This window comes from Gordonia sp. ABSL11-1, assembly GCF_030315685.1.
Taxonomy (GTDB): domain Bacteria; phylum Actinomycetota; class Actinomycetes; order Mycobacteriales; family Mycobacteriaceae; genus Gordonia.
Map to the genome: position 1 here is coordinate 55,354 of NZ_JASXSI010000013.1, position 56,256 is coordinate 111,609.

Here is a 56,256-nt window from a genome sequence, read left to right on the forward strand (position 1 = left end):
CCGGCAACTCCGCGCGTGACCGCGACGACGAGCAGTCCGGTCCGTCGCAGAAGCGCGGGCCGAACAAGTCCGCGCCGAGAACGCCGTCGCGCCCCGACTCCTCGCCCGACCGCGATTCCCACGGCACACCCGGCACCAACAGGGACAAGGACAAGCGCCCTCGCGACCGCTCAGAGGATGTCCCCGCGAGGCCCCTGGACAACCCCTCGATGGACGGCACCGACAACAACGGGGACGGCATCGTCGACAATGAGAATCCCTTCGAGGAACTCCCGCCGATCGAGATCCATCCGCCGCGCGGAGGTGGACTTCCCCTTCCCGGCATGAAACCGCCGACACCTCAAAGGCCGCAGGCGCCTGCGCCGAAGGAGGGGGCGCCGAAGGAGGGTGCACCCAAGGAGAGTGCGCCCGAGAAGAACGATCGCAGTGATCGTGGCGATGGTCGCGATGAGCGCGGACGGTACGCCAACGGCAACGATGGCCGGAGTGGAAAAGCCGCGGAAAAGCGTGAACTGGACAACCTCGAGAAGCGCACCGGCAAGCCGGTCATCCGCGATCAGCGCCAGGCGCGGATTGACGGCGTACCGCGTAGCAGGTTCTACGACGGCCTGATCCCCAACGGCGACGGCACATACTCGGGAATCGAGGTCAAGAGTGGCGGCGCCACCAAGAGTGGATGGCAGAAGAAGTTCGACGACCTGGTCAGCCCGAAGCGACCGGCGTACGTCCGATTGCCCGATGGCACCAGAGTTAAGATCACCAACGTCATCGACATCACGGCACCGGAGTAGACGACATGAAACCCACTCACATCTACGAGTTCTCCGATGGAACAACCATGACGCTCGGCCCGGACGATGACACGTCCCTGTTGACCCATCCGCTCACGGTTCTGGACGGCGACGACGAGAACCACATCATTCTGTCCCGCCTGGTGCGGCAGGCGTGGCCCGACGATCTGTCCCCCGACGAGCGTGAGGCCTCGCTGTCCGCATTTCTCCAGGCAGGTGGGAGCGCGGCCGCGATGACGCTCGAGGTTCGTCGTCGCGAGTCGGACGGCACCTACCGACAGTTCATCGTCGGCCGGCCGGCCGGTGGGTCGGGGCAGGAGCCGACCATCTCGATCCGGGTCGGCGAGCATTCCTACACGGTGGCGTCCAGCGAGAGCTTCACCGCCGACGAGGCCGGCGAGGTGTTGGTCTTCTACTATCGGAACAACTCTGTGCCCGAGGGGTTCACGCTTCGCGAACTACAGCGCTGACAATGTTCGCTACTGACGTCGTTTCGGCCTCTCGGGTTTTGTCCGCCGGATCTTCTCGACCGCATCAACTGACTCCAACGCAGTACCGAGCGACCTGATCGCATGCCGCCACATGTGCCCTTCGACGGTGCACTCCGCGGTCGGGTCGCCGGCCTCCTTGCGGGTTCGTTCCTCCTGTAGGCAACGGTTCGCCTGCTGTGCGCTGTACCGGGTGTAGCGGAGTTCGGTGTCGCGGTTGAAACCACAGACGGCGGCGACCGTGAATCCATCCGAACGGGCGCCGTCGCGGATCAGATCCACCACGGCGTCACGGCCGGGCGGGGATGATGCCCGGTCGTCTGTACGATCGCGGACCGAGTGCGACATAACAGGTCCTCGGTGCCGGTGGGGATGGCGGCGACCTCGAATGTCGGCTCGGGAGGATCGTGCCCGACGCCCGCGCTCACGCCGTCGCCCGCTGAGTCGAGGGGATCGAGGAATGCAGGGTCGACGACGTCCCACAGGCCACGGAGGGCCGCCACCGCGAGCCCGGCCAGGTGGTCGGCGTGACGGCGGCCGGCTTCGGCGATCGTGGTGCCGTCGCTGAGTGTGCGCCAGCCCCGGGTCTCCAACTGCTCGACGGCCGTCCGATCTGTTTCGCCGGTGAGAGTCGAAGAGTGCACATGGATGCGGATTCGACGAGTACCGGTCAGGGTCGCTGTAAACAGGGGTGCGCTGTCGCCGCACAGCGCAATACGCAGCGTGGTGTCGTCCGTGAGGCCGGCGAGGGCGTCGCCCAGCGCGATCCGGTAGGTACGCCATGCGGCGTCGATGTGGTCGTCGAACCCGGCGCCGCGTCGAAGCCGCAGATTGTCAGGCGGTGGTGCGGTCATGACGGCTCCTTTCGGCGGCGGTCTCGATACGCACCTCGCCCAGGGGCTCGGCGCTACTCGACCAGCGGAGGTCGATGCTCTGAGGGCACCGTACGACGACGGTCTGACAGGGATCCGGGAAGAGCACGAGGCCGCGCGCCGGAGGTCGTCCGGCGCGCAGCCCCGATTCATCGCAGATCTGGTCACATGGCCGGCGGCATCATCACGGTGTCGATGAGGTAGACGGTCGCGTTGGCGGTCTTCACGCCACCGCACACGACGCCGGACTCGTTGGCCTTCAGGTTGTCACCGGAGCCCGTCACATTGACGTTCTGGCCCTCGAGTGTCTTGTGCTCCCCCGCAATGGCATCCGGGGCAACCTGGCCCGAAACCACGTGGTAGGTGAGGATCTTCGTCAGCAGGTCTTTGTCGGTCTTCAGCTGGTCCACGGTCTCCGGGGGAAGTTTCGCGAACGCATCGTCGGTCGGAGCGAAGACGGTGTACTCGCCGTTGTTCAGCGTATCCACAAGATTCACTTCAGGATTCAGCTGACCGGAGACGGCCTGCGTCAGCGTCTTGAGCGTCGGGTTGGCCGCAGCTGCGGTGGCCACGGGCGCCATCGCCATGCCGTCGACCGACGCCGGACCGGAGGGATTCGCTTCGGCGTACGCTGCGCAGCCGGGTCCGACAAGCCCTGAAGCCGTTGAGGCAGAATCACTTCCGGATTCCATGGTGCTGCTCTGCATGCCGCTCATCGGAGCCATGCTGGATGCGCTGGAGGCGGAGTCGGAACTGTCGTCCGAGGAACAGCCGGCCACCAGACCGATGGTCAGGGCGACCCCCGACGCCAATGTCAGGATGCGATGAGTTCGCTTGAGAGCCATGATCGATCCAATCTGTGGTTGACGCCCGCCGCGTGGCGGGTCACTGAGTCATTCGGTGCGCATCACGTCGCGGATGGGTCGAGTTGTGGTCGAACCCATTTCACGCGCTTGACATCGCGTTTCGCTCCAGACCCATCCGCGCGTCGACGGGAACCGAATAGTGGACAAGACCGCAGAGGCCACCGACGCCGACGTGGAGAAGGAGGCCGCCATGGGTACCCGGGTAGAAACCTGCCTTCGTGCCGGTGTCGCGGGGTTGGTGTCGGTCCTCGCCGGTGTCGCGGTGGGCGAACTCGTCACCCTTCCGATATCCGGAGATGCCTCGCCGTATCAGGCCGTGGCCGCATTCTTGGTCGATCACGCCCCTGCATTCGCGCGTGAGTTCGCCATCGACACCTTCGGTACCGCCGACAAGACCGCGTTGATGATCGGCGTCGGGGCGGTGCTCGTCGTCCTCGCCATCGTGGCGGGCCTGCTGCAGGCGTGGCGCCCGCACTGGGGACTGGCCATCGTCGCTCTCTTTGCCGCGTTCGGTGTCGTCGCCGCGGTGACGCGCCCGACGATGGAACCCGCATTCGTGATCCCGCCGCTGGTGGCCGGGCTCGTTTCAGGGGTCGCGCTCGTCGTGCTCTGCCGCGGCGCCGCGCCGCGCGTGTCCGAGGGGAAGAACGGCGGCTGGAGCCGACGCCAGTTCATCGGAGCCGTCGGTGTGCTCACGGCGGTCGCGGCACTGTCGGCGGTGGTGGCCCGGCAGGCCGGTCGCGCCGGGGACATCATGGCCGAACGCCTGCGACTCAAGCTGCCGACACCGACGTCCACGGCCGCGCCGGTTCCCGCGGGTGTCGACGTCGACGTGGACGGGGTGACCTCGTTCCTGTCCGACAACGCCACGTTCTATCGCATCGACACGGCACTGCAGGTACCCAGGCTGAGCACGGCCGACTGGCGACTGCGTATTCACGGCATGGTCGATCGAGAGATCACCCTCACCTGGGATGACCTGATCGCAGTGCCCGCCATCGAGCGGATCATCACCCTGACCTGCGTCTCCAACGAGGTCGGCGGTGACCTGGCCGGGAACGCACGATGGCTCGGCATGCCGATGAAGGACATCCTGACGCAGGTCGGGATACGCACAGACGCCGACATGCTGCTGTCCACGAGTGTCGACGGCTGGACGTCGGGCACCTCACTGGCCGACATCACCGACGGCCGCGACGCCCTCCTGGCCGTCGGGATGAACGGCGAAGCGCTCCCGCTCGAACACGGCTACCCGGTCCGGCAGGTCGTCCCCGGCCTTTACGGATTCGTGTCGGCGTGCAAGTGGGTGGTCGACTGGGAGATCACCCGGTTCGACCGCGCGCGGGCGTACTGGACCGACCGCGGATGGGGTGTTCGCGCACCCATCAAGACCGCCTCACGAATCGATCGGCCCGCGCCGTTGTCGAGGCAACCGGCCGGCCGGGTGGTGGTCGCCGGCACCGCGTGGGCGCAGCATCGCGGCATCAGCACCGTCGAGGTCCGGGTCGACGACGGGCCGTGGCAACCCGCTGATCTCGCCCCGCAGTACTCGATCGACACGTGGCGACAGTGGGTCTTCGGCTGGGACGCCAGGCCGGGCCAGCACACTCTGTACTGCCGGGCGACCGACGCGGCCGGGCGAACCCAGCCCGAACAGCGGGTCGCGCCGATCCCGGACGGCGCCACCGGGTGGCACAGCCGGGTGTTCCTCGTCGAAGGCTGATCAGGCCCGGGCAGGTGTGGCAGGTGCGCGCCCGAAGACCATCGAGTCCTCGACGTCGTCGAGACGGTGATCGATGGCGTCGCGGTAATAGTTGTGCCGCACCCGCCAGTGGCCGTGCGTCCCCGACTTCGGCAGCGCCTCCGGGGCGCGCTCCACATATCCGGCCTTGAGATCCCAGAGCGGTTGCGCCGACATCGATTCCGCGCCGAGGTGCGGATAGGCGTGCGTGTATCCGTGGGAGCGCATGTACCGCAGGAGCTTCGCGACCGCGCGCGCCGTCATGTCGGCGCGCAGCGTCCACGATGCGTTCGTGTAACCCACCGACCATGCGAGATTCGGGACGTCTTCGAGAAGGTGGCTCTTGAACACGAACCGGTCGTGCGGTTTGACCTCGGCGTCGTCGACGCGAATCCGGATGCCGCCGAACGCCTGTAGCTGCATTCCGGTGGCGGTCACGATGAGGTCGGCGTCGAGATGACGTCCAGATGCCAGGGTGATGCCGGTGGCGTCGAAGCGATCGATGTGGTCGGTGACCATCTCGACGGTGCCGACGGTGATCTGGGCGAACAGATCCCCGTCGGGAACCATGCACATGCGCTGATCCCACGGGTCATACGTCGGGTTGAAGTGCACATCCACCGGATAGCCCTCGGGGAGCTCCTTGCGGACACCCGCCGTGAGCAGCTTGCGACCGATCTTCGGGAACCGATGCAATCCGTGCACCATCGCCGCTGTCTGCGCGGCGTAGCGCGTGCGGATCACCTGATGTGCGGCGCGCGCCGGCAGCAGCTTCCGAATCCACGGATTGACCTTCTGCTCCTGTGACATCGACGCGACGTAGGTCGGCGAGCGCTGCAACATGACGACATGACCGGCCGTCTCGGCGAGGGACGGGATGAGGCTGACCGACGTGGCGCCGCTGCCGATCACCACGATCCGCTTACCGGAGTGATCGAGATCCTCCGGCCACGCCTGCGGATGCACGATGCGGCCCTCGAAGTCGTCGAGGCCGGGGAACTGCGGTGTGTACGGCTCGTCGTAGTCGTAGTATCCGGTCGCGAAGTAGACGAACCGACACCGCAGTGTGTGCTCCGTGCCGTCCACCGTCGACGTGATGGTCCAGGTATCCGACCCGGAATCCCAGTTCGCGGTCTGGACGTACTGGCCGAACCGGATGTGGTCGTCGATGCCGTGTTTCGCGGCGGTCGTCTCGACGTAGTCGCGGATCGCGGAACCGGAGGCCAGTGCCTCGGGCCGCTTCCATGGCTCGAACGGGAAGCTCAGGGTGTAGATGTCGCTGTCCGACCGAATCCCGGGATAGCGGAACAGGTCCCACGTCCCGCCGACGCGTTCGCGCCGTTCCAGGATCAGAAAGCGCAGCGCTGGGTTCTCGCTGCGGAGCCGGTAGGCGGCGTCGATCCCCGACAGTCCCGCCCCGATGATGATCACGTCGTGGAGTGTGTCGTCGTCCGCCGACGACTTCGCGACAGTCGAATCAGTGTCACTCATCCGGGAACCTCCTCGTCGAGTTCCGTCAATCACTCACGTAGGCAGTTACCTTCGTGACCGCGCGCTGGTGACGCTGTGTCCCTCGTCGATGGAAGCCGGTGCCGGTCCGATCGTCTGCCGGGGACAGTCCGTCGATCGGAGCCCGCTGTGGCAACCGTAGTTCGTCGAGGCCGGGTTGTGCGGGAAAACCGGGCCCCCGAAACCGTCCCCGAGAACCCGCCCCCGGAAAGCGCCCGACAGGGGGCGCGCGTCGACACCACGTCCACGCCGAGAGTGCTGCTGGCGCATCTCCGGGGCGGTTTCCCGAAAGAGCGCGCGTTGCGGCGTCGGCGATGCACCGCCGCTGTCGTGCGGCCCCGACCACTGCACGACAGCGAGCTCACATCACCACCGCTCCGCATCGCCACGGCTTCGCCACGAAGTGCGACATCACTGTTGCATGTACGCTAGGCCGGTGACGGTCGCCGCGCAAGTACGAGCAGACGTGGAGCGCAATCGGGCCGCCATCATCGCGGGCGCGACCGGCCTGCTGGGGCAGTCACCGAATGCGTCGATGCGGCAGATCGCCGAAGCGTCCGGCGTCAATCGGGCGACGTTGTATCGACACTTCACGAACCGGGAACAGTTGCTCACGGCGCTGCACGAAGAGGCCGTCGAGGCGGCGGCCGCGCTTGGGCGGGCCCTGCCGGCGGTAGGGCCGGTCGTGACGGCACTCGGCGCCTACCTCGACGATGCGATCACGATCGGTGAGCGCTACCGGTTCATCCTCATGTATCGGCGTACGGACCCGGCGATGTTCGAGGCGGAGGCCCGCGCGAGTGCCCCTGTCGTCAAGGCGATTCGCAGGGGGCAGAAACGCGGCGAGATCGACCGGCGCCTCGACCCGGTGTTCGTGGCAGGCCAGTTCACCATGCTCGTGATCGGCGCCGTCGGATTGGTGGAACGTGGGGCGATGACGCTCGATGATGCGCGAGTGCAGGCGCAACTGGCGTTCAGAAACGCCATCGTCCCGAGATGAGCCCCCGGCTTCACCGACTCGCTTCCACCGCCCTGCCGATCGTGCAACACTTGTTGTCAGATCTGAACGTCACCGTCCCACAGCCCAGGGAGAGTGCACATGCGGGAGGACAAGGTCACCTATTGCCGGATCTGTGAGCCGCTGTGCGGTCTCATCGCGACGGTCGAGGACGACGAACTCGTCGCGCTGCGCCCAGACCGGGATCATCCGTTGTCGAAGGGATTCGCCTGCCCGAAGGGCATCGCTTTCACCGAGATCGTCAACGATCCCGATCGCGTCCTGCATCCGTTGCGCCGTACCGCCGACGGCGACTTCGAGCAGGTGTCGTGGGATGCCGCACTCGCGGACATCGGTGAACGGTTACGCGCCGTTCATCGCCGCCACGGGAGCTCCGGAATCGGTTGGTACTTCGGCAATCCGGCGACCTTCTCGACGGGCCACACGATCTGGGCGGCGGTCTTCATGGCGCTGCTGGGCTCCCCACACGTGTACTCGGCCGGATCTCAGGACGTCAACAATCGCTTCGTGGCGAGTCACTTCCTCTACGGGAACCCGGTCGCGGCCCCCATTCCCGACATCAACCGGACCGACCTCCTCGTCGTCATCGGAGCGAACCCGGTGGTCTCGCACGGCAGCGTGATGAGTTCGCCACGAATCCGGGAGGGACTCAACGCGATCACCGCGCGTGGCGGGCGGGTGCTCGTCGTCGACCCGCGGCGTACCGAGACCGCCCGCGAACACGAGTGGTTGCCGATCGTCCCCGACACCGACGCCCTGTTCCTGTTGTCCCTGCTGCACGTGATGTTCGACGAGGGGTTGGTCGACGAGAAGCGGCTCCGTCGGCAGGCGTCCGGGGTGGACACGATCGAACACGTCGTCGCCGGGTACTCACCGGAGTCGATGGCGTCGCGCACGGACGTGCCCGCCGAGGTGGTGCGTGAACTCGCGCGATCACTGGTCCGGACCGAACGGGCGGCCGTCTACGGGCGTGTCGGAACGTGTCTGGGCCGCACCGGAACCCTGACGACCGCCTTGCTCGACACGGTGAATCTGGTCGCCGGCAATCTCGACGTCGTCGGCGGTGCGATGTTCGGCGATCTCGGCATCCCCGGCCAACGGCTGGGAGTGTCCGCACTGCAGCGGGTCTCGGGATTCACGTGGTCCGGTCGGCGGAGTCGGGTCGGGGATCTGCCGCAGGTACTCGGCACCGCCCCGGCATCGGTGATGGCCAAGGAGATCGAGACCGCGGGTGACGGACAACTGCACGCGCTGTTCGTCAGTGCGGGAAATCCGGTGTTGTCGGTGCCGAACGGGGCGGAATTGAGCTCTGCCCTCGACGATCTCGACTTGATGGTGTCGCTGGACATCTACCGGAACGAGACGAACGCCCACGCGGACTACATCCTGCCGGCCACGACCATGTACGAGCGCGGTGACTTCCTGTTGCCTTTCCAGGCGTTGTTCACGACGCCGTTCAAGCAGGCGACCGATCCGGTGATCAGTCCGCGCGGCGAGGCGCGCGAGGAATGGACGGTCATCAACGAGTTGATCGCTGCACTGTCGCGGCGCTCGCCTCTGGTGGGTGCCATGCACCTGACGAATGCCGCTGGCGCGCGGGTCGGCCGGTTGTGGGGTCCGCGTCAGTTGTCGGATCTCGTGGTCCGGTTGGGCGCGGGCGGAGACCGATTCGGTCTGCGTCGCGGTGGACTGACATACCGGAAACTGGTCCGGGACAACCCGCATGGCGTGGTGGTCGCCGACGGACTCGAGGCCGGTCGCCTGCGCGAGACGGTCACCTACCGCGACCGCAAGGTACGTCTCGACGCGCCAGAACTGCTCGCCGAACTCGATCGCCTGGCGGTCGACGACGACCCTCGACTTCCCCTGCGGCTCATCGGTATGCGTGAGATCCGGTCGGAGAACAGCTGGCAACACAATGCGCCGATGCTGCTGCGCGGCGGTCGGCGGCATTGTGCCCGCATGCATCCCGACGACGCGCAGGAACGTCGGGTCGCCGAGGGCGACTTGATCAGGGTGGCCTCGGCACACGGGCGCATCGAGCTGCCTGTCTCGCTCACCGACGACATCAAGCGCGGGGTCGTCGCCGTCCCGCACGGCTGGGGCCACAACGGTTCCGGTGGGTGGACGCGCGCGAACGCCGCCGCGGCCACGGAACTGGGCAGCGGCGGCGCCAACGTGAACACACTCATCTCATCGAATCCGGATGATCTGGAACGACTGGCCGGCATGGCCAACATGACGGGCGTCCCCATCGAGGTGTCCCTGCTCGATCCCGCCGACGACACGGACGGACATCGTCGGACGGCGGCCTCGACGGGCTGAGCGTCAGTCCAGGCCCCACTCGGCGAGTTCCGGGCCGTCGTAGACTGCCGCCATGGTGCTCTGACCGTCGAGGGCCTCGCGGATGATGTCGGCGTGCCCGGCGTGGTGTGCGGTCTCACGGAGCTTGTGCAGCATCATCTTCCGGATCGTCCACCACTCGCGCTCCGGCTGCCACGGCGCCGTCATCTGCGGGATCAGCACGTCGAGGCTGTCCACCTCGGCCACATAGGCGTCGAGGGCCGCGGCCGCGCGGTCGTACTCCCCGACCCAGCCGGCGAACGTCTCGTCGTCGGTCAGGTCATAGGCGTGTGCGGCCTGCTCCATGTCGAACTCCGCCGTCTCGTCACGCTCGACGAGCTCCTGCAGGGTGCCCTGCTCACCCATCGCGAGGTGCTTGACCAGTCCGCCGAGGGTCAGTTCGCTGACGGTGGTGCGCTGCCGCGCCTGCTCCTCGGTGATGCCCTTCAGGGTGACCTTGAAGAGCGCCCGCTGATCGGCGATCAGCGTGAGGAGGTCTTCCTTCTCGCCGCTCACCGTGAACGGCAGAGTGACGGGGGTGTAGGTGCCGGCCATGATCTTCCCTCTCGTTGTCCTTGCTGGTGAGGACTACGTTATGAGGTATTGCGGACAGCTTCGGTCCTCGTTGGAATGGCCGCTGAGAACTCTCATTGACGCAGCAGGAACCGTTGGATCTTGCCGCTCGGAGTCTTCGGGAGGGCGTCGACGAAGTGCACGGTCCGTGGGTAGGCGTGGGCGGCGAAGCCATTCTTCACGAACTGTTGCAGCTCGCGTTCGAGCTCGTCGGTGCCGGTGACGCCGTCGGCCAGGACGACGAATGCCTCGAGAACCTCGCCGCGCAGCTGATCCGGGCGCCCGACGACGGCGACGTCGACCACCGACGCGTGGGTGATCAGCACGCTCTCGACGTCGAACGGCCCGATGCGGTAGCCCGCCATGATGATCACGTCGTCGTCGCGTGCGGTGAAGAAATAGCGGTTGTCGTCGTCCTTGCGTCCGGTGTCGCCGGTCAGGTACCAGGAGCCGTCGGCGGTGAACCGCTCTGCGGTCTTGTCGGGGGCGTCGAGGTAGCCGGTGAAGAACATGAGCGGGCTCTCGGCCGCCTCGATGGCGATCTGGCCGTCGACGATGCCGGTGGAGAAGCCGGGCATCGGGGTACCCATCGACCCCGGGATCAGTGGCTGCGCGACGTCGGGATGCCAGTGATTGTTGATGAACATGCCGTGCTCGGTCTGACCGTAGTGGTCGCGGACCTCGCAGCCGAGAGTGGCCTGCGCCCACTCGATCACGTCCGGGGTCAGTGGTTCGCCCGCCGACGACGCGCGGCTCAGCGAGAACCCGGTGAACGACGGGTCCTTCGACAGTGAGCGGTAGACGGTCGGTGCGGCCGCGAAGTTCGTGACCCCGAGTTCCCGCATGATGCGGGCGGTGAGGTCCGCGGAGAAACCGGCGTGCAGCAACAGGTTTCGTCGGCCGACGGACATCGGCCCCAGAATGCCGTAGTAGAGGCCGTAGGCCCAGCCCGGATCGGCGGCGTTCCAGAACACGTCGTCGGCGGTCACGTCGAGCCCGTAGTGCATGTAGCAGGAGAACGCCGCCAGCGCCCGCACCGGGACGGGGACTCCCTTCGGCGAGCCGGTCGTGCCGCTGGTGAACAGCAGGATGAGTGCCCCGTCTCCACCGACGGCGACCGAACGGTCGATGGGCTCGTTGTCGGCGACGAGTGCATCGAACTGCTCGCCCGCCACGATCGTGGAGATGCTGTCGATACCGTCCAGCTTGGCGGCCTGGCCCGGTTCGGTCACGACGACCTTCGCGCCGCCCGCCCACACGCGCATCTCGATCGCCGGGGGCGCGAACGCGGTGAACAGCGGGATGTACACGGCGCCGAGCCGCGCGATGGCGAGCAGCGCGACGACCAGTTCGGCGCGCTTGCCCATCAACACCCCGACGGTGTCACCCGGCCCCACTCCCCGGTCGGCGAGCGCGGTCGCGAACCGTCTCGATGCGTCCGCGAGCTCGCCGTACGTGAGGTCTCTGGTGACAAGGCGGTCATCGTCGACGTCGATCGTGGTGAACGCGATCGCCGACGGATCGTGCCGGTCGACCAGCAGCTCGGCGGCGTTCGCGTCCTCGTCGCCGAAGGTGGTCAGCCAGGAGTCGAGCGTCTCGGTGACGGATGCGTGGTCGGCGGAGGTGGCAGCGGTGTGCGTCATCGTGGGACCTTCGTGAATGCGGATGGCTGCGTCGGGCCGGGCGGGCCCGCCGAAGCGGTAATGTGGGTCACATTGTCCGCGCGCAGGACGTGCGAGAACACCCCCGAAAGAGGGGGAGTGGGGTTCGGAGGTGACATGAACGAGGCCTCGATGGTGCTCGACGCGCTTCGTCGCGTCCGACGGGGCAGCGGGGTGTCGCTGGCGTTCGCCGGCATGGTGTCCCCGACGACCACCGCTGCGTGCCAGACCGTGCGTCTCGAGCACTTCGTCGGGCAGACCAACGGTGCTCTCGCCGGGGTGTCTGTCGATGTCGGTCACGGACTGGGCGGCAAGGTCATCAGCGTGCAGCGACCCGTCGCCGTCGACGACTATCTCCGCACGCCGCGGATCACGCACCGATACAACACGATCATCGCGACCGAGGGTCTGCGCGCCATGGCTGCGGTCCCGGTCATCGTCGACCGCCGGCCCATCGCGGTGCTCTACGGCGCGCTGCACACCGGCGACCCGCTCGGCGACCGGACCTTCGACGTGCTCGCGGGCGAGGCCCGTGCGCTCGAACAGCAGATCGTGGAAAGCCGTGTCACACAGCATCGCTCGAGTCCGCCGGAGGCCGACGAACTACGCGACCGTCTTACCGAGGCCTACGGACGGTTGCGGCTGCTCGGTCGCATCGTCGACGACGGTGAGGTCGCGGCAGAGATCGAGCGCATCACCGACGCATTACTCGACGGTGCGGCGACGACCACGGCGATCGCGCTCACACGGCGCGAGGAGGACGTGCTCGCACTCGCCGCGTTGGGACACAGCAATGCGCGCATCGCCGAGAGCCTCGGCATCGGCGTTGCGACCGCCAAGGGATACATGCGTGACGCGATGTCGAAACTGGGTGCGTCCACGCGCCTGGAGGCCGTGGTCACCGCGCGTCGCGCAGGCATCCTGCCTGGTTGACGTCAGTGATCGCGTAACGCGTCGATCAGTTCGTCCTTCTTCATCGACGAGTAGCCGGTGATGCCGAGTTCCTTTGCGCGATTCTGCAATTCGTCGACGGTCCAGTCCTCGTACGAGCCGGAACTGCCGCCTTTCTCGCCCACCTTCGATCGGGACTCGTTGGCAGCGGCGTTGGCGATCCGCGCCGACTTCTCTTTGGAATTGCCCTCGTCGCGAAGCTTTTCGTAGAGCTCGTCGTCCTTGACCGACGGGCCCGGGTCACGTTCCGGCATCGCTACCTCCTGGTGTCGTGGTCTCAGTCGTTCCGGGTAACTCGTTCGTGGAATTACCCAGATTCCCGACGCGTCACACATGATCACGGCCGAATTCGGGCACTAGGGTGGAAGCCATTCGGCGACTCGGACATCACGGACAGGGGACTCCAGATGGGCAAGAAGAAGAAGCTGATCGGTCGGCTCGAGAAAGAGGTCGAACGGCTGCGCGGGGAACTCGCGCGCGTCGACAAGGAAGCCAAGAAGCGCATCAAGAAGGCCGAGAAGGACGCCGGGTCGCTGCGCGACGAGGTCCTCAAGCTCATCGGACAGGGCCGGTCGTCGGAGTCGGCCGCGTCACCGCCCGCCGTTGCGGCGGCGAAGGAGAAGGCAACGGAGGTCACGGCGTCACCGGGTCAGGCCGTGGCGGAGGAGGCCACGTCGGAGAAGGCCGCGCCAGACAAGCCGGTCGCGTCCACACCGGCCAATGCTGCGGTGACCCAGGCTCCGGCGCATGTGCCCGACGCTCCGAAGCCGGCGTCGCGCGTGACGTCGACGGCGCAGGAGGTGCCGGCCAAGAAGCCTGCGAACAGCGCGCCGGCCACCACGAAGCCGGCCACCACGAAGCCGGCCGCGACATCGGCAACCCCGACACCGGCGGCGAAGAAACCCGCGACCGCGGCACCGGTGAAGAAGCCGGCCACCCGATCGTCGTCGGGCCCGACCGTCGCCGAACTGCGGGCCAAGGCCAAGGCGAAAGGCATCAAGGGCTACTCCTCGATGACGAAAGCCCAGCTGCTCGCCGCGATCGGCTGACCCGCCGGCCCGATAGGGTCGGATCGTGGTAACTCGCAGATCGGTGCAGGTCGACACGGGTGGCGAGCCCGTCGGATCGTCCGTCGACGGGTGGCAGGAGCTGCGGCGTGTGATCGACGGCCCGCTGCCCCAGATCGCGGTTCGGTTCTCCCGCTTCCTGTCTCCGGACTGGCCGCATCAGGCGTTGGTCATCTTCACCCGTGAGTGCACCGGGCGGCCACGGAAGGTCGCCGGTGATCGCGACATCGTGGACCGGGTCACGATCGACGAACTCGACACCCTCAAGGACGCGACCGCGCTGGGTGATGTGCTGGTCACGACCGCCGTCGTCGGGGGTGTGAGCAGAACGGTGCACGCCGTCCGCGACGAGTCCAACACTCTGCTCGTCCTCATCCTGAAGCCGAGTAGACGCCCAGCGGCGGTCTCGGGAGCGTCGGTTTCGGGATCGGAGGCCTCGGAGATGTCGGACGCGGGAGCACTGCTGCGGGCGCGCTTCGCGATCGTCGCGACGTCGATCCGTCAGCAGGTCGCGCAGGCGAGCCCGGACTATCTGGCCGAGTCGCGGGCCGCGTCCAGCGAACGAGCGCGCACGATCGCCCAGCTCACGCAGTCGCACGAGGATGCACTGGCGTCGATCCTGGGCACACTGCGCTCACGCGACCTCGACGACCGTACAGCGCGGGCGACGGCCGCCGAGACGGCGTCGTCGGCGCTGATCGCGCTGCGCTCCGTCGGCGACACCGATCGGAAACTGGCGACCGAAGCGCTGCCCGCCGCGTTCGCCCGGATGCAGACCGAACTCGAACCCGTCCTCCATCAACTCCACGTCGACGTCGAGTACGTCCGGCCGAGCGAGAGCCGGTCGCTGCCGGGCGAGATCGCGCACGCGGCGCGTGCGATCGTGCGGGTGGTCGCGGTGGCGTTCGGGACCCAGCGGGCGGTCACCCGGGTGCGGGTCGCGTGGGAGTGCGTGGGTGACGATCTCGTCGTCGACGTCCGGGATCAGGGCGCAGGCGAGCTCGACGGCGACGCGTTGACCCGGCAGTTGTCCGGTCGCCTGCGGACACTCGACGGCCGGCTGGAGGTGGAGACCCTGGCCGGCTGGGGCAGCAGGGTGTCGGCGCGCATCCCATTGGACAGCCCCGGGGAGCGGCCCGCCGAGGATCTGCTGTCGACGCTCAATCCGCGCGAGCTCGAGGTGCTCGGCCACCTCGCGCTCGGTCGGCGCAACAAGTCGATCGCCACCGAACTCGGCGTCAGCGAGAGCACGGTCAAGTTCCACGTGACGGCGATCCTGCAGAAGCTGCAGGTATCCAACCGCGGTGAGGCCGGTCTGTTGGCCGCGAAAGCGGGAATCACCGCGAGCTGACCGCGGACCGACAGCGCGGTCGACTACTCGGCTGTACTTTCGTCTAGGTAGAACCATCCATTCGGACGGATGCATGTGTCGAGGCGCGCCGCGAGACTGGGAACCGTAGCGGACTGCCCACCGGCAGTCCACAGTTGTCACCGAGAGGATCGAGAAACCGATATGTCGCAGACCGTCAAGGGAGTCATCTCACGGAGCAAGGGCGCGCCGACGGAGATCGTCGATGTGGTGATTCCCGATCCGGGTACACGCGACGTCGTGGTGACGATCAAGGCGTGCGGGGTGTGTCATACCGACCTTGCCTACAAGCAGGGCGGCATCAACGATGAGTACCCCTTCCTGCTCGGCCACGAGGCGGCCGGTGTCGTCGAGTCGGTCGGTTCCGACGTCACGCACGTGGAGGTCGGCGACTTCGTGGTCCTCAACTGGCGTGCCGTGTGCGGGCAGTGTCGCGCGTGTAAGCGCGGTCGCCCGTGGTACTGCTTCGACACCTTCAACGCGAGTGTCCCGATGACCCTCGCCGACGGCACCGAACTGACGCCCGCCCTGGGCATCGGAGCGTTCGCAGAGAAGACCCTCATCCACGAATTGCAGTGCACCAAGGTCAATCCCGAGACCGATCCGGCAGTTGCCGGACTTCTCGGCTGCGGCGTGATGGCCGGAATCGGCGCGGCGATGAACACCGGAAACGTGGGACGCGGGGACTCGGTCGCCGTGATCGGCTGTGGCGGTGTCGGTGACGCCGCGGTCGCCGGCGCGCGGGTGGCGGGTGCGACGACGATCATCGCGATCGACCGTGACCCGGCCAAGCTCGAATGGGCAAAGGATCTCGGCGCCACCCACACCATCAACGGCGCGGAGGTCGACGACGTGGTGACCGCCGTGCAGGATCTCACCGACGGCAACGGCGTCGACGTGGTCGTCGACGCGGTGGGACGCCCGGAGACCTACAAGCAGGCGTTCTACGCACGCGATCTCGCCGGCGTCGTCGTGCTCGTCGGTGTGCCGACACCCGACATGACCCTCGAGATGCCGCTGATCGACTTCTTCTCGCGCGGTGGGGCGTTGAAGTCGTCGTGGTACGGCGACTGCCTGCCCGAGCGTGACTTCCCCATGTTGATCGATCTGTACGAGCAGGGTCGTCTGCCGCTGGACAAGTTCGTCACCGAGCGGGTCGCGCTGACCGACGTCGAGACCGCCTTCGAGGCGATGGAGGCGGGCAAGGTCCTGCGTTCGGTGGTGGAGCTCTAGCGATGGCGAACACTCTGCGCATCGACAACGTCGTCACCTCCGGGCAGTTCTCGCTCGACGGTGGGACATGGGACGTCGACAACAACATCTGGCTCGTCGGGAACGACGACGAGGTCGTCATCATCGATGCGGCGCACTCGGCGGCGCCGATCCTCGACGCGGTCGGCGACCGCACGGTGACGGCGATCGTGCTCACCCACGGGCACAACGATCACATCACCGTCGCACCGGAACTCTCCGAGGCGACCGGTGCCCCGATCTGGCTGCACCCCGGCGACGACATGCTGTGGAACGAGACCCACCCCGACGTCTCGCATCAGGATCTCGAGGACGGGCAGCAGATCCAGGTCGCCGGCACATCGCTGGTGGTCATCAACACTCCCGGACATTCGCCCGGCTCGTCGGTGATCCACGCACCGGAGGCCGGCGTGCTGTTCTCCGGCGACACCCTGTTCCAGGGTGGACCGGGAGCGACCGGCCGCTCGTACTCGAGCTTCCCGACGATCATCGCGTCGATCCAGGAGAAGGTCTTCACCCTTGATCCGGAGACGACGGTGCACACCGGGCATGGCGACGGCACCACCGTCGGCACCGAATCGCCGCATCTCGAGGAGTGGATCGCGCGCGGAAACTGATCGATGACTGTGGGACCGCTCACAGAAGAGGTCGCGCATGTGGACCGCGGACCGGTTTGCTGCTTCAGTTAGGCAATGCTTACCTTCCTCCAGAGCAAATCGCCGTGGGCGATCGGTGTCTTTCGGATCGTCGTGGGCTTCATCTTCTTCTGTCACGGCACGTCGACGCTGTTCGCGTGGCCCGTCGCTCCGTACGGCGGGGAGACCGCGGCGCTCGGTGCCTGGCCGTCGTGGTGGGCCGGCGCCATCCAGTTGATCGGCGGGTTGCTGGTCATGGTCGGCCTGCAGACACGGCTCGCCGCGCTGATCGGATCGGGCTCGATGGCCGTCGCATACTTCTGGAAACACCAGGGCGACGGACTGCTGCCGATCCAGAACGACGGCGACTCGGCGGCGCTCTACTGCTGGGCGCTGCTGCTCCTGGTCTTCATCGGTGGTGGCAAGCTCGCGCTCGACAACGTCGTTGGTCGTCGCCGCGGGTGCGTCACCGACGCACCGGTGGAAGACAAGGTCGCCGAACCGGTTTCGTAGTCACCTCGGGTACGGATGCGTGTGTCACGCGCATCCGTACCCCATGATCGCGCTTCCGGCCGGCCCGCGGGCGGTAGCCTCGGACGAGTGAGGCTCTCCCAGATCGTCGAGGCGTCGGCGGAGACCGCCGCCACCCGGTCGCGGAAGCAGAAGACCGCGACACTGCGTGCGCTGCTCGACGACGCACCCGCCGATGAGATCCCGACCGTGGTCGCGTGGTTGTCCGGCGTGATCCCGCAGGGCCGGCTCGGTGTCGGCTGGCGTTCGTTGTCGTCGTCGGTGCCGTCACCGGCCGAGACGTCCTCACTCGCCGTGGGTGATGTCGATGAGCTGTTCACCCGCCTGGCCGGGGCCGGTGGACCCGGATCGGCCGCACTGCGCAAGCAGGTACTCGAGGAGTTGTTCGGCGCGGCAACCGATGTCGAGCAGGGATTCCTGCGCCGACTGATGACCGGCGAACTCCGTCAGGGAGCATTGGCCGGGGTGATGGTCGACGCGATCGCGTCGGCGTCGGGGCAGCCGCTCGAGCTCGTGCGCCGGGCGCACATGCTCACCGGGTCGCTGCCGCAGACGGCGTCGCTGGCGGTGCACGGCGGGGCCGAGGCGCTCGCCGACGTCGGACTGGAGGTCGGCCGAGCCGTCGCCCCCATGCTCGCGACTCCCGCCGACTCACTCGCCGAGGCGGTCGTGGTACTGGGTCCGGATGTGGTGGTGGACTTCAAGCTCGACGGCGCGCGCATCCAGGTGCATCGCCGGGGCGATGAGGTGTCCGTCTACACCCGCACACTGCGGGACATCACCGCCGCGGTGCCCGATCTGGTCGCCGTGATCCGGGAACTGCCGTGCGAACGGATCATCCTGGACGGAGAGACCCTCACCCTCGACGCCGACGGCCGGCCGCGACCGTTCCAGGACACGATGAGTCGTTTCGGGTCGGCGGGCGAGATGTCCGACGACCCACTCGGGCTGTTGCGTCCCTTCTTCTTCGACTGCCTGCATCTCGACGGCGTCGACCTGATCGACAGCCCGCTGCGAGAACGGTTGGACGCGTTGACGTCTGTCGCACCGGACATGCGGATACCGTACGTGGTCAGCCCCACCGTCGAGCAGGCACAGGAACACTTCGACGCCGCACTCGCCACCGGCCACGAAGGTGTCATGGTGAAGTCGCTGTCAGGGCCGTACGCGGCCGGGCGACGTGGAAAGACCTGGCAGAAGGTCAAACCCGTGCATACGTTCGATCTCGTCGTGCTGGCCGCGGAATGGGGGTCGGGCCGTCGGACCGGATTCCTGTCGAATCTGCACCTCGGCGCGCGCGACCCCGACGGCGGCCCACCGATCATGGTCGGCAAGACGTTCAAGGGACTGACCGACGCCCTGCTGCAGTGGCAGACGGACGAATTCCCGCAGCACGAGACGCACCGCGACAGCTACACCGTCTACATGCGACCCGAGATCGTCGTCGAGATCGAACTCGATGGGGTGCAGCGCAGTTCGCGCTATCCCGGTGGCGTCGCACTGCGGTTCGCCCGGGTGGTTCGGTACCGGCCGGACAAGACCGCCGCGCAGGCCGACACGATCGGCACGATCCGTGGGTTGTTGCCGTGACCCTCAGCTCAGTGGCAACTGCGCGACGAACGGTCCGGTCGGCGCGGCGGACCCGCCGGGAGGTTCGACCGTGAACGCCAATGACGTTGCGCCGCCGAGGTTCTTGATCACCGCCGTGGTCGATGGTGCGACGTCCTTGTCGGTCATCGTGCCCGCCGACGTCTCGCCGCCCGGACCGACGAGCCACATCTGATAGACGGTGCCCGGCTGTGGTGGCGGGACGTCGTTCATCACGAGCACTCCGGCATCGGCGGTCGGTGAATAGGTGACGGTCGCCCGCCCGGTCGCCACGTCTCCGGACGAGGTCCGGACGTCCTTGGCCGCGAACACCTGCTCGGCCGTCGGTGGCGGCTGCTGCTCGTCGGGGCTCGACGATGCGCCGATCACCCAACCGATCGCGCCCACCGCGATCGCGACGACGGCGGCCGCCGCGAGGTAGGCGACACGACGTCGACGGTGCTGTGGGGTGACGGTTGCAACGGCGGGCGCGGTGACCTCCGGGTTCTCGGCTGGGGTCAGCGGAGCCGGCGGTGCAGATGTCGGTGGTGCGGACGCCGACGGTACGTCCGACCGTGCGGCGGTCAGGATGCGATCGCGCAACGTCTCCGGGGGTGCGGACGCCGTCACGGCGCTGACGTCGGCCATCGCCTCCCGGGTCGCGGCCACCTGACGGTGGAACTCTGTGCGCACCTCGGGCGAGGCGGCCCCGACCCGCCGGTTCACGTCGTCGAGTTCGGCACCCTGAACGGCGTCGAGGCCGACGGCCGGCGCCAGGTCGAGGAGTTCGTCGTCAGACATCGCGATCTCCCAGGCAGTTGCGCAGACGTTTGAGGCCGTCGCGAATCCGTGACTTCACCGTCGGGAGTGCGACGGTCAGTCGCTCGGCGACCTCCCGGTACGTCAGACCGTGGTAGTAGGCGAGGTCCACCGACTGGCGCTGGACGTCCGAGAGCGTCTCCAGGCAGCCCACCACCTCGCGTGTGGTCTCGCGGGAGGCGACCGCATCGGTGACCTCGTCGAAGGTCGACTGCACCGATTCGAGTCCATAGGTGACGTCGCGGCGGCTCGCGGCTGATTCGGCACGCACACGGTCGACGGCGCGGCGGTGGGCGAGCGTGATCAGCCACGACAGCGCCGACCCCGCCTGCGGATCGAAGTTCTCCGCCGATCGCCACACCTGCAGGAAGACCTCCTGGGTGGTCTCCTCGGAGTAGCCCGGATCGCGCAGCACCCGCAGCACCATGCCATACACGCGGTCGCACGTCAGGTCATAGAAGCGGGCGAAGGCATCGGAGTCGCCGGACGCGATCCGATCGAGCAGGGCCGGCAGGGCGGCTGTGTCGGATGCGGGGTCTGCTGTCACCGCGGGCACTCGGTCGTCATCGTCGATCAGGATATCCGGCAGAACGGAACGCCTCAACGAAACGGGTTCGTGAGGCGCGTGGGGCGCGAGGAGGGTCATCACACGGACGTGCGCCCGGCCCGGCGTGGCGGTCGCGGGAGGAAGTAGGAGGTACGGGCCTGATAATCGGCATAGCCGGGGCGTTTGCTCATCGATTCCTCGAGCAGCCGGGCGCCGGTGGCATAGACCAGGAAGTACGTCATCGCCACCGGGGAGAGCGCCGTCAACACACCCGGCCACGCGCTCGCCGCGATGAGCCACAGCCCCCACCACACACTCGAGTCGCCGAAATAGTTCGGGTGACGGGTCCACGACCACAGTCCCCGGCCCATGATCGCGCCCTTGTTCGACGGGTCGGCTTTGAACCGCCGGAGTTGCGCATCACCGACCGCCTCGAACGTGAATCCCAGCAGCCACAACGCCACACCGGCGACGAACACCGCGATCCATCCGCCCTGGGTGGCGCCGACGACGGCCGACACCTGGATCGGCAGCGAGACGAACCACTGCGAGATCGCCTGGGTGGCGAAGATCTTGCGTGCCGCGGTCGCGAGCGGGCTACCGCCGGTGCGGGTCAGCAGGTCGGTGTAGCGGGGATCCTCACCCTTGCCCTTGGACTTGACGAACATGTGCCAGGACAGGCGCAGGCCCCACACGGACACCAGGGCGGCGAGCACCCATCGGCGTGTGGCGTCGCCGGGTCCGATGAACAGTGCGAGCCAGGCGACCAGGACGAATCCCAATCCCCAGGTGACGTCGACGACGTTGTAGCGCCCGATCCGGTGCCCGATGACCAGGGTGATGGTCTGCAAAACGGCGAGCAGCACCAGCGCCGCGATCGTGACGATTGCGAACGCCGTCCACGTCGAACCGGTGTCGATCATTGCCGTGTCCTCCTTCGACGATCGTCACCGTCCGGACGGGTGAACAACAGTTGGTGCACGTCGAGATACCCGGCGCGGAACCCGGCTTCGGAGTAGGCCAGGTAGAACTCCCACATGCGTCGGAAGGGGGTGTCGAAGCCGAGCGCGGCCACGTCGTCGCGGCGAGTGGTGAACCGTTCACGCCACAGCCGGAGCGTTTCCGCGTAGTGCATGCCCATCCCGAGCTGATCGGTCAGCCGCAAGGTGGTGTGCCGTCGGGTGACCGCGTCGAGCGCCTTGAGCGACGTCAACTGGCCGCCGGGGAAGATGTACTTGTGTACCCAGGTGTACGTGCTGCGTGAGGCGACCATCCGGTCGTGGGGCATCGTGATCGCCTGGATCGCCACCCGTCCGCCGGGCGCGAGGACGCGGTCGATGGTCTCGAAGTACACGGGCCAGTACTTCTCGCCGACGGCCTCGATCATCTCCACCGACACGACGGCGTCGTAGGTGCCCTCGACGTGCCGGTAGTCGCACAGCTCGATCGTCACCTTCTCGGACAGTCCGGCCTCGGCCACCCGTTGTCGTGCCAGTTCCTGTTGCTCCGACGACAACGTGACCGAGTGCACCGTCGCTCCGCGTGCGGCAGCACGCAGGCACAGTTCGCCCCAACCGGTCCCGATCTCGAGCAGGCGCGTTCCCGGCCCGACTCCGGCGAGGTCCAGCAGACGGTCGATCTTGCGATGCTGCGCGGAGGTCAGATCCGACCACGGTGGGCGGGTACCGCGCTCGAGGTCGTCGAACAGCGCGCTCGAGTAGGTCATCGACTCGTCGAGGAACAGCGCGAACAGGTCGTTGGACAGGTCGTAGTGCCGGGCGATGTTCGATCGTGTGTTGGCGGTCGAGTTGTCCTCGGAATCAGGCTGTTTCGGCAGCACAGCGGTGCGGAGAACCTGGAGGGGCCGCGGGACGAGCCGCGCGAGTCGGGTGGCGAACGGGGTGAGGACGCCGACCAGGTCGTCGGTGGTCCAGTCGCCGGCCATGAACGACTCGCCGAACCCGATGAGGCCGTCGGTGCCGACGCGCCGGGCGAAGGCGCCGGGGCGACGGATGATCATGCGCGGCAGCACACGTTCGTCGTCGCGGCCCGAGGTGGAGCCGTCCGGGAACTCGACACGGACGTCGACGCGTCGCGTCGCGTTGCGGAACAACCATGCCGCCGCCGCGCTGCGGACAGCGGTCGTGCGCCGACGCGGTGCGTGGGCGACGTCGGGCCACCGGGCCGCCTCATCGGGTGTCAGGTCGCCGGGGAGGTCACGAAGCGGAGCGTTCATCGAAGTCCTTCCGAGAGGAGGTGTGGAGGGTGTCGTCGGCGACGGTCGTCGGATGGTCGTGGACGGGACGGGTGATGACGGGAAGTCGTCTGAGCCACAGCCGAATTCCCTGGACACGGATGCGCGCGGTGACGAGGAGTGGGGCCAGCGGTGCGACGATCTGCGTCGTCAGGATCGCTTGTACGGTCGCCGGCCGCGCCTGCCCGGCCAGCGACGCCACGAACGAGCCCTGGCCCTCGCGGTCCAGGATGATCGACACGGCGACGCGCCCGTCGGGGCCGGGTTCGGGCACGTGCAGTCGGTAGGTGCCGTCGACGTCGTTGAACGGGGAGACGTAGAACTCCTTGCGCACCTGCGCATCCCCGCGTGCGTCCGGCGTCGTCACATAGCAGTGCCGCTCACCGTAGGTGTTGTGCACCTCGGCCACGACGCACCGCAGGGTGCCGTCGAGATCGTGGCACCAGTAGACACTCAGCGGATTGAAGACGTGTCCGGCGACCCGTGGCGACAACAACGCGACGACCCGGCCGGACGGGGGTGCGACGCCGGCAGCATCCAGATGTGCGTCCAGACGGGATCGGAGCGTGTCGCCGGGACCGGCTGGTTCGGGGAAGTGATCTGTCGCAACGAATCGGGCGAACACGCGCAGTGGCCATGAGGGCCGAGGCGGGTTGTCGATGTCGATCAGCCAGGAGGCACTGCGGTAGACGAAGGAATGCCGGATCGGTGTCGTCCGGGTGTGGGTGATACGGGTGTGGACCACCGCGGGGAGAGGTGTCATGCGGTCACCCGCGACGGTGTGGCCGGCGCCCAGGAAGCGCCGAGTCGTTCGGCTGCCCGTGCACCCGAGAGCGCGCCGTCCTCGTGGAAACCCCACCCGTGATATGCGCCGGCGAAGACGATGTCGTCGGTACACGCATCAGGGAGAAGCGCTTGTGCAGCAACGGAATCTGTGGTGTAGACCGGATGCTCGTAGGTCATCTCGGCGATCACCGTGGACTCGTCGACGAGATCGGTGCGCCCCATCGTCACCAGCATGCGCGGAGTGGGATTCGGTAGCCGCATGAGCCGGGTGAGGTCGTAGGTGACCGCCACATCCGAACCGTCGGTACGGATCTGATAGTTCCACGATGCCCACGCGCGCTGTGCTCGTGGCAGGAGCGAGATGTCGGAGTGCAGCACTGCGGGTTTGACCGAGTACGGGATCGCCGACAGCACACGCTGCTGGATCGGGGTCGGCGACGCGAGCATGGTGAGTGCCTGGTGCGGATGGGTGGCGATGGCGACCGCGTCGAAATCCTCGACGGCGCCGTCGGTGCCGATCTGCACGCCACCACCGGGACGGGGCCGCACCGATCGGACCGGTGTCCCCTGACGGACCGTTCCGCCGGCATCGGTGATGCGGGCCTGGATCTTCTCGACGTAGCGCGCCGACCCATCGCTCACCGTGCGCCATGTCGGTGAGCCGAACACCGACAGCATGCCGTGGTGTTGGAGGAAGGTGAACAGGTATCGCGCCGGGTAGTCGGCGGCGACATCCGCGTCGCACGACCAGACGGCGGCGACGAGCGGGACGAGGAAGTTGTCGACGAAGTAGGGCGAGAAGTTCTCGCGCACCACGAACTCCGACAGCGGCTCGTCGGAGTCCGGGGCGTCGAGAAGGGCACGCGCGGATCGATGGAATCGGGTGATCTCGGCGAGCATCCGGAGATATCGGCCGCGCGTCAGGGTGCGGGCGGTCGGGAGGAGACCGCGGATGCCCTTGGCGCCGGCGTACTCGAGGCCGGTGATCTCCGACCGGACCGACATCGACATGTCGGTCTCCTGCGTGGCGACACCCAGGTCGTCGAACAGGCGCAGCAAGGTCGGGTAGGTCCGGTCGTTGTGCACGATGAAACCGGTGTCGACAGGGACGACGCTGCCGTCGGGGAACGCCACCTCATGGGTGTGGGCATGGCCACCGAGGCGGTCGTCCGCCTCGAACACGGTGACCCGGTCCGCGGCGCTGAGGAGGTGTGCAGCGGTGAGCCCGGACACACCCGCGCCGACGACCGCGACCGATCGGGGAGCCGACCGGGAGGACACGGAAATGTTCATGCCCGGTGTTCGGTACCGACCGCGGTCCGGATGGGTCCGAATCGCCCGGTGACCTCGGGTTGGTCCGCCGTCCCGATCCGCTCAGTACTGGGTGGCCCCGATCGGACCGCCGGCCCGGATGTCCTGATCGGTGGAGACGATCTGGGCGCCGAGCGGCAACAGCGAGACGGGCACCATCTTGAAGCTCGCGATGCCGAGCGGGATGCCGATGATGGTCAGGCACATCGCGATCCCCGTCCCGATGTGACCGATGGCCAGCCAGATGCCGGCGACGACTAGCCAGATGATGTTGCCGACCAGGGACATCGTGCCGGCCGTCGGCTTGCGCACGACGGTTCGGCCGAACGGCCACAGGGCGTAGTTGGCCATCCGGAACGAGGCGATGCCGAACGGGATGGTGATGATCAGGATGCAGCAGATGATCCCGGCCACCGCGTAGCCGATCGCCATCCACACGCCACAGAGCAAGAGCCAGATCACGTTGAGGATCGTCTTCATGCGTCCATTGTCCGCCGCCGCGCGAGTGCGCGTCGCCGAACGGACGCCACGACCCCGTGTGGGGACCACCTGTGCCGGTTACCCTGACGCCATGGCCGATCGGGGACGCGAAGCGGTGTGGGCGGTGATCACCACGCTCGTGCTGGTCGTCCGCCTGATCGCGACGATCGCCCTCGTGCTGCTCACGATCGGCTGGGCGTTGATGTCGGTGCGCGGGTCGATGGACAACTCGTTCCTCTGGCCGGCCGTGATCACCGCCGCGGTCCTGGTGGTGAGCACGTACCTGTACAGCCTTCTGCGCGCCCGGTACCCGCGCCGCAACGGCTGGATTCCGTAGGGCGGGCACACGGGCGCGGGTACAGGCAACGGGTTCGTCCCCCGGGTATCACCTCGTCCGCCACGGGCTCGCGGCGGACGATGCGATACCTGGGGAAAGATGCGATACCCGGGGGAGGAGATCGGCGTGATCAGGCGGCGGAGCGGCCGAGCCGGGCCAGCAGTCTGGTCTGGCGGTCGGCGTCGGCGGGCGCCTCGACGCCCGCTGCGCACACCCCGTCGCTGTACAGCGCGGGGCCGAAACCGTCTGCCGCCGTTTCCATCATGGTCAGCTCGTCGTCGGTGAACCGCAGGTCCCGACCGGCCGCGGTCGCGACGTCCCAACGATGCGCCACCATGTCGAAACCGTAGAACCTGAGCAGGGTCTCACCGACGGTGGTCGGTCCGAAGTGGCCGTCGAAGGCCTTCTCCCCGACGGCCGGGTCGGCCAGTCGGTCGGCGACGACGGCGCTGTGCGTGCGCCAGGCCGCCGCGGGGTCGTCGAGGGAGGGCCCGTCGCCGAGGTCGACGTCGTGGCCGGCGAAGAAGTCGCGTTGGGTGTCGATCACGTGGCCGACCACCTCCCGTGCGGTCCAGGCGTCACAGGGGGACGGCGCGGACCAGGCATCCGCGTCGACGGCGTCGAGGACGTCGCCGAATCCGTCGGCGAGTCGTCGGAACCGGGTGGAGAGGTCGTCGAGATCATGGTCGTCGGGTGCGATGTCGGATGAAGTGGTCATGATGGAAACCTAACGACGGCGACCGGAGTGGCGATTGATGAAACCCGACAGATCGGGATCGGCGGGAACGCGCATCGACGACGTCGAACGCGCACACCTCGTCGACCCCGCGGACACCTCGTTCAGCATCGGGCGCTGGGCACCGTCGCCAGACCTGACGGATCTGGTCCGCCGGTTCTGGGTGCCGACCTGGTCGGTGCCGCCGGGTACGTCCGCGCCGCAGCGGGTGCTGCAGTACCCCGTGTGCCTGATCGTGGTGACGGGCGACTACTCGAGGTTCTACGGGCCGACGTCCGGGTTGTCGGAGACGGAACTGACCGGCGACGGGTGGGCGATCGGCACCATGCTCGCGCCGGCCGCCGGGTCGGTGATCACCGGGGGCCCGGTCGCCGAGTGGACGGACCGCCATGACGATCTCTCCGTCGTCGCCGGCGGCCGATCGTTGACCGCGGACATCCGGACGCTCATGGCCACCGATCCGCACGACCCGTCCGCCCAGCACGAGGCGACAGACCTGGTCGAGGCCTGGATTCGGCCGCTGCTCCCTGCCGACGACGACGGCATGCTCATCAACGCCATCGTCGAGTTCGTCGAGAACGATTCGACCGTCACCTCCGTGACCCAGATCTGCGACCGCTTCCACGTCACCGAACGCACGCTGCAGCGGCTGACCCAGCGACGGCTCGGCCTCACCCCGAAATGGTTGATCCAGCGCAGGCGGCTGCACGAGGCCGCCGAGCGGCTCCGCGGGCCCGACACGACGCTGGCGATGATCGCCGCAGAACTCGGGTATGCCGACGAGGCGCACCTCGTGCGGGACTTCCGGACTGTCACCGGGTTGACCCCGGGCCGGTTCGCGGCACGTTTCGACCAGGCGTGATGGCGGGGGTCGGCCCGAACGATCGACTACGCTGGCATGATGGGATGTTGCTCCCATCACAGTTGGCGCGGCGTGATCCGGATACGGATGTGGCCATTGACGGAGGACGAATGAGCGATTCCGCCTCGACATCGTCGCGCGTCCGTCGTGCCTACGAGGACTTTCTGTCGGGGATCACCCCGGCCGATGATTCGGTGCGGTCGGTCGTCCGTGATTCGTGGGCCCGTTCGATCCAGCGCGGGGTCGATCCCGGCGACGTCGTGCCCGAGAGCGACACCACGTCGATGTCGGCGACCGAGTTCGCCGAGTACCGCGACGCGCATCCGATCACTGCGGTGCGACCGCTCGTACAGTCACTCATGCTCGACGACATCGCCGACTCCGGTGTGGTCGTCGCCCTGACCGATCAGGCCGGGCGGCTGCTGTGGGTGGAGGGCGCGACCGATGCCCGCGACCGTGCGGCAGACATCAACTTCGTCGAGGGATCGATGTGGAGTGAGGAGATCGTCGGCACCAACGCGCCGGGACTGGCCCTCGCCGTCGACCGTGGCGTCCAGGTCGTCGGGCCTGAACACTTCGCCGGCGCGGTCCAGGAATGGAGCTGTGCCGCGGCCCCCGTGCACGATCCGATCACCGGACATGTCATCGGCGTCATCGACGTCACCGGCGGGCGTGAGGTCGCCGCTCCGTTCGCGTTGGCCGCCGTGCGATCCGTTGTCGCAGCGGTGGAACGTGAACTGCATTCGCGGGCAGTAGATCTCGCCGATCCGTCGACGTTCGTCGCGGAGAGTGGTGCCCGACTGACCGTTCTCGGCGGTTCGTATCGCTGGCGTCGCGCGGGCGACGGCTCTCCGGAGCGCGCCTTGTCGCGGCGGCACGCGGAGATCCTGCTCCTGCTGCAGGCATATCCCGAAGGGCTCAATACCGAGCAGCTCGCCGTCATGCTCGCCGAGGACGGAGTCGACCCGGTCACGGTCCGCGCCGAGATCTCCCGCCTGCGTAGGGATCTCGGCGCCGACGTGGTGGAGTCCCGTCCCTACCGACTCACGGTGGCACTGGTGTCCGACGTCTCCGAGATCCGCGACCGGGTCGCGGGCGGAGGTGATCTGAGCGCGGTGATCGAGGTCCTGGGGCGTGGTGGACTGCTCGCCGAGTCGTCGGCACCGGGGGTCGCCGAGGTGTTCGAGGAACTACGCGAGGATCTGCGCTCCCGGATCATCGCCGAGGGTGACGTCGGCGCGCTGCGCAAGTGGACGTCGTCGGCGCACGGTCGGGACGACCTCGCCGCGTGGCGTCGCCTCGAGCGCCGGCTGCCGCCCGGTCATCCCGACCGGCCCGTCGTCGGCGGACGAATCCGACTGCTGGACAAGCGCTACGGAGTCTGATCCCGCGTCACCGGGTGGATCGCATCGCGGTGGATCACGTCGGAATCGGTCGTCGACGGAGCTGTTGAGCCCGCGTCCTCGGGCTGGGTCGCCTCGTGAGTCTCGTCGGCCCCGTGGCCAGCGGCCGGGTTGTCGAAGGTGACCGCGATGTCCTGGAATCCTTTGCTGCGCTGGGCTTGCGCCTGCGCGGCGTAGGCGGCCTCGTCGCCCGCGGTGAGTTGGACGTTGTCGGTGAACGGCGTGAGCAACGACCGTGGGAAGAGCTTGTCGACGCGAACCGTGTTGAACTCGAGGCACATCACCATCAGCAGTGCCGCGATGTACAGGAACGCCAGCAGACCGAGCACCACCGCGAAGACCCCGTTGGTCGCGCTCGCATTGCCGATGACGTGCTGGACGTAGACGCTGCCGAACGATTGCAGCACCTGCCAGCCGACGGCGGCGGCGAAGGCGCCCGGCAGTACCTGGCGGACGCTGACGTCGCGGGCCGTGCCGATCCGGAACGCGGCGGTGAACACGCCCGTGTTCAGCACTACCGAGCCGATGATCGCGAATGCCCGCCCGACCGTGCCCAATTCGAACGCCGCGGAGACTCCGTTGATGACGGTCAGCCCGATGACCGCCGTGCCCACCGTCGAGAGCAGGACCAATCCGCGCAGGCGTGCGCGGATCGGGTCGGGGCGTTCATTGCGCGGAACCGCCCACACCGTGTTCATCGCGTTCTGCGCCGCGACCGCCACGCCCAACCCGCCGTACAGCGATCCGAGCACACCGATGGTGATGGCGGGGACCCCGCCACTCAGCTGCTCGGGCTGCTCGAGCTGGCCGCCGATCACCGGGATCTGACTCAAAGCCGAGTCCAGAATGCGTTGCTGGAGCTCCGGGTTGTCGGCGAGGACGATGCCGAGACCGGTCGCGAACAGCAGGAGCAGTGGGAACAGCGAGATGAAGGCGTAGTAGGCCATCAATGCCGCGAGGTAGGCGCCCTGGTCGTCGACGAACTTGTAGACGACCGCGAGCGGGAACCCGGTCGCGGGGTGTCGACGCTGGAAGTCGTCGATGCGCGCGGAGAGCGACAACGGCACTCCCTTCCGTCGTTCCCCCGACGTGGGAGCCCGAGTCTAACGCGGGAGACGACGTGGAGGTCAGGACCGTGTCCTCAATGCGTGTAGGACGACGTCGTGGGTATGTGCCCCGCCGCCGGCCGCGACACCGCGCTCGCGGGTGTCGTCGGTGATCACCGTCCACCCGTCGCCGAGGAGCGCGGCGACGTCGGCGGGCTGGAAGTAGTCGTCGGGGTTGCGGCCTTGGGCGCGAACACCTTCGGCCTCGTGTGACACCACCAGGAGGTGCCCGTCGTCGGCGACGGCGTCGAGCAACCGCTGCACGGTCGCGTCATCGGAACGAGGGATGGGGAAGTACTGCAACGACACCAGGCCGAAGTCGCGACCCGGCACGTCGTCGACGCTCAGATCGGCGCGTAACCAGGTGATCGCCTCGCGGGTGTCGGTCTCACGGGCCCGGTCGATCGCCACCTGCGAGATGTCCACCGCCGTCACCTGCCAACCGCGATCGGCGAGCCAACGCGCGTCGGCGCCCTCGCCGGAGCCGACGTCGAGCGCGGTGCCGGCCGGGAGGTCGGAGGCCTCGGCGACGAGTGCGGGATTGACGTCGGCGGTCCACAATCGGTCGGCGCTCCGATACCGCTCATCCCATTCGGCCGCGGAGTGATCGTCGGGTACGTGCTCGCTCATGATTCGACCGTAATGTGTCGGACCGGCGTGCGAACATGTGTTCTATGCGCATCGAGTGGAAGGAGAGGTCGGAGGCCACGATCCTGCATGCCGACCTGGATTCCTTCTATGCCTCGGTCGAGCAACGCGACAACCCGGAACTGAGGGGGCGGCCGGTCCTCGTCGGCGGCGGGGTGGTGCTCGCGGCCAGCTACGAGGCGAAGGCCCACGGAGTCCGCACACCGATGTCCGGGCGCGAGGCGCGGGCGCTGTGTCCGGATGCCATCGAGGTGCCGGCCCGATTCGACGCATACATCGATGCCAGCAAGGCCGTGTTCGAGATCTTCCACGACATCACCCCCGTGGTCGAGGGGATCTCCGTGGACGAGGCCTTCCTCGACGTCGGCGGGTTGCGGCGCATCAGCGGCTCCCCCGTCGAGATCGCCGCACGTCTGCGGGCACGGGTGGCCGCCGAGGTCGGACTACCCATCACCGTCGGGATCGCCTGCACCAAGTTCCTCGCCAAGGTCGCCAGTGCTGTGGGCAAACCCGACGGCCTGCTCGAGGTGCCCGCCGGGACCGAACTGGACTTCCTCCATCCGCTGCCCGTCCGGCGGCTGTGGGGTGTCGGCGCGGTCACCGAGGCGAAGCTCGCCGACGCCGGGATCCGGTCGGTCGGCGATCTCGCGTCGTTCGGTGAGCACGGTCTGACGAACCTGCTCGGACGCGGGTCAGGGCGGCACCTCTACGCGCTGTCGATGGCGCGCGACCCGCGCCGTGTCGAGACGGGGCGTCGTCGGAGATCGATCGGTTCGCAGCGCGCGCTCGGCCGGCGCCCCAAGAACGAGGCCGACCTCGAAGCGACCCTGGTCGCGATCGTCGAACGGCTCGGCAAGCGTCTGCGTGGCGCCGAACGTCTTTGTCGCACAGTGGTGTTGCGACTCAGGTTCGACGATTTCGCTCGCGTCACACGGTCGCGATCCTTCATGGAACCGACCGATCGGACCGACGTGATCATGGCCGGGGCCCGCGGTCTGCTCGACGACGCGATGCCGCTCATCCGGGATCGCGGATGCACCCTGATCGGGCTGTCGCTCACCAACCTCGACGACCACGACAGCATCCAGCTCACCCTCCCGTTCGAGGCGGACCACGGTGCGGAACTCGACGTCGCGATGGACCAGCTCCGCGACCGGTTCGGCCGCGACGCAGTGACGCGGGCGGTCCTCGTCGGACGCCATCACGGCGACGACGCACCGATGCTGCCGGACTGACCGTCATAGACCCTCACTCGCCGACCGAGCCGAGGTCTCGCCTTCGTGGGCGGATGCGGATAGCCTCACCGTGGATGTGCTTCAGTGAAATGCATCCAGTTTGGTAAATGCTCTGAGATACCGAGAGGGAGATCATGAAGCAGTCAATTCGACGGGTGGTCGGTGTTGCCGCCGCCGCCTCCATCGCCGTGCTCGTCGCCGCAGGGTGCAGCGACGACGGCAACGACACGTCCTCGGCGTCGTCGTCTCCGGCCGCGGTGAGTGAGTCCGCGGCGTCGGAATCCGGCGATGCAGCCGACCAAGGGGGGTCGGTCGAGCTGACCGCAGCTGACGGCACGAAAGTCACGCTGAGCGGCCCGATCGCGGCCAAGTATCAGTCCGCCACCGAGGCGCAGAAGTCCGACCTCGGCGCGGTCAAGGTGGGTGGGGACGCATCAGGCACCGGCGACAACGGTGTGGTGTTCCAGCAGTTCGATGGGGGTGTGATCACTGCCAAGAACGACGATGGCGGTACGCCCGCATACATCACCTGGGGGAAGATCCGAGACGCCTGGAACGTCCCCCGCGATGAGTCCGGTAAGCCCGCAGCGAATGGCAAGGGGGGGTCGCAGGGCCCGCTCGGTGTCGCAACCAGCGATGAGACCGAGGAGGGCGCCGTCAAGAAGTCGACCTTCGAGAACGGCACGATCACCTGGGATTCCGCGACCGACAAGGTCGAGGTGACTGTCGACGGTGAGGTGGTCCCGGCCGAGTAGGTCGTCACTTGTCGGGTTGAAGAGTCCCGCCGACACCCCATCCGCGTCGATCATGCGGGTGGGGTGTCGTCGTCGCGGTCGAGATGTCGAATGGTTCGAGCGCTGCGCAAAACGCGCGAAAGACGACTAATGAGCGCAAGCGTGACTGTGACCTGGATTACCCGAAGACTGCGTGTGTAACGGCTGCTACGTCGAGTCCGGATCTGCCGGCCGTGTACCTCCCAGCCGTTCCCCACACGCAGAAAAGAGCATGACAAATGTTGGTAGCACTCGGCCTCGGAATGGTGGCCACCTTCATGTTCCTGATCATCACGAAACGTGCAACGCCGGTGGTCGCGCTGATCCTGGTGCCGGTGGCGTTCGGACTGTTCGCCGGCGCCGGCCTCGACATCAGCGACATGGTCACCGACGGGATCAAGGAACTCGCGCCCACCGCGGCGATGCTGTTCTTCGCGATCATCTTCTTCGGCATCATGATCGACGTCGGACTGTTCGACCCGGTGGTCCGCCTCGTGGTGCGGATGGTGCGCAACGACCCGGCTCGACTCGTCGTCGGCACCGCCGTGCTGGCGATGGTCGTCTCCCTCGACGGCGACGGATCGACCACCTTCATCATCACCACCGCCGCACTGCTGCCGCTGTATCTGAAGCTCGGCGTGAGTCCGGTGGTGCTGACCGTGGCGGCAGGCCTGGCGAACGGCACGATGAACATCCTGCCGTGGGGCGGCCCGACCGCCCGCGCCGCGAGCGCCCTGAAGATCGACACGAATGCGGTGTTCCTGCCGATGGTTCCCGCGCTGATTGCCGGCCTGGTCGTCGTGCTCCTGTTCTCGTATCACCTCGGCGTGCTCGAGCGTCGCCGGATCGGCCGAATCGAGATCAAGGAGTCGATGCTGATGCCTCGTGACGAGGTGCTGGTCGGCGCCGGTGGTGGCTCGGGCACGGACACCCCGGTCTCGACGGGTCGGTCCGGGCGCGGGCGCGGCGCATCCGGCGCGGGCTCGGCCGCAACCGGTTCGGACGACGACCCGTCGACCCGTGATCTCCCGGTCGGCCCTCGGAACGAGGATGCCGCCGACGACGGCGAGACGAGCTTCACCGGCGTCCTCGATCCGAATCGGCCCACGCTGCGCCCGAAGTTGTTCTGGCTCAACGCCGGACTGACGGTCGCGCTCCTGGCTGTCCTCGGCCTCGACGTCGTCGCCATCCCGGTGCTGTTCATGATCGCCTCGGGCATTGCGCTGGCGATCAACTTCCCGCACATCAAGGATCAGCAGGAAGCGATCACGCGGCACTCGTCGAGCATCGTCTCGGTGGTGGCGATGGTCCTCGCAGCGGCGGTACTCACCGGCGTGTTCAGCGGCACCGGGATGGTCGACGCGATCGCGCACTGGCTCGCCTCCGGCATCCCCTCGTGGATGGGCCCGCACATGGCGATCGTCATCGGTGTGCTGTCGATCCCGCTGACCTTCCTGATGAGCAACGACGCGTTCTACTACGGCGTGCTGCCGGTGTTGTCGGAGACGGCCACCCGTTATGGCATCGATCCCGCCGAGATGGCCCGGGCCTCCATCACCGGCCAGCCGTTCCACATGCAGAGCCCGCTGGTCCCGGCGATCCTGCTCCTGGTCGCCCTGGCCGGTGTGAGTCTCGCCGATCACCACAAGAAGGTGCTGTGGCGTGCCGCCGCGGTGTCGATCGTGATGCTCGTCGTCGGTGGCCTGGTCGGCGCGATCCCGTTCTGACCGGGGTCGTCCATCAGTGGCCTTAGGCTGACCGCATGCGCTTGCGAACGCAGGTACTTCTCCTGCAGCTCGCCGTCATCGCGGTCAGCCTTGCCGTCGGTTTCGGGCTGGTGATCTCCGGCGCCGACGACCGCGTGCGCGACGAGTACGCCCAGCGCGCGCTGGCCATCGCGCAGTCCGTCGCCGCCGACGCTGACGTCCAGGCCGAGGTCGCCGCACATCAGGGGCAGACGCTCGATGCCGCCGAACTCGCTTCCGGTCCGCTACAGACGGAGGCGACGTCGGTACGGGAACGGACGGGCGCGCTGTTCGTGGTCATCGGCAACGACGCCGGTCTGCGGCTGGCCCATCCCGAGGTGGACGAGCTGGCCGAGAAGGTCTCGACCGATCCCTCCACCGCGTTGTCGGGCAATGAGGAGGTCACGACCGATCGCGGCACACTCGGTGAGTCGGTCCGGGCCAAGGTGCCGGTGCTCGACGGCGGGCGGGTCGTCGGGTTCGCCAGCGTCGGGGTGTCCACGGCGCGGTTGGCGTCGGAGACACGCCGGGACACGATCGCCACCATCCTCATCGCCCTGGCCGCACTCGGCGTCGGCGCGGTGGGATCGGCGCTGCTGGCACGGCGGTGGCGTCGGTTGACGCTCGGTCTGGAGCCGGACGAACTGACCGAGCTCGTCCGTGAACAACGTGCGGTCCTGCACTCGCTCGCCGACGGCGTGCTCGCGGTCGACAGCGGCGGGGTCGTCAGGGTCGCCAACGACACCGCCCTCACCTTGCTCGGGTTGACCGACCCGATCGGCCGGGATGTCGACGACCTCGGCCTGACCCCTCGAATCCGTGGCGTGCTGGCCGACCCGACGCCCGAACCGGTGGCTGCGACCGTGGGCGAGAGGGTGGTGCTGGTCAGCTCGCACACAGTGGAGGCCGATGGCCGCGATCTGGGGACCGTGCTGTCGGTGATCGATCGCACGGACGTCGCACGACTCACCCAGGAGGTGGATTCGATCCGCGCGATGAGTACGGCCCTGCGGGCCCATCGGCACGAGACGGCGAACCGTATGCATGTGCTGGCCGGACTCTTGCGTCACGGCCACACCGACGAGGCGTCGGACTATCTCGATCAGCTGACCGGGAGCGGTCCCGACAGCACACGGCTCGACGGGCTCGACAACGTCGGCGAACCACACCTGCACGCGTTCCTCGACGCGAAGGCGGCTCACGCCCGTGAGCGTGGCGCGACGTTGCGTCTCGGAGACCAGACCTGGGTGCAGGGAGTGCTGCGTGAACCGGTCGTGGTGACCACCGTGCTCGGAAACCTCATCGACAACGCCATCGATGCGTCGGTGGGCGGGATGGTGGTCGACGATGGGATGGTCGACGGTGGCGCCGCGAGGGATGCGGTCGTGGATGCGGTCGTCGAGGTCGAGGTGCTGACGGACGGCGACGACTTGTTCATCACGGTCGCCGACAGCGGGCCGGGCATCGGATTCGACGATCCTGCAGAGATATTCGACGAGGGCGTGACGACGAAGTCGCCGACCGGTGTCGTCGGCGGGAGGGGGATGGGCTTGTCGTTGTCGCGGCAGATGGTGCGGCGCATCGGTGGTGACATCTGGGTCGCCGAATCGGGCGGCGACGGTGAACGAGACCCCGGGGAGCTACGCGGGGCGGTCCTCGTCGCACGTCTCCCCGCGATGATGGCCGACGAGACCGGAGGTACCTGACGTGACCGGCGATATCGGTGTGCTCATCGTCGACGATGATTTCCGTGTCGCGGCATTGCATTCGACGATCGTCGACGCCGTGCGCGGCTTCCGGGTGATCGCGCGCGCCGGCAGTGTGGCCGCGGCCCGGACCGCGATGGCCGAACGCGGTGCCGACATCGACCTGGCCCTTCTCGACGTCTACCTGCCGGACGGATCAGGGATCGACCTCGTCGCCGAATTGAGCTGCGACGCATTCATCGTCGGCGCGGAGACCGAGGCGCCGGCCGTACGCCGCGCGATGCGATCGGGTGCGTTGGCATTCCTGATCAAACCGTTCGACGACACCGAGCTCGCGCGTCGGTTGGCCGGTTACGCGCAGTACCGACGCGTCCTGGCCGCAGACAATGTCGATCAGCGGGCCGTCGATGCGGCGTTGTCGGCCTTGCGATTCGGCACCCGCGGATCCGACCGGGCCGAGGCCGGGTCGCACACGGAACAGAAGATCCTCGACCTGTTCGCCGGTGTCGACGGTGCGCTGGTCGCCGATCAGGTCTCCGAGGCCGTCGGTGTGTCCCCGGCGACCGCCCGCCGGCATCTCGCGAGTCTCGTCTCATCCGGGCGGCTGGCGATGTCGCTGCAGTACGGCACCACCGGGCGGCCGCGGCAGGAGCATCGACTGGCCGACTAGTCCGGACCGCGAGCGGATGTGCGATCAGCGCGGTGGGATGCGTGTCGTGCGATCAGCGCGGTGGGATGCGTGTCGTGCGATCAGCGCGGTGGGATGCGTGGATGTCCGGCGCCGGTGTCGACGAAACCGTAAGCTGTCTGCGTGTCCGCGCCCGATCCAGCACAGCGTCTCGACCTCATGCGCGAGTTCGCCCAGACCTACCGCGGCCGGCATTTTCTCGACGAGCGCTACGACCTCGACGGCGGATATCTGCAGACCACGCTGTCGGACGACTCGCGGATGCCGTTGCGGTTCTTCGTCGAATTCGCTGCGGCCGATCCCACCGCGGCACCCATCGAACGCATACGGCACAACCTGCAGGACCTTCTCGAACGGATCTGACCCGAGCGCCAGAGGAGTTGCGATGACCGATATCCCAGCCGCCGACCTCCCGCCCACCGACACTCCCCACACCGACAATCCCTACACCGACGCCGACCTCGACGCCGATCTCCGGTGGTGGGCGGCCGCCAACTACCTCACCGTCGCCCAGATCTATCTGCAGGACAACGTATTGCTGCGCGAACCGCTGACGCGCGAGCACATCAAACCCCGTCTGCTCGGCCACTGGGGGACCAGTCCCGGGCTGTCGGGCATCTACACCGTTCTCAACCGTGTGATCCGCGAGACCGATTCGGAGTGGCTCTATGTCACCGGCCCGGGACATGGCGGTCCGGCACTCGTCGCGAACGTCTACCTCGAGGGCACCTACAGCGAGATCTATCCGCCGGTGTCTCCGGATGCGCGCGGCGTCCGGCGTCTGTGCCGCCAGTTCTCCACTCCCGGAGGCATTCCCAGCCATGTGAGTGTGCAGACCCCGGGCAGCATCCACGAAGGAGGTGAACTCGGCTACGCGCTAGTCCACGCCGCAGGCGCCGCGTACGACCATCCCGATCTGATCGTCGCCTGCGTCGTCGGCGACGGAGAGGCCGAGACCGGGCCGCTCTCCGGGTCGTGGAAGATCCCGGCCTTCCTCAACGCCGCACGCGACGGCGCGGTGCTGCCGATCCTCCACCTCAACGGAGCCAAGATCGCCTCGCCGACTGTCCTCGGCCGCAGCACCGACCAGGAGGTCACCGACTATCTCGGCGGTCAGGGGTGGGCCGCGATCTTCGTCGAGGGCGACGACCCGCGAAAGGTGTTCACCGCACTCAAGGCGGCAATCGATCAGTCGTACAAGGTGATTCGTGAGCTGCAGGCGGATGCGCGTGCGAACGGGACGACGCCGAACACGCGGTGGCCGGCGATCGTGCTCCGCACCCCGAAGGGCTGGACCGGACCGCATGTGGTCGACGGTCAACTCGTCGAGGGCACCCACCGCGCGCATCAGGTCCCGCTGTCCGGGGTACGGGACAACCCCGCCCACCTCCGTCAGCTCGAGGACTGGATGCGCTCGTACCGTCCGGAGGACGTCTTCGACGAGAACGGCGCCGTGGTCGAGTCGATCACCTCCCTGGCGCCGGACGGTGATCGCAGGCTCGGCTCGTCGCCCTTTGCGAACGGCGGCCGCCTGCTGACACCGCTCCGGTTGCCGCCGATCGCGCGCTACGCCCTCGACATCGACAACCCGGGCGCCACCCTCCACGAGACGACCCGGGTCCTCGGCGAGTACATGCGAGACATCTACGTCGAGAACACCACGCCCGACGACGGCGGATCGTTCCGCCTGTTCTGCCCGGACGAGACCGCGAGCAACCGGCTCGCCGCCGTCTTCGACGTCACCGACCGCTGCTGGCAACTGCCGGTCACCGAGTACGACGATCAGCTGTCGTCGTCCGGGCGTGTGATGGAGGTGCTCAGCGAGCACCTCTGCCAGGGTTGGCTCGAGGGTTACCTCCTGACCGGCCGGCACGGTCTGTTCGCGAGCTACGAGGCGTTCGCGATGGTCAGTGCGTCGATGGTGATCCAGCACACCAAGTGGCTGCAGCATGCGGCGACTCTCGACTGGCGCGAGCCCGTCGCCTCGATGAACATCCTGCTGACGTCGACCTGCTGGCGTAACGACCACAACGGGTTCTCCCACCAGGGGCCCGGGTTGATCGACGCGGTCCTGCCGCTCGCACCCGATGTGGTCCGCATCTGGCTGCCGCCGGACTCCAACTCGCTGCTGTCTATCGCCGAACACTGCTTCCGCAGTCGCGATCACGTGAACCTGCTCGTCGTCGACAAGCAGCCGCACCTGCAGTACCTGACCCTCGAGGAGGCCAACGACCAGGCGGCCGCCGGGGCGTCGATCTGGTCCTGGGCCGGCACCGACGGCGACAGCGCCGACGACCCCGACATCGTATTGGTAGGTGCGGGCGACGTCCCGACGCAGGAGATCCTCGCTGCCGCCCAGATCCTGCGCGAGTGGGTGCCGTACCTGCGGGTGCGGGTGGTCAATGTGATGGACCTGATGGCGCTGCTGCCGCCCGCCGATCATCCACACGGCATGTCCGACGACGACTTCGTCGACCTGTTCACCGAGACCGGGCACGTCGTGTTCGCGTTCCACGGCTACCCACGTGCGGTTCATCAGCTCCTGCACGGTCGACCGGACGCCGACCGTTTCCACGTTCGTGGCTTCACCGAACAAGGCACGACGACGACGCCGTTCGACATGGTCGTCCTGAACACGATGAGCCGCTATCACCTCGTGCTCGAGGCGCTGCGGCGTTCCCGCCGGGTTCCGGAACGCGGCAACGACCTGGCCGAGTACTGCCGACGGCAATTGGCGCGCCACCACGAGTACGTCCGGGAACACTTCGAGGATCTACCCGAGATCAGGGACTGGACCTGGTCCTGAAGGCCGGATTCCCGCGGACCGGTCGACCCGCGGATGATCGGGCGGCGCATTAACGTTCTGATCGGACGTCGCCCGACGGCGGGTGGCGTTCGAGAGGAGTGTGGGTTCCGGTGGTGACCAACGCCCGGCGAATGGTGGATTGGGTGCGAACCGAATCCGGCAGCGCGGCCTTGCTCGTGCTGGTGACGGTGATCGCGCTCGTCTGGGCGAACTCACCGATCGGCGACTCCTACACCGAGCTCTGGCACACGGGTCTCGGCATCGTGTTCGGCGAGCACGACTTCGAGATGGACCTGCATCACTGGATCAACGACGGCCTGATGGTCGTGTTCTTCTTCGTCATCGGTCTCGAGGTGCGCCAGGAGTTCGCGATCGGATCGCTGCGGGATCGGCGACGTGCAATGGTGCCGATGGTCGCCGGGATCGCCGGTGTGATCGTCCCGGCACTGATCTACCTGGCGATCGCCGGCCGCGACGTCGTCGACGGGTGGGGCGTGGTGGTCGGCACCGACACCGCATTCCTGCTCGGCGCTCTGGCCATCGTCGGTCCCCGGATGTCGAATCAGCTGCGCATCTTCCTGCTGACCCTGACCGTGGTCGACGACTTCCTCGCCGTCTCGATCATCGGTGTCGTCTACACCGAGGATCTGAAGATCGGTCCGTTGGTGATCGCGCTCGTCGGTCTCGTCGGACTCTGGCTGCTCTCCCGCACGTCCGAATGGCGCAGCGCACCCTACGTGATCCTCGTCGTCATCGTGTGGGCGGCGACCCTGGCCTCGGGCGTCCACCCGTCGCTGGCAGGCATGGCGGCGGGGCTGCTCGTCCCGGCCCGTCCGACCGAGCGGGGACACGTCGAGAAGGCCAAGACCCTGTTCCGCGATTACTGGCAATCGCCCGAGGCGACCGTCGCCCGCACGGCGCGGCGCGGTCTGGCCCGCTCGATCTCCGTGAACGAACGCCTCCACGACGTCCTGCGCGGGCCCGTCTCCCTGTTCGTGGTGCCCGTGTTCGCACTCGCCAACGCGGGCATCGACCTCGGCGGTGGCGTACTGGCCGAGGCGTTCAGTTCGACCATCACCTGGGGCGTCGTCGTCGGACTCGTCCTCGGCAAGTTCGTCGGCATCTCGCTGGGGACATGGTTGGCGATCCGGGCCGGACTCGGACGGCTGCCCGACGGTGTGGGCCGCGGCAGTGTGCTCGGCGGCGCCGCGCTGTCCGGGATCGGCTTCACGGTCTCGCTGCTGATCGTGGGACTGGCGTTCACCGACTCCGACGACGCCGCGAAGGCGACCGTCGGCGTGCTGGCCGCGATGATCCTCGCGGCCCTGCTCGGATGGTTCGTGTTCACCCGGGCACGGGTGAAGTGGGGTGAGACGTCGGCGGACCTGCCGGTCACCCTCGACCCGCCGGTCGATGTCGTCGGCGACCACATCCGGGGACCGCACGACGCACCGCTCACCGTCGTCGAGTTCATGGACTTCGAGTGCCCGTTCTGCGCCAAGACCACCGGGATGTGGAACGACGTGCACGCACACTTCGGCGATCGCGTTCGCTACATCGTGCGTCACCTGCCGCTGCACGACTATCACCCGCACGCCCTCCTCGCGGCGACCGCAGCGGAGGCGGCCGCCAACCAGGGCAAGTTCTGGGAGATGCACGACATCCTGTTCGCCCATCAATCCGAACTGGAGGTCGATCATCTGCTGAGCTACGCCGAGCGTCTCGAGCTGGACATGAACCGGTTCGTCACCGACCTCGAGAGCGAGGAGATCGCGGTCACCATCGCCACGAACGAACAGAGTGCCTTCGACAGTGGGGCCCGCGGCACACCGACGTTCTTCCTGAACGGGCACCGCCACCGCGGCCCACACGACGCGCGGACGCTGATCGCCGCACTCGAACAAGTGGACGCGGCGAACTCGGCGGCGCGGCGTCGTTCGTGAAGGAGCTCGTGAGCTGGGACTTCCCCGCATCGCCGGCCGTAAGTCTGGCTATGGTGTTCGCATGACGATGAATGTGGACGCCACCAACCCCGATCTGGTCACCGTCGGTGTGCCCACCCACTGGTACAACCTCGCGGCCGAACTCGATCAGCCGATCCCGCCTCACCTGCACCCCGGGACCAAGGAACCCGTCGGCCCCGACGACCTCGTCGCGCTCTTCCCGACGGGCCTGATCGCGCAAGAGGTGTCGACGGAGACCTACATCGAGATCCCGGAGCCGGTGCGCGAGATCTATCGGATGTGGCGGCCGTCCCCGCTGATCCGGGCGCGACGGTTCGAGGAGTCGCTCAACACCAAGGCCCGCATCTACGTCAAGTACGAAGGCGTGAGCCCCGTCGGCAGCCACAAGACCAATTCGGCAGTCGCGCAGGCCTATTACAACAGCGTCGACGGAGTGCGGAAGCTGACGACGGAGACCGGAGCGGGCCAGTGGGGGAGTGCGCTCGCGTTCGCCGGTGCGCAGTTCGGCATCGACATCGAGGTCTGGCAGGTCCGCGCGTCGTACGATTCGAAGCCGTACCGGGGGCACCTGATCCGCACCTACGGCGGCACGCTGCATCCGTCGCCGTCCGATCTGACCGAGTCCGGTCGCGCGATCCTCGCCAAGGACCCCGACACCACCGGCAGCCTCGGTATGGCTGTCAGCGAGGCGGTCGAGGTGGCCGCCGGCGACCCCGACACCCGGTATGCGCTCGGCAGTGTCCTCAATCATGTTGTGCTGCATCAGAGTGTCATCGGGCAGGAGGCGGTCGATCAGTTGCACGCCGTCGAGCCCGGCGGCGCGGACATCGTGTTCGGCTGTGCAGGAGGCGGTTCGAACCTGGCCGGGCTGTCCTTCCCGTTCCTGCGGGAGAGGATCCATCAGCGCTCGACCCCGCGGGTGATCGCGGCGGAGCCGGCCGCATGTCCGTCCATCACCCAGGGCGAGTACCGCTACGATCACGGCGACGTCGCCGGGCTGACACCGCTGCTCAAGATGCACACGCTCGGTACGGATTTCGTCCCGGATCCGATCCACGCCGGCGGTCTGCGCTACCACGGCATGGCGCCCGCGCTGAGTCACACGGTCGAGCTGGGCCTCGTCCAGGCCACCGCGATCAGCCAGCACGACGCCTTCTCGGCAGGCGTGCAGTTCGCGCGGACGCAGGGCATCGTCCCGGCGCCCGAGTCCACCCATGCCATCGCCGCCTGCGCCGCGCACGTCGCCGACAGCGACGAAGAACAGGTCGTGGTCATCGGCCTGTCCGGACACGGTCAGCTCGACCTGCCGGCGTACGCGGAATTCCTCGACGGGAAGTTCTGACCCTTCGTGACGCTCGCAAGCTCGCTTCTCAGGGGCCGGTTGTTCGCAAGCTCGCTCCTCGGGGGATCGGTTGATTGTGCTCCCTGAGGAGGCCGCGAGGTACGAGCGGGCGTCACGCGTCCTGCTCCCTGAGGAGCCCGCGAGGAACGAGCGGGCGTCACGAAGGGTCCGACCGTGATGCGCACCGTCGGTGTCGATCTTGCGGCCTCGCCGACTCACACCGCGGTGGCGTCGGTCGAATGGTCAACGGGTGCTGCACGGCTCACCGGCCTGGTGGTGCCGGCCGATGACGAGCAGATCCGCGAGCTGGCGCGCGGTGCCGATCGGATCGGGATCGACGCCCCATTCGGTTGGCCTGACGGTTTCGTGGATTTCGTGGTCGCACAACAGCAGGGTGACCTCGGTCGCGGGCGGGAGCTCGATCGGATCGAGAACCGCCGTCTGCTGGCGTACCGGCGGACCGACCGCGTCGTCGTCGAGCAGGGCCGGGGCCGGCCGCTGAGCGTGTCGGCCGATCAGATCGCGCATGTGGCGTTCCGTGCTGCAGGCCTGCTCGCCGATCTCGGCGTGACCGATCGGGTCGACGGTTGGGCGGTCGAGGCGTATCCGGCTGCCGCGCTGCAAGAGTGGGGTCTGACGTCACGCGGCTACAAAGGTGTAGCGCGGCGCTCGGTGCTGCAGGCGTCATGCGACGCGCTGACCGAGCAGGCACCGTGGCTGGACGTGTCCGGGCACCGTGAGGTGCTGATGACCGACGACAACGCCTTCGACGCCGTCATCACGGGGCTGATCGCCCGTGCTGCGGCCGTGGGCGGGACACACCTGCCCGACGACACCGACCGACCGATCGCCGCGCGCGAGGGCTGGATTCACGTACCGCACACGACGTTGTCGGGGCTGGTCTGAGCACGGATGCTCGCGGACCGCGATCAGTCGAGATCCAGTCGCATGAGCACTCGCGGGAATCCGTTGAGCACCGAGGTCGTGTCGGCTGCCTTGCGGAAGCCGGCCGCCTCGAACAACTTTCGGGTACCGACGTACGCCATCGTCAGGTCGACCTTCTCGCCCTTGTTGTCGACCGGGTAGCCTTCGACGGCGGGTGCGCCGCGGTCACGGGCGAAGTCGACGGCTCCGGCGAGCAGCGGATGGGAGATGCCCTGCTTGCGGTGCCCGGGCCGGATGCGGATGCACCACACCGACCAGACATCGACATCATCGACGTGCGGGATCCTGCGGTTGCCGGCGAAGGTCGTATCGGCGCGCGGTGCGACCGCCGCCCAGCCCACCACCTCGTCGCCGTCATAGGCGAGGACCCCGGGTGGCGGCGTGCGGCGGCACAGCTTCTTCACGTACTCCCCACGCGCCTCTCGGGCCAGTTCCTGGTTGAGCTTGTTGGGAATCCGGTAGCTGAGACACCAGCAGACATTCGCGTCGGGCCGTTTCGGGCCGACCATGGTGCGGACATCGGCGAAACGCGTCGCCGGGCGTACCTCGATCGCCATGTGTCAAGGATTACCGGCGAGGGCGGCGCGCGCAACGCAACCGCGTACTCCATCGGTCCGGCATCGTCGCGCGTACACGCCGTCGGCGGCCAGCAGTTCTTGGTGAGAACCGGTTTCGACGACCAGGCCGTCGTCGAGGACGACGATACGATCGGCCCGGGCCGCCGTGCTCAGACGGTGGGTGATCAGCAGTGTGGTCGTTTGGCTGCGTAAGCGGTGCAGGGCCTGCTGGATCAGGAGTTCGGTCCGCGGGTCGGCGGCGCTGGTCGCCTCGTCGAGGACGAGGATGCGTGGTTGTGCGGCGATGGCGCGGGCGACGGTGACGAGTTGTTTCTCACCGGAGCTGAGGTTGTCGGCGTCGGGGCCGACGACGGTGTCCAGTCCGTCGGGCAGCGTGGCGATGATCTGGGCGACATGCCCGTCCGCGACGGCCCGGGACACCGGGTCGTCCCCCGTGATATCCGCTCCTGCGGTACCCGCCACCGCAGTGTCCGCTCCAGGGTCACCGGCGGGATCCGTTCCGTAGGAGATGTTGTCGCGGATGGTGCCGCGGAACAGCCAGGGCTCCTGGGTGACCACGGCCATCGACGATCTGGTCCGATCGGGGCCGAGGCGGGCGATGTCGATGCCGTCGATCAGGATCTGCCCGGCGTCCGGTGCGTAGAAGCCCTGCAGCAGACGGGTGAGGGTGGTCTTGCCGGAACCGGTGGCACCGACGATCGCGGTCGTCGTGCCGGGCAGCAGGATCAGGTCGACCGACCGCAGCACCGGCGTACCCGGCTGATACCCGAAATCGACCGACGAGAACACGATCTCGGGCGGGCCGCCTCCATGCCGCCGACGGTCGGCGGCGTCCTGGCCGCCGGAGTCGGCAGGTGCCTCCGATGTCGTCGCATCGGCGGGTGTCTCGAGAAGATCGCGAATCCGGCCCGCCGACACCGATCCGGACTGGATGCGCGGATAGAAGCCCGCGAGCTCCCGCAGCGCTGTGCTCAGCTGCTGGGCGAACAGCACCACGGCCTGGGCCGCGCCGAGACTCAGCGCACCATCGACGACCTGGAGTCCACCGACGACGGCGAGGACGAGGAAGACCAGCGCGTTGACGGTTGTCACCAGCGGCGCGAGGGTTCCGGACGACCACTGTGCCGAGCGCACCGACCGGAACAGCCGATCGTTGAGCGCCTCGAATCGGCGAGCCGCCACTTCTTCTGCACCGTAGGCGCTGATCATCCGACGTGCGCTCAGTTCCTCCTCGACATGTCCGGTGAGAGCCGCGGTGGTGGTCCACTGGTCGACCAGGTGTGGGCGGGCGCGGCGTGCCACCAGCAGGGCGATGACCGCCGATACCGGGGCCGCGGCGACCGCGATCGCCGCGAGCACCGGGGACAGGATGAACAGCAGGGTCGTGACGGTGACGATGCTGAACAGGCTCGTCGGCAACGTCACCAGTACCGGCCCGACGACGGTCGTGGCGTTGTCGGTGTTCACCGTCATCGTGCTGAGCAGGTCGCCGCGTGTGGTGGAGTCGAAGTAGCGCATCGGCAGGCGGTGCACAGCGCGCTCGATCTCCGCACGCAGGCGATATGCCGCGCGTTGCACTGCCGTGTTCAGCAACCGGCTCTGGGTGAACGTGCAGGCGAACACCGCGGCGTAGAGGCCGACCTGCGCGCCGAGCAACCACCAGAGGGACGACCACGCCATGGCTCCGTCGGCACCGTCGACGATGACGTCGGTGATCAGTCCGTAGAAGACCGGGGCACAGGCGGTTCCGCAGGCGGCCAGCAGCGCCAGCACGGATACACAACCGCCGCGCACTCGGCCCAGGCGCACCTGGGGCAACAGCCATCGGAGCGCGCCGTCGGGTGACCGATCAGGCACTGATCGCCGCCTGCGCATCGGCCAGCTCGCGATAGATCGGCGAGGCGGACATCAAGGCGTCGTCGTCGCCGACCGCGGTGACCCGCCCCGCGTCCAGCACGGCGATCGTCTCGGCGTGTCGGACCGACGACACACGTTGCGCGGCGATGACGATGGTCGCCCCGGGTTGAGCTGCACGGAGTGCGGCGATGATCGCCTGTTCGGTGTCCACGTCGAGAGCGCTGAACGGATCGTCGAGCAGGTACACCATCGGTCGTCGCACGATGGCCCGCGCCAGTGCGAGGCGCTGACGCTGACCACCGGAGAAGTTGCGGCCCTCCTGGGCGACCGGCGCGTCCAGGCCGCCCGCGCGGGTGGCGACGAACTCCTCCGCCGCGGCGATCGACAGCGCGGTCCACAGGTCGTCGTCGGAGGCGTCCTCGCGGCCCAGACGGAGGTTGTCACCGATCGTGCCGGCGATGAGCGCGGTTCCTTGGGAGACGAAGGCGGTTCGGCCGCGTAACCAGTCGGTTCCGAGTTCGGCGACGTCGGTCCCGTCGAAGCGAACGCACCCGTCGGTGGGCTCGGACAGTCGGATCGCCATCGACAGGAGGGCGGACTTGCCGCTGCCTGTGCCGCCGATCAGTCCGGTGGTGCGGCCGGCCGGACACGCCAGCGAGACGTCGCGGACGGCGGGCGCCTCTGCGCCGTCGAAATGCACTGTCACCGAATCGAAGACGATGGTGGCCGAATCCGTCGACCGGTCGGCGGTCGCGGGGTGTCGAGAGGGCGAGAGCCTCGTGCGGGAGGCCTTGGTGCCCAGCACCTCGTCGATCCGTGCCGCACTGGCGACCGCGCGCGGAAGGACACCGGCGAGGACCGAGAGCATCGACACGGCGACGAGGAGGTGCAGGAGATAGCCGGTCGACGCGGCGATCTGGCCGATCTGCATCGTGCCGCCGGCGACGAGGACGGCGCCGACTCCTGCGACGACGATCGTCGCCATGTTCGCGATGACCGTGACGACAGGCAGCAGCGCGGTCTGCAGGCGTCCGGCGCGCAACGAGATGTCGGTGAGCTGCGTGTTGACCGAGTCGAATCGCGCCACCTCGGTGGCCTCACGCCGGAACGTCCGGATGACGGGTACGCCGGAGAGCTGTTCACGGACAGTGTGGTTGACCGCGTCGACGCACCGCTGAAGCTGTCCGGACAGGGGGAGCAACCGGCGCACGATCACGGCGACGACGACGACCAACAGCACGCCCGCTCCCGCGACCACCGGCGCCATCCGCCAACCCTGGACGACCGACAGCACGGTGGCGCCGATCAACATCAGCGGTGCGGTCACGGTGATGGTCAGGAAGGCGAACAGGAATGTCTGGACGTTGATGACGTCACCGGTGGAACGTGTCAGCAGGCTCGGCACGCCGAACCGGGTGGCCTCGGTGTCGCCGAATCCGGCGACGGTGGTGTGCAGCCGGGTGCGGAGGTCGCGGGCGGCGGAGGCGGAGATGTGCGAGGCGAGGTATGTCGAGCCCAGTGAGACAAGAAGATTGAGTACGGCGACGATCGTCATGATCACGGCGAGATGCGCGATGGTGTCGACGTCGCCGCGTAGGATGCCGTCATCGATGATGCGGGCGTTCAGGGCAGGCTGCGCGAGTGTGGTGAACACCGCCGCCAGCTGGCAGACGACGAACGCCGCTGTGGTCGAGCGATGTCGGCCGATCGCTCGCGCGATGACCCGGCCGAGGATCCGGATCTCCGTGACGGACAGGTCGTTCATCGCGGGCCACGCGCTCCTTTCGGTCGACGAGGTCGCAAACCCGACGAACCGCCCCGCGGGGGAGTTCCGCGGGACGGTTCGCCGAATACTGACATGGCGTCGGAGAATTACTCCGTGGTGCCGCCACCGGTTCCGCTGTCGAGGGAACCGGTGATCAGATCGCTCAGAGCTGCGCCCAAGATCTCTTCGAGGTCGATGCTTCCAGCCATGGTTGCTCCTATCTTCGAGGTTGGGATCCAACATTTGTTGTAATTCCTCCGCAGCGGGGCGAATGGAATCACGCGGCCCACTGTACATACACAAAACGATTTCACGAAGATTTCGAACGAATATGATCTCAACGCTTTCAGAGAATTGTTTCGACATATCCGCGTGAGCTCAGCGTGTGAGGATGAACGCTATTCCAACCGATCGTGAATACCATTGTGGTGATTCGCATCGGTGTGGTACGAAGTCAGGAATGGAGGTCTTTTCCCAGATGCGGACCGATGTGTCCGGTGAACGCGGATGACGTCGGCAGTCGGGGTCGAATCCGTATCGGTACGCGATCTGAGCTGGGAGGACCGTGATCTCGCAGTGCCACTTCTGGCTGCTGGGGTAGCCGAGGTACCCCTCTACCGTTGGCTGCTCGGGGCCGGCCCGGACGGCGACGTCATTCGATGGTGGGCCGATTCGATGTTTGCCGCACATGTCGCCGACGGTGCGCGCGGATTGGTCGAGGACGACGGAACAATGCGCGGCGTTATTCTGTGGTCGCCGCCGAACCGGTGTCAGACCGAATACCCGGAGGACCTGAGACGGACCACCGCCGAGATGGTCACACGAATACCCGGCTTCGTGCAACGATATGAGGAGATGGCGACAGCGGAAACATCCGCATCACCTGCGGAAGCGTCGCTGGGAATCGTTTTCGCCGGCGTCGAGCGAAACTGTCGGCGGCGCGGACTACTCGGCGACCTCGTGGACCCGGTCATCGCAATGGCCGACGACGGTGGGGCGCCGGTGGTGGTGCAGACGAGCGATCCCCAACTCGCCGTCACCTATGAGCGACGATGGCGGACGACGCCGCGCACGCACTACACGGTCACCGGAGGGCCGACCGTGTGGATTCTGCAACGCGACCCGCCGTGACACCGGTCGCTTCGCTCCCGGCGCCGTCCACCACCACCCGTCAGGAACGAAAGAACTCGAGCAGGTCGGCGTTGATGACCGCGGCCTCGGTGGTCGGCATACCGTGCGGGAATCCGGGATAGGTCTTCAGAGTGCTGTTCGGCAGGAGTTCGGCCGAGCGCACACCGGTGTTCTGGTACGGGACCACCTGATCGTCCTCACCGTGCAACACCAGGGTGGGGATGGTGATCGACTGCAGGTCAGAGGTGAAATCGGTCTGCGAGAACGCGACGACGCCATCGAAATGCGCCTTGGCGCCGCCCATCATGCCCTGACGCCACCAATTCGCGATCACCCCTTCGGACGGCTCTGCACCGTCGCGGTTGTATCCGTAGAACGGTCCCTCGGCGAAGGTGCGGAAGAAGTCCGCGCGTCGGGTGGCCACCTGCGTCTGGATGTCGTCGAACGCCTCCTTGGGAATGCCGTCGGGGTTCGCGTCGGTCTTGACCATGATCGGCGGGACGGAACTGATCAGGACGGCCTTGGTGGCGCGGTCCTGGCCGTGCCGCGCAAGGTAGTGCGCGACCTCGCCGCCACCGGTCGAGTGACCGACGTGGATGGCGTCCGAGAGGTCGAGATGTGTGACGACGGCGGCCAGATCGTCGGCGTAATGATCCATGTCGTGCCCGTCGGCGACCTGCGCCGAACGTCCGTGACCGCGACGGTCGTGGGCGACGACCCGGTAACCGTGGTCGAGAAAGAACATCATCTGCGTGTCCCAGTCATCGGAGGACAGCGGCCACCCATGACTGAACACGATGGGCTCGCCGGTCCCCCAGTCCTTGTAGAAGATCTCGACGCCGTCGGGGGTGGTGATCGTGGGCATTTTGGCACTCCTTCGAGTCATGAGATGCGGTGAGGGATGGGTGCGTCGGCCCGCGCAGATGACAATTCGGGACCGACAGAGTCGAGTGTGCCGCAGACAGCGGCCCGGGTGTCCCACTTCTCGCGACACAAACCCCACGATTGCGACCGAGCGGTGACCTCCGAAGGTTCAGACCGCCACGCTGTCGGTGTCGACGAGGACCGGACGTGTCGTCGCGAAGCGTTGCTGGTAGTTGCGGGGCGAGATACCGATACGCGTGACGAATGCGCGTCGCATCACCTCTGCGCTGCCGTGCCGGCGACACGTGCAGCCTCGGCCACGGTGAGACCCGACAGCAGGCGATCGCGGGCGACCTCGAATCGGGTGGTCGCGACGAAGCCCGCCGGAGTGGTCCCGAGTTCGTCACGGAACAACCGGGTGAGGTGGCGTGCACTGATGTTGACATGTGTCGCAAGGCTTCCGACAGTGTGTGGGAGGTGCGGGTTGCCGCGGACGTGATCGGTGACCCGTCGAACACCACGATGCCGATCCGTCGGCGAGCTCGATCTGTGGGCCGTACTGTCCTCATGCTCTGGAATCTATTCGGGCCGTGCGCCGAGGGTCAGCTCGCGGTCCCCGGTCCGTACACGGTGCGGTGCCAGATGGCGGTGAGCACGTCGATCGCCGTCTCGTCGAGCGTGGACATCTGGAGCAGGCCGATGATCTCGGGGAGATACTCGCTGCATTGCCTGGATCATGCCTCGATGACGGTGACGCGGAGTCCTCAGCGGGCTGGGTAGGCTGACAACCATGACTGCCACCGGCCCTGCTGTGACCGTCGTCGAGGTCGCTCCGCGAGATGGACTGCAGAACGAGAAGGTCGAGTTGACGACCGCGCAGAAGCGTGAACTTGTCGGGCGCGCAGTCGGTTTCGGTGCTCGGCGTGTCGAGGTGACGAGCTTCGTCCATCCGCGCAAGGTGCCCGCGATGGCCGATGCCGAAGCCCTCGTCGAACTGCTGCCCACCGACGACGGGATCGCCTACAGCGCATTGGTTCTGAACGAGCGAGGCCTCGATCGCGCGATCGACGCCGGAGTCACCGAGATCAACGCGGTCGTCCACTGCACCGACACCTTCAGCGATCGTAACCAGGGCACCGACATCGACGGCGGTGTGGCGATCTGGCACCGGATCGCCAGGACAGCGAGGGAGGCGGGGGTGACCGCCAACCTCACCATCGCCGTCGCGTTCGGATGTCCGTTCGAGGGTGAGGTGCCCGTCGACCGGCTGCGCGCGATACTCGGGCGGGTGCTCGAGGAGGCACCGACCGAGCTGTCGCTGGCCGATACCATCGGTGTCGCGGTGCCGAAGGACGTACGCGAACGGTTCGCCGTGGCAGCTGACCTCGTGCCGTCGGGCCTGCCGCTGCGTGCCCACTTCCACGACACCCGTAGCTGCGGTATCGCCAACGCGCTCGCCGCTGTCGAGGCCGGTGTCACGATCCTCGACGCCAGCCTCGGCGGCATCGGCGGATGCCCGTTCGCGCCGAACGCGACCGGCAACATCGCCACGGAGGACCTGGCCTACGCCCTCGACCGCACAGGCGTCTCGCACGGACTGGATACGGTGGCGTTGCAAGACGCCGGCGTGTGGCTCGAGGGTGTCTTCGGCCGTCGCCTGCCCGCGATGGTGCTGCATGCGGGCGGCTTCCCGGGTGGGGGCTGAGCTGGGAGCCGGCGACAGCTGACACCCACCCGCATGAGGGACACGACAGAGCGACCATAAGTGGATAATCCACTTACCGTGGCGCTCTGGTGACTTTCATGCGGGGCGGCGACGCGGCGCACGCGCCGGGACGAAGGACACGAGCGCTGCTCAGTCCAGCAGCTTCTTCTGCACCTTCCCCATGGCATTGCGGGGGAGTGCCTCGACGAACCGGATCTCCCTGGGCCGCTTGTGGTGTGACAGCTCGGCGGTCACGTGATCGATGAGCTCGCTGTCAGGCACGCGGTCGCCGACGATGTAGGCGACGATGCGTTGCCCGAGGTCATCATCGGGGACGCCGATCACCGCGACCTCGGCGACGGCGGGATGACCGAGCAGCACGGTCTCGATCTCGCCGGCCCCGATGCGGAAACCGCCGGACTTGATCAGGTCGGTCGCCCGACACCCGACGATGCGATGCATCCCGTCCCCGCCGATGACGGCGACGTCGCCCGTCGCGAAGAAGCCGTCGGGCAACCATGATTCGGCGGATTTCTCCGGCTGGTTCAGGTATCCCGACGACATCATCGGACCGCGGACGTGCAGGTCGCCGACAGTCTCGCCGTCGTGCGGAAGATCGTTGTCGTCCTCGCGGATCCGGGTCTCGACGCCGGTCAGCGGCAGGCCGACCCATCCCGGTCGTCGTTCCCCGTCGGCGCGGGTGCTGACGGTGATCATGGTCTCGGTCATCCCGTACCGTTCGACGATCTCGTGTCCGGTCAGCTCGCGGATGCGATCGAATACCGGGACCGGGAGCGGGGCGCTGCCGGACACGAGCAGGCGCGCCGACGACAGTCGTTGAGCCGCAGCGGTATCGGCGCCCACCCTGGCCCAGACTGTCGGCACCCCGAAAAACATCGAGGCACCGCGGTCGGCGGCCGCGGCGTAGTTCTCCGCCGACGGCTTGACCGTGTGGACGAGGCGTCCGCCGCGGCACAGCGGGCCGAGCACGCCCAGGATCAGCCCGTGGACATGGAAGAGCGGGAGTCCGTGCGCGAGGGTGTCGTCGGCGGTCCACTGCCAGGCATCGGCGAGGGCGTCGAGGCCGGCCGCGATCGAGCGGCGGGTGATCGGCACGCCTTTGGGCAGACCGGTCGTTCCCGACGTGTACAGGAGCAGTGCCGTCGACGTCTCGGGAGGCTCCGGGTGCCGATGCCACGATCGCGCGTAGCGGCGCACCGGGATCACCGGGAGCGAGGGGTCGTCGGGAGCGGCGCCCAGCCAGGCCTGTGCGCCTGAGTCGCCGAGGATGTGGTCGAGTTCGCGCGCGCCCGAATCCGGTGGGACCGGCACCGCGGCGACACCCGCGATGAGGCATCCGACGATGGCGAGCACGGTGTCCGTGGTCGGCCGGGCGAGGACCGCGAGGGTGCGGGCGCCGGCGATCCGTTCGGCGACGGCGGTGGCCGCCCCGACGAGATCCTCGCGGGACAGCCGGTCGTCGCCGACGACGACAGCGTCGGACAGATCGGGTGCGTTGGGGGTGAGCGTCGGGAACAGCACGCCTCCAGCTTTCCAGACGACGATTCGTCGATCGTGGTCCCGGGCTGATACGGTGAGGGCCACGTTCACGCGATGCTGTAACTCGCTTGTTGAACCAGAGGCCGGGGTGATTACAGAAACCCCCGGTCTTGTCCAAGACTCCCAGGCCTTTCGGCCCTCGTCCGATGCTGTCGGTCGGCATAGTCTGCCTGTCATGAGGCGAGTGTGCAGGGCGCTGTTCCCGTGGTTGTCGGCGGTCGTGGCGGTGTTCGGCGTGGCCGTGGTGTCCGGTGGCGTCGTCGCGGGAGCCGCTGACGCGGTGCCGACCGCCCGCCCGCACATCGACGTGTACCTCGCCGACGGCGTGACCCCGGTCGGATCGGCGCTGATCCATCCTGGTGACGCGCTCGTCGTCCGCGGGCGCGGATTCGACCCCGCGACCAACCGATCGGGGCTGCCGCTCCCGGTGCCGCCCGGTGTTCCCCACGGCACTTTCATCGCGTTCGGCGCATTTGCGCCGGACTGGATGCCGTCCGGCGGAGCGCCGGAATCAGCGCGTGCGGCAACGAGACTCGGGGTGCAGTGGGTGTTGTCTCCCGCGGCGCTCGCGCAGGTGCCCGCAGCCCCGTTCGACATGCGGCGCACCATCCGACAGCAATGGGTGCCGCTGCACGCTGACGGGACGTTCCTCGCACGCGTCGTCGCGAGCACCCCGACACAGATCCCGACGGGCGCCCGCTACGGCGTCTACACCTACGGTGCCGCCGGCGCGGTCAACGCTGCGCAGGAGCTGTCCATTCCGGTGAACTACTCCACGCGGCCGGGACCGAACACCCCTTCTCCGGCGCCGCGCGACCTCGTCTGGGCCTATTCGCCCGCCTTCCATCGCACCGTCACCGAGGACGCCCAGGGTGGCGTCTACGGAACTGATGGCGCCGGCATCGACGACTCCGGTGCGATGACGTTCACGCTGGCGGAATCCACCGTCCGGAACGGCGCCGGGACACTGCGGTATCGCGGGACGGTCGTCGCATTCAGCCGATTCCACCTCGTCGAGATCGCCTTGTCGGATCCGATCGTCCGCGTGACCGCCGGTCGCGGAGTGCTGAGCATGCGGACGTCGACGTCGAACACCAACGGCACCGACGCTCAGCGCCGTGTCGACATCGCCGATGTGCACCTGCGCGCCGCCGACAGGGAACGCAGCGTCGACGGGGTGCACGACATCGTCGGCGCCCCTGTGCGATTCCGGCCCGGCATCACACCGGAGAGTCTGGCTCTACTGAGCACCGGGACGGCATCGCCACTGCGACTCCGCATCCCGTCCGCCTGAGGGGATCGCTCACGACCCGAATTGCACCGCCGCCCAGTCGGCGAACGACTGCCACCCCACATCCGGGAAGCGTGCCTGCAGGGCCGCGATGTCGACGTCGTAGCCACCGGCCCCGAGGAACTCGAACATCGCGCGCATGTCGGGTGACGAGATCCGTTCGGGATCATAGGATTCCGCGCGTACGTCGCGTTCGAGCACCGACGACAGGGTGGTGGCCATCTGATCAGGGGTGACGGCGTCGGAGGCGATGTCGATGCGTTCGCCCAGGTGTTCCTGCGGGGCGGCGAACAGTCCCGCGACGAAACGACCGAGATCCCGACGCGACACCTGTTGTAGCAAGGAGTCGGCCGGCATCGCGATCGGCATGACCCCCGCCGACAACGCGTCCGCACCGCCGAGGAGGTTGTCGTAGAAATACGTCGGGCCGACGACGGTGTGCGGCACGTCCGATCCGGATAGCAGTTGTTCGACCCGGTATTTACTGTCGAAGTGCGGTACACCAGTCCCGCGATCTGCGCTCGCGACCGACGAGAACACCAGGTAGGGCACGCGGGCGGCAGACGCTGCGTCGATGATCGCCTGTCCCTGCGTGACCTCGGCGTCGACCCCCGACTCGAACGGCGTGGTGAACGCGAACACCCCGCTGCTGTCGGCGAATGCTTCTGCGAGACCGTCGCCGGAGACCATGTCACCCACGACCAACTCGACACCGCGAGTGTGGAGTTCACGCGCACGTTTGGAGTCGGGATCGCGGACGACGGCACGGACGGGACGATCGGCCTCGAGCAGCGCCGTCACCACCGCGCCGCCCTGGCCTCCGGTTGCTCCGAGAACTGCATGGGTCATGACCCCACCCTAGTGAACCGCGCCTGGTCGTCGAGTGGCCGCGGCGACCACGTTGGCGGCCAGCATGCCGAGGCTCAGTCCCGCGCCGTTGATCACGTGTCGGGGTTGATCGGGCAGGGTGCGTGCGCCCGCCACGATGAGCACCGACGGCAGCATCGGTGTGACGAATGGTGCTGTCCAGCGCGGGAATCGGCTGCCGCCGGACGCGACCACGACGGCGGTCTCGACCGCCACCGCCGCGACGGTGATCCCGAATGCGGCGTACGGGATCTCGATGGACCGTTCGACGCGACGGGCGTCGGCAAGCAGTTCGGCCCGCTGTGGTGTCCCCGGTTCAGCCCGATCGGCCGCCGCGAACGTGGCACCCCACGGATAGAAGGTGCCGTGGATGTAGCCGGCCCACGCCATCGCGGCGGCATAGGTTCCCGCGATTCGGGCTGCCCGACGCGACGATGACGGGCTGAGGCCGTCGTACAGACTCCACGCCGACACCACATGTAAGGGGGCTGCCAGCGCTCCGGCGAGCCCTCCCGCCCGCAGGCGATCGGAGGACACGGCCATGAGCGTGCCCGCGGCGTCGTTGAGGTCGGGCTCCTCCCGGAGCAGACGTCGATCCTCCGGCCCCACCCGCCTGCCGAGCATCAGCACGTCACCGACGGCGAAGGACGCCGATGCTGCTGCTCCGGCGAGTGCGGCGGCGGTCGGCGCGGTGGTGCGTCGAACGACGGAACGGATGGTGGTGGTCAGGGCCACGGTGCCTCCCTCGTGTCGAAGTAAGGCCACCCTAACTCGGCGTAGGGGCCCGGCGACAGGGCCGGAACAGACGAATCCGCGACCGTTCCTCCCGAACGGGAGACGAACGACCGCGGATCTCGGTTGGCGGAGGATAGGGGATTCGAACCCCTGAGGG

At 67.7% G+C, this 56,256-nt stretch carries 53 protein-coding genes and 1 tRNA gene (2 of these 54 cut by a window edge); 28 read left to right on the forward strand and 26 right to left on the reverse strand.

Annotated features, from left to right (window positions below):
• Positions 1–791, forward strand: the 3' portion of a protein-coding gene (locus QSJ19_RS15410; RefSeq protein ID WP_286321650.1) for a hypothetical protein. It extends 430 nt beyond the left edge of the window; only the last 791 of its 1,221 coding nucleotides appear in the window; its start codon lies off the left edge, out of view; its stop codon occupies positions 789–791.
• 5 nt (positions 792–796) lie between these two features.
• Entirely contained in the window at positions 797–1,261 is a 465-nt protein-coding gene (locus QSJ19_RS15415) for a hypothetical protein (RefSeq protein WP_286321651.1), read from the forward strand.
• Between the two features lie 9 nt (positions 1,262–1,270).
• On the opposite strand, the gene QSJ19_RS26985 is transcribed toward QSJ19_RS15415, so the two are convergent.
• The 3 genes from QSJ19_RS26985 to QSJ19_RS15425 all read right to left on the reverse strand — a co-directional run bounded on the left by QSJ19_RS26985 (position 1,271) and on the right by QSJ19_RS15425 (position 2,996).
• The gene (locus tag QSJ19_RS26985) at positions 1,271–1,627 is read right to left on the reverse strand and encodes a hypothetical protein (RefSeq protein ID WP_502876194.1); all 357 of its coding nucleotides are present in this window, start codon (positions 1,625–1,627) and stop codon (positions 1,271–1,273) included.
• Positions 1,552–2,133 carry a TY-Chap domain-containing protein gene (locus QSJ19_RS15420; protein WP_286321653.1) on the reverse strand — a complete coding sequence of 194 codons (582 nt, stop codon included), beginning with the start codon at positions 2,131–2,133 and terminating at the stop codon, positions 1,552–1,554. Before QSJ19_RS15420 ends, QSJ19_RS26985 begins: the two co-directional genes overlap by 76 nt.
• A 182-nt stretch (positions 2,134–2,315) precedes the next feature.
• A complete protein-coding gene (locus QSJ19_RS15425; RefSeq protein WP_286321654.1) occupies positions 2,316–2,996 on the reverse strand; it encodes a fasciclin domain-containing protein in 681 nt (226 codons plus the stop codon).
• Between the two features lie 211 nt (positions 2,997–3,207).
• Between QSJ19_RS15425 and QSJ19_RS15430 the strand changes: the two genes are divergently transcribed.
• Positions 3,208–4,740 carry a molybdopterin-dependent oxidoreductase gene (locus QSJ19_RS15430; RefSeq protein WP_286321800.1) on the forward strand — a complete coding sequence of 511 codons (1,533 nt, stop codon included), beginning with the start codon at positions 3,208–3,210 and terminating at the stop codon, positions 4,738–4,740.
• Here QSJ19_RS15430 and QSJ19_RS15435 read toward each other — a convergent pair whose 3' ends face one another.
• Positions 4,741–6,249 carry a flavin-containing monooxygenase gene (locus QSJ19_RS15435; protein ID WP_286321656.1) on the reverse strand — a complete coding sequence of 503 codons (1,509 nt, stop codon included), beginning with the start codon at positions 6,247–6,249 and terminating at the stop codon, positions 4,741–4,743.
• A gap of 454 nt (positions 6,250–6,703) precedes the next feature.
• On the opposite strand from QSJ19_RS15435, the gene QSJ19_RS15440 reads away from it, so the two are divergent.
• A complete protein-coding gene (locus QSJ19_RS15440) occupies positions 6,704–7,267 on the forward strand; it encodes a TetR/AcrR family transcriptional regulator (protein WP_286321657.1) in 564 nt (187 codons plus the stop codon).
• Positions 7,268–7,366: 99 nt separating this feature from the next.
• Positions 7,367–9,610, forward strand: a complete 2,244-nt coding sequence (locus tag QSJ19_RS15445) for a molybdopterin-containing oxidoreductase family protein (RefSeq protein WP_286321659.1) — start codon at positions 7,367–7,369, stop codon at positions 9,608–9,610.
• Between the two features lie 3 nt (positions 9,611–9,613).
• Here the strand turns inward: QSJ19_RS15445 and QSJ19_RS15450 are convergent, their stop codons facing one another.
• Both QSJ19_RS15450 and QSJ19_RS15455 read right to left on the reverse strand, forming a co-directional pair.
• Positions 9,614–10,183, reverse strand: coding sequence for a mycothiol transferase (locus tag QSJ19_RS15450; RefSeq protein WP_286321661.1), 570 nt, complete (start codon positions 10,181–10,183; stop codon positions 9,614–9,616).
• A gap of 92 nt (positions 10,184–10,275) precedes the next feature.
• Positions 10,276–11,844 carry an AMP-binding protein gene (locus QSJ19_RS15455; RefSeq protein WP_286321662.1) on the reverse strand — a complete coding sequence of 523 codons (1,569 nt, stop codon included), beginning with the start codon at positions 11,842–11,844 and terminating at the stop codon, positions 10,276–10,278.
• Between the two features lie 135 nt (positions 11,845–11,979).
• On the opposite strand from QSJ19_RS15455, the gene QSJ19_RS15460 reads away from it, so the two are divergent.
• A complete protein-coding gene (locus QSJ19_RS15460; RefSeq protein WP_286321663.1) occupies positions 11,980–12,795 on the forward strand; it encodes a LuxR C-terminal-related transcriptional regulator in 816 nt (271 codons plus the stop codon).
• Positions 12,796–12,797: 2 nt separating this feature from the next.
• Here QSJ19_RS15460 and QSJ19_RS15465 read toward each other — a convergent pair whose 3' ends face one another.
• Entirely contained in the window at positions 12,798–13,067 is a 270-nt protein-coding gene (locus QSJ19_RS15465; RefSeq protein WP_286321664.1) for a DUF7218 family protein, read from the reverse strand.
• A 153-nt stretch (positions 13,068–13,220) separates the two neighbouring features.
• On the opposite strand from QSJ19_RS15465, the gene QSJ19_RS15470 reads away from it, so the two are divergent.
• The 6 genes from QSJ19_RS15470 (at position 13,221) to QSJ19_RS15495 (ending at position 19,256) form a co-directional block, all read left to right on the forward strand.
• On the forward strand, positions 13,221–13,862 hold the full coding sequence (locus tag QSJ19_RS15470; RefSeq protein ID WP_286321665.1) for a Rho termination factor N-terminal domain-containing protein: 642 nt from the start codon (positions 13,221–13,223) through the stop codon (positions 13,860–13,862).
• Positions 13,863–13,887: 25 nt separating this feature from the next.
• Positions 13,888–15,231: a helix-turn-helix transcriptional regulator gene (locus QSJ19_RS15475; RefSeq protein WP_286321666.1), complete on the forward strand. Its 1,344-nt coding sequence runs from the start codon at positions 13,888–13,890 to the stop codon at positions 15,229–15,231.
• A gap of 162 nt (positions 15,232–15,393) precedes the next feature.
• Complete coding sequence (locus QSJ19_RS15480) at positions 15,394–16,482, forward strand: S-(hydroxymethyl)mycothiol dehydrogenase (RefSeq protein ID WP_286321667.1); 1,089 nt, start codon at positions 15,394–15,396, stop codon at positions 16,480–16,482.
• Positions 16,483–16,484: 2 nt separating this feature from the next.
• Positions 16,485–17,117, forward strand: a complete 633-nt coding sequence (locus tag QSJ19_RS15485; RefSeq protein ID WP_286321668.1) for an MBL fold metallo-hydrolase — start codon at positions 16,485–16,487, stop codon at positions 17,115–17,117.
• A gap of 75 nt (positions 17,118–17,192) precedes the next feature.
• The gene (locus QSJ19_RS15490) at positions 17,193–17,648 is read left to right on the forward strand and encodes a DoxX family protein (RefSeq protein ID WP_286321670.1); all 456 of its coding nucleotides are present in this window, start codon (positions 17,193–17,195) and stop codon (positions 17,646–17,648) included.
• A gap of 87 nt (positions 17,649–17,735) precedes the next feature.
• Positions 17,736–19,256, forward strand: coding sequence for an ATP-dependent DNA ligase (locus QSJ19_RS15495; RefSeq protein WP_286321671.1), 1,521 nt, complete (start codon positions 17,736–17,738; stop codon positions 19,254–19,256).
• Between the two features lie 3 nt (positions 19,257–19,259).
• Here QSJ19_RS15495 and QSJ19_RS15500 read toward each other — a convergent pair whose 3' ends face one another.
• From QSJ19_RS15500 to QSJ19_RS15530, 7 genes are all read right to left on the reverse strand, one after another.
• Positions 19,260–20,054: an anti-sigma factor gene (locus tag QSJ19_RS15500; protein WP_286321673.1), complete on the reverse strand. Its 795-nt coding sequence runs from the start codon at positions 20,052–20,054 to the stop codon at positions 19,260–19,262.
• Positions 20,047–20,619: an ECF RNA polymerase sigma factor SigK gene (gene sigK / locus QSJ19_RS15505; protein ID WP_286321675.1), complete on the reverse strand. Its 573-nt coding sequence runs from the start codon at positions 20,617–20,619 to the stop codon at positions 20,047–20,049. Before sigK ends, QSJ19_RS15500 begins: the two co-directional genes overlap by 8 nt.
• Before the next feature lie 98 nt (positions 20,620–20,717).
• Positions 20,718–21,542, reverse strand: a complete 825-nt coding sequence (locus QSJ19_RS15510) for a DUF1295 domain-containing protein (protein ID WP_286321676.1) — start codon at positions 21,540–21,542, stop codon at positions 20,718–20,720.
• Positions 21,539–22,855: an SAM-dependent methyltransferase gene (locus QSJ19_RS15515; RefSeq protein WP_286321678.1), complete on the reverse strand. Its 1,317-nt coding sequence runs from the start codon at positions 22,853–22,855 to the stop codon at positions 21,539–21,541. The genes QSJ19_RS15510 and QSJ19_RS15515 overlap by 4 nt, the downstream gene beginning before the upstream one ends.
• On the reverse strand, positions 22,836–23,636 hold the full coding sequence (locus QSJ19_RS15520) for a DUF1365 domain-containing protein (protein ID WP_286321681.1): 801 nt from the start codon (positions 23,634–23,636) through the stop codon (positions 22,836–22,838). The genes QSJ19_RS15515 and QSJ19_RS15520 overlap by 20 nt, the downstream gene beginning before the upstream one ends.
• The gene (locus QSJ19_RS15525; RefSeq protein ID WP_286321683.1) at positions 23,633–24,952 is read right to left on the reverse strand and encodes an NAD(P)/FAD-dependent oxidoreductase; all 1,320 of its coding nucleotides are present in this window, start codon (positions 24,950–24,952) and stop codon (positions 23,633–23,635) included. The genes QSJ19_RS15520 and QSJ19_RS15525 overlap by 4 nt, the downstream gene beginning before the upstream one ends.
• Before the next feature lie 81 nt (positions 24,953–25,033).
• Positions 25,034–25,450 carry a YccF domain-containing protein gene (locus QSJ19_RS15530; RefSeq protein WP_286321685.1) on the reverse strand — a complete coding sequence of 139 codons (417 nt, stop codon included), beginning with the start codon at positions 25,448–25,450 and terminating at the stop codon, positions 25,034–25,036.
• A 91-nt stretch (positions 25,451–25,541) separates the two neighbouring features.
• Here QSJ19_RS15530 and QSJ19_RS15535 point away from each other — a divergent pair, with 91 nt between their 5' ends.
• Positions 25,542–25,787 carry a hypothetical protein gene (locus QSJ19_RS15535; RefSeq protein WP_286321686.1) on the forward strand — a complete coding sequence of 82 codons (246 nt, stop codon included), beginning with the start codon at positions 25,542–25,544 and terminating at the stop codon, positions 25,785–25,787.
• Positions 25,788–25,917: 130 nt separating this feature from the next.
• Here the strand turns inward: QSJ19_RS15535 and QSJ19_RS15540 are convergent, their stop codons facing one another.
• Positions 25,918–26,505, reverse strand: a complete 588-nt coding sequence (locus tag QSJ19_RS15540; protein ID WP_286321687.1) for a TIGR03086 family metal-binding protein — start codon at positions 26,503–26,505, stop codon at positions 25,918–25,920.
• A gap of 37 nt (positions 26,506–26,542) precedes the next feature.
• On the opposite strand from QSJ19_RS15540, the gene QSJ19_RS15545 reads away from it, so the two are divergent.
• Positions 26,543–27,385, forward strand: a complete 843-nt coding sequence (locus tag QSJ19_RS15545) for a helix-turn-helix domain-containing protein (RefSeq protein ID WP_286321689.1) — start codon at positions 26,543–26,545, stop codon at positions 27,383–27,385.
• A gap of 110 nt (positions 27,386–27,495) precedes the next feature.
• A complete protein-coding gene (locus QSJ19_RS15550) occupies positions 27,496–28,770 on the forward strand; it encodes a GAF domain-containing protein (protein WP_286321691.1) in 1,275 nt (424 codons plus the stop codon).
• Here the strand turns inward: QSJ19_RS15550 and QSJ19_RS15555 are convergent.
• Together QSJ19_RS15555 and QSJ19_RS15560 are read right to left on the reverse strand one after the other, a co-directional pair.
• A complete protein-coding gene (locus QSJ19_RS15555) occupies positions 28,758–29,849 on the reverse strand; it encodes a YihY/virulence factor BrkB family protein (RefSeq protein ID WP_286321692.1) in 1,092 nt (363 codons plus the stop codon). The two genes, QSJ19_RS15550 and QSJ19_RS15555, sit on opposite strands and share 13 nt — an antisense overlap.
• 66 nt (positions 29,850–29,915) lie before the next feature.
• Positions 29,916–30,524 carry a class I SAM-dependent methyltransferase gene (locus QSJ19_RS15560; protein ID WP_286321693.1) on the reverse strand — a complete coding sequence of 203 codons (609 nt, stop codon included), beginning with the start codon at positions 30,522–30,524 and terminating at the stop codon, positions 29,916–29,918.
• Between the two features lie 44 nt (positions 30,525–30,568).
• Between QSJ19_RS15560 and dinB the strand changes: the two genes are divergently transcribed.
• The 10 genes from dinB (at position 30,569) to QSJ19_RS15610 (ending at position 43,707) form a co-directional block, all read left to right on the forward strand.
• Positions 30,569–31,777, forward strand: a complete 1,209-nt coding sequence (dinB, locus tag QSJ19_RS15565) for a DNA polymerase IV (RefSeq protein WP_286321695.1) — start codon at positions 30,569–30,571, stop codon at positions 31,775–31,777.
• 134 nt (positions 31,778–31,911) lie between these two features.
• Entirely contained in the window at positions 31,912–32,532 is a 621-nt protein-coding gene (locus QSJ19_RS15570) for an LGFP repeat-containing protein (protein ID WP_286321696.1), read from the forward strand.
• A gap of 257 nt (positions 32,533–32,789) precedes the next feature.
• Positions 32,790–34,277 carry a CitMHS family transporter gene (locus QSJ19_RS15575; protein ID WP_286321697.1) on the forward strand — a complete coding sequence of 496 codons (1,488 nt, stop codon included), beginning with the start codon at positions 32,790–32,792 and terminating at the stop codon, positions 34,275–34,277.
• Between the two features lie 35 nt (positions 34,278–34,312).
• The gene (locus QSJ19_RS15580) at positions 34,313–36,001 is read left to right on the forward strand and encodes an ATP-binding protein (protein ID WP_286321698.1); all 1,689 of its coding nucleotides are present in this window, start codon (positions 34,313–34,315) and stop codon (positions 35,999–36,001) included.
• 1 nt (position 36,002) lies between these two features.
• Positions 36,003–36,671: a response regulator gene (locus QSJ19_RS15585; RefSeq protein ID WP_286321699.1), complete on the forward strand. Its 669-nt coding sequence runs from the start codon at positions 36,003–36,005 to the stop codon at positions 36,669–36,671.
• Between the two features lie 141 nt (positions 36,672–36,812).
• Entirely contained in the window at positions 36,813–37,052 is a 240-nt protein-coding gene (locus QSJ19_RS15590) for a hypothetical protein (protein WP_286321701.1), read from the forward strand.
• 22 nt (positions 37,053–37,074) lie between these two features.
• Positions 37,075–39,495 (forward strand): phosphoketolase family protein, encoded by a 2,421-nt coding sequence (locus tag QSJ19_RS15595; RefSeq protein ID WP_286321702.1) that lies wholly within the window; start codon positions 37,075–37,077, stop codon positions 39,493–39,495.
• 143 nt (positions 39,496–39,638) lie between these two features.
• A complete protein-coding gene (gene nhaA, locus QSJ19_RS15600; protein WP_286321703.1) occupies positions 39,639–41,438 on the forward strand; it encodes a Na+/H+ antiporter NhaA in 1,800 nt (599 codons plus the stop codon).
• 61 nt (positions 41,439–41,499) lie between these two features.
• Positions 41,500–42,801 carry a TrpB-like pyridoxal phosphate-dependent enzyme gene (locus tag QSJ19_RS15605; protein WP_286321704.1) on the forward strand — a complete coding sequence of 434 codons (1,302 nt, stop codon included), beginning with the start codon at positions 41,500–41,502 and terminating at the stop codon, positions 42,799–42,801.
• A 177-nt stretch (positions 42,802–42,978) separates the two neighbouring features.
• Positions 42,979–43,707, forward strand: a complete 729-nt coding sequence (locus QSJ19_RS15610) for a DUF429 domain-containing protein (RefSeq protein WP_286321802.1) — start codon at positions 42,979–42,981, stop codon at positions 43,705–43,707.
• Between the two features lie 23 nt (positions 43,708–43,730).
• Here QSJ19_RS15610 and QSJ19_RS15615 read toward each other — a convergent pair whose 3' ends face one another.
• From QSJ19_RS15615 to QSJ19_RS15625, 3 genes are read right to left on the reverse strand one after another with little or no spacing between them, the layout of a single operon-like run.
• Positions 43,731–44,303 carry a GNAT family N-acetyltransferase gene (locus tag QSJ19_RS15615; protein WP_286321706.1) on the reverse strand — a complete coding sequence of 191 codons (573 nt, stop codon included), beginning with the start codon at positions 44,301–44,303 and terminating at the stop codon, positions 43,731–43,733.
• A gap of 3 nt (positions 44,304–44,306) precedes the next feature.
• On the reverse strand, positions 44,307–46,199 hold the full coding sequence (locus tag QSJ19_RS15620) for an ABC transporter ATP-binding protein (protein ID WP_502876195.1): 1,893 nt from the start codon (positions 46,197–46,199) through the stop codon (positions 44,307–44,309).
• Positions 46,174–47,946 (reverse strand): ABC transporter ATP-binding protein, encoded by a 1,773-nt coding sequence (locus QSJ19_RS15625; protein WP_286321709.1) that lies wholly within the window; start codon positions 47,944–47,946, stop codon positions 46,174–46,176. The genes QSJ19_RS15620 and QSJ19_RS15625 overlap by 26 nt, the downstream gene beginning before the upstream one ends.
• 507 nt (positions 47,947–48,453) lie before the next feature.
• Here QSJ19_RS15625 and QSJ19_RS15630 point away from each other — a divergent pair.
• Positions 48,454–49,077 carry a hypothetical protein gene (locus QSJ19_RS15630; protein ID WP_286321711.1) on the forward strand — a complete coding sequence of 208 codons (624 nt, stop codon included), beginning with the start codon at positions 48,454–48,456 and terminating at the stop codon, positions 49,075–49,077.
• Positions 49,078–49,117: 40 nt separating this feature from the next.
• Here QSJ19_RS15630 and QSJ19_RS15635 read toward each other — a convergent pair whose 3' ends face one another.
• Together QSJ19_RS15635 and QSJ19_RS26990 are read right to left on the reverse strand one after the other, a co-directional pair.
• Complete coding sequence (locus QSJ19_RS15635) at positions 49,118–49,942, reverse strand: alpha/beta fold hydrolase (protein ID WP_286321712.1); 825 nt, start codon at positions 49,940–49,942, stop codon at positions 49,118–49,120.
• Positions 49,943–50,217: 275 nt separating this feature from the next.
• Entirely contained in the window at positions 50,218–50,520 is a 303-nt protein-coding gene (locus QSJ19_RS26990) for a helix-turn-helix domain-containing protein (protein ID WP_502876199.1), read from the reverse strand.
• Between the two features lie 211 nt (positions 50,521–50,731).
• Between QSJ19_RS26990 and QSJ19_RS15645 the strand changes: the two genes are divergently transcribed.
• On the forward strand, positions 50,732–51,646 hold the full coding sequence (locus tag QSJ19_RS15645; protein ID WP_286321715.1) for a hydroxymethylglutaryl-CoA lyase: 915 nt from the start codon (positions 50,732–50,734) through the stop codon (positions 51,644–51,646).
• 150 nt (positions 51,647–51,796) lie between these two features.
• Here QSJ19_RS15645 and QSJ19_RS15650 read toward each other — a convergent pair whose 3' ends face one another.
• Positions 51,797–53,188 (reverse strand): acyl-CoA synthetase, encoded by a 1,392-nt coding sequence (locus tag QSJ19_RS15650; RefSeq protein ID WP_286321717.1) that lies wholly within the window; start codon positions 53,186–53,188, stop codon positions 51,797–51,799.
• Between the two features lie 193 nt (positions 53,189–53,381).
• Between QSJ19_RS15650 and QSJ19_RS15655 the strand changes: the two genes are divergently transcribed.
• Positions 53,382–54,500 carry an HtaA domain-containing protein gene (locus QSJ19_RS15655; protein ID WP_286321719.1) on the forward strand — a complete coding sequence of 373 codons (1,119 nt, stop codon included), beginning with the start codon at positions 53,382–53,384 and terminating at the stop codon, positions 54,498–54,500.
• A gap of 9 nt (positions 54,501–54,509) precedes the next feature.
• On the opposite strand, the gene QSJ19_RS15660 is transcribed toward QSJ19_RS15655, so the two are convergent.
• From QSJ19_RS15660 to QSJ19_RS15670, 3 genes are all read right to left on the reverse strand, one after another.
• Positions 54,510–55,346, reverse strand: a complete 837-nt coding sequence (locus QSJ19_RS15660) for an NmrA/HSCARG family protein (protein ID WP_286321721.1) — start codon at positions 55,344–55,346, stop codon at positions 54,510–54,512.
• A gap of 9 nt (positions 55,347–55,355) precedes the next feature.
• Entirely contained in the window at positions 55,356–56,099 is a 744-nt protein-coding gene (locus QSJ19_RS15665) for a DUF6796 family protein (RefSeq protein WP_286321722.1), read from the reverse strand.
• 124 nt (positions 56,100–56,223) lie between these two features.
• Positions 56,224–56,256, reverse strand: a tRNA-Ser gene (locus tag QSJ19_RS15670); it runs 56 nt beyond the window's last position.

What these genes read in the sequence shown, in the direction of transcription:
- QSJ19_RS15415 (WP_286321651.1), top strand. Translation starts at nt 797, where the DNA reads ATGAAACCCACTCACATCTACGAGTTCTCCGATGGAACAACCATGACG.
- QSJ19_RS26985 (WP_502876194.1), bottom strand. Translation starts at nt 1,627, where the DNA reads ATGTCGCACTCGGTCCGCGATCGTACAGACGACCGGGCATCATCCCCG.
- QSJ19_RS15420 (WP_286321653.1), bottom strand. Translation starts at nt 2,133, where the DNA reads ATGACCGCACCACCGCCTGACAATCTGCGGCTTCGACGCGGCGCCGGG.
- QSJ19_RS15425 (WP_286321654.1), bottom strand. Translation starts at nt 2,996, where the DNA reads ATGGCTCTCAAGCGAACTCATCGCATCCTGACATTGGCGTCGGGGGTC.
- QSJ19_RS15430 (WP_286321800.1), top strand. Translation starts at nt 3,208, where the DNA reads ATGGGTACCCGGGTAGAAACCTGCCTTCGTGCCGGTGTCGCGGGGTTG.
- QSJ19_RS15435 (WP_286321656.1), bottom strand. Translation starts at nt 6,249, where the DNA reads ATGAGTGACACTGATTCGACTGTCGCGAAGTCGTCGGCGGACGACGAC.
- QSJ19_RS15445 (WP_286321659.1), top strand. Translation starts at nt 7,367, where the DNA reads ATGCGGGAGGACAAGGTCACCTATTGCCGGATCTGTGAGCCGCTGTGC.
- QSJ19_RS15450 (WP_286321661.1), bottom strand. Translation starts at nt 10,183, where the DNA reads ATGGCCGGCACCTACACCCCCGTCACTCTGCCGTTCACGGTGAGCGGC.
- QSJ19_RS15455 (WP_286321662.1), bottom strand. Translation starts at nt 11,844, where the DNA reads ATGACGCACACCGCTGCCACCTCCGCCGACCACGCATCCGTCACCGAG.
- QSJ19_RS15460 (WP_286321663.1), top strand. Translation starts at nt 11,980, where the DNA reads ATGAACGAGGCCTCGATGGTGCTCGACGCGCTTCGTCGCGTCCGACGG.
- QSJ19_RS15465 (WP_286321664.1), bottom strand. Translation starts at nt 13,067, where the DNA reads ATGCCGGAACGTGACCCGGGCCCGTCGGTCAAGGACGACGAGCTCTAC.
- QSJ19_RS15470 (WP_286321665.1), top strand. Translation starts at nt 13,221, where the DNA reads ATGGGCAAGAAGAAGAAGCTGATCGGTCGGCTCGAGAAAGAGGTCGAA.
- QSJ19_RS15480 (WP_286321667.1), top strand. Translation starts at nt 15,394, where the DNA reads ATGTCGCAGACCGTCAAGGGAGTCATCTCACGGAGCAAGGGCGCGCCG.
- QSJ19_RS15485 (WP_286321668.1), top strand. Translation starts at nt 16,485, where the DNA reads ATGGCGAACACTCTGCGCATCGACAACGTCGTCACCTCCGGGCAGTTC.
- QSJ19_RS15490 (WP_286321670.1), top strand. Translation starts at nt 17,193, where the DNA reads ATGCTTACCTTCCTCCAGAGCAAATCGCCGTGGGCGATCGGTGTCTTT.
- QSJ19_RS15500 (WP_286321673.1), bottom strand. Translation starts at nt 20,054, where the DNA reads ATGTCTGACGACGAACTCCTCGACCTGGCGCCGGCCGTCGGCCTCGAC.
- QSJ19_RS15510 (WP_286321676.1), bottom strand. Translation starts at nt 21,542, where the DNA reads ATGATCGACACCGGTTCGACGTGGACGGCGTTCGCAATCGTCACGATC.
- QSJ19_RS15515 (WP_286321678.1), bottom strand. Translation starts at nt 22,855, where the DNA reads ATGAACGCTCCGCTTCGTGACCTCCCCGGCGACCTGACACCCGATGAG.
- QSJ19_RS15520 (WP_286321681.1), bottom strand. Translation starts at nt 23,636, where the DNA reads ATGACACCTCTCCCCGCGGTGGTCCACACCCGTATCACCCACACCCGG.
- QSJ19_RS15525 (WP_286321683.1), bottom strand. Translation starts at nt 24,952, where the DNA reads ATGAACATTTCCGTGTCCTCCCGGTCGGCTCCCCGATCGGTCGCGGTC.
- QSJ19_RS15530 (WP_286321685.1), bottom strand. Translation starts at nt 25,450, where the DNA reads ATGAAGACGATCCTCAACGTGATCTGGCTCTTGCTCTGTGGCGTGTGG.
- QSJ19_RS15535 (WP_286321686.1), top strand. Translation starts at nt 25,542, where the DNA reads ATGGCCGATCGGGGACGCGAAGCGGTGTGGGCGGTGATCACCACGCTC.
- QSJ19_RS15540 (WP_286321687.1), bottom strand. Translation starts at nt 26,505, where the DNA reads ATGACCACTTCATCCGACATCGCACCCGACGACCATGATCTCGACGAC.
- QSJ19_RS15545 (WP_286321689.1), top strand. Translation starts at nt 26,543, where the DNA reads ATGAAACCCGACAGATCGGGATCGGCGGGAACGCGCATCGACGACGTC.
- QSJ19_RS15550 (WP_286321691.1), top strand. Translation starts at nt 27,496, where the DNA reads ATGAGCGATTCCGCCTCGACATCGTCGCGCGTCCGTCGTGCCTACGAG.
- QSJ19_RS15560 (WP_286321693.1), bottom strand. Translation starts at nt 30,524, where the DNA reads ATGAGCGAGCACGTACCCGACGATCACTCCGCGGCCGAATGGGATGAG.
- dinB (WP_286321695.1), top strand. Translation starts at nt 30,569, where the DNA reads ATGCGCATCGAGTGGAAGGAGAGGTCGGAGGCCACGATCCTGCATGCC.
- QSJ19_RS15570 (WP_286321696.1), top strand. Translation starts at nt 31,912, where the DNA reads ATGAAGCAGTCAATTCGACGGGTGGTCGGTGTTGCCGCCGCCGCCTCC.
- QSJ19_RS15575 (WP_286321697.1), top strand. Translation starts at nt 32,790, where the DNA reads ATGTTGGTAGCACTCGGCCTCGGAATGGTGGCCACCTTCATGTTCCTG.
- QSJ19_RS15580 (WP_286321698.1), top strand. Translation starts at nt 34,313, where the DNA reads ATGCGCTTGCGAACGCAGGTACTTCTCCTGCAGCTCGCCGTCATCGCG.
- QSJ19_RS15595 (WP_286321702.1), top strand. Translation starts at nt 37,075, where the DNA reads ATGACCGATATCCCAGCCGCCGACCTCCCGCCCACCGACACTCCCCAC.
- QSJ19_RS15605 (WP_286321704.1), top strand. Translation starts at nt 41,500, where the DNA reads ATGACGATGAATGTGGACGCCACCAACCCCGATCTGGTCACCGTCGGT.
- QSJ19_RS15610 (WP_286321802.1), top strand. Translation starts at nt 42,979, where the DNA reads ATGCGCACCGTCGGTGTCGATCTTGCGGCCTCGCCGACTCACACCGCG.
- QSJ19_RS15615 (WP_286321706.1), bottom strand. Translation starts at nt 44,303, where the DNA reads ATGGCGATCGAGGTACGCCCGGCGACGCGTTTCGCCGATGTCCGCACC.
- QSJ19_RS15620 (WP_502876195.1), bottom strand. Translation starts at nt 46,199, where the DNA reads ATGCGCAGGCGGCGATCAGTGCCTGATCGGTCACCCGACGGCGCGCTC.
- QSJ19_RS15625 (WP_286321709.1), bottom strand. Translation starts at nt 47,946, where the DNA reads ATGAACGACCTGTCCGTCACGGAGATCCGGATCCTCGGCCGGGTCATC.
- QSJ19_RS15630 (WP_286321711.1), top strand. Translation starts at nt 48,454, where the DNA reads ATGACGTCGGCAGTCGGGGTCGAATCCGTATCGGTACGCGATCTGAGC.
- QSJ19_RS15635 (WP_286321712.1), bottom strand. Translation starts at nt 49,942, where the DNA reads ATGCCCACGATCACCACCCCCGACGGCGTCGAGATCTTCTACAAGGAC.
- QSJ19_RS15645 (WP_286321715.1), top strand. Translation starts at nt 50,732, where the DNA reads ATGACTGCCACCGGCCCTGCTGTGACCGTCGTCGAGGTCGCTCCGCGA.
- QSJ19_RS15655 (WP_286321719.1), top strand. Translation starts at nt 53,382, where the DNA reads ATGAGGCGAGTGTGCAGGGCGCTGTTCCCGTGGTTGTCGGCGGTCGTG.
- QSJ19_RS15660 (WP_286321721.1), bottom strand. Translation starts at nt 55,346, where the DNA reads ATGACCCATGCAGTTCTCGGAGCAACCGGAGGCCAGGGCGGCGCGGTG.